The sequence below is a fragment of the Ruegeria sp. THAF33 genome (genome assembly GCF_009363615.1).
GTDB lineage: Bacteria > Pseudomonadota > Alphaproteobacteria > Rhodobacterales > Rhodobacteraceae > Ruegeria.
Map to the genome: position 1 here is coordinate 2,403,333 of NZ_CP045384.1, position 56,513 is coordinate 2,459,845.

Sequence of the window (56,513 nt, forward strand, 5' to 3'; positions counted from 1 at the left end):
CTCGTGACCGATCCGCTTGCCCTGTACAAAACGGCGGAACAGATAGTCGGGCAGCACCGTTATCAGGGCGCAGAGCATGGTCTCGATCATTTGGATTGCTCCTGCGTATCGCTGTGTCCAGGATCTGGCGCAGCCGGCACCGTTGTTTCAGGCACTGGTTCCGGAACAGGTGACCGACCCAGAGAACGAATGGCATCGGCAATGTTTCGAAGCGGGGTGGCAAAATCCGGGAACTGGAACCCTGCGACCAATATAGCAGCAACCCAGAAAAGCCCATTATGTGTAAACAGCGCCAGCAGCGCCAGAATGCCCACCAACTGAAATTGCGGGTGATTGTTTTCGTGGGCCATTTTTTCGGGAACCGAATGCAGCGTCAGGTATCCGACACCGATCAGCACCACCAGAACGACGAAAAAAACGACCATGGCGGAGAAAAGGTAATCGCTTCCGTCAGCTGCGACAACATATCCTGGAATATGCCCTGTGGCCATTGGATGAAGGTCTGCTGCGGTCACCTTACCCTCCTGTATAATTTGATACTTCTTTGACGGGGTTGAAGCACAATTTCAAGGCTGCTTATAGTCCGGAAACCCAAACGCGTGGCGAACGAGGAGCTTTGGCGCCAGCATGAAACTCAAGGAACCTGTAGCGTCTCTGCTCAGGATGGATCGCAAGTCATGATTGATTTCCTGATAATCGGAGGCGGCATCGCCGGGCTGAGCGCCGGTGCGCGCCTGTCGCAGCACGGAACCGTGATGGTTCTGGAAGCGGAAGACGCCCTGGGCTATCACGCGTCGGGTCGGTCAGCGGCCTTGTTCGAAGAAAGCTATGGACCGCCTTCGGTCGTCGCACTGAACAAAGCGGGGGCTGCCTTTCTTCATACGCAGAATGGCGGTTACCTGACCCCGCGCGGATTGATGCTGGTCGGAGCAATTGACCAGCCCGACATGTTCGAAGCTGATTGCGCCGATCTGAACATGGTGAAAATACCGATGGATCAGGCGATATCGCGCGTTCCGATCCTGAATCCGGACAAGGTCGGGTTTGCAGCCACCAGCGAAGCGGCCTTTGACATCGATACGGATCGCCTGTTGCAGGATTTCGCCCGGACCATCCGGCAAAACGGGGGAACGGTTTCGACGAAAAGCAAAGTCACCGCCATTCGAAAAGAAAAACACTGGGCGGTTGAGGCCGGTGAGATCTTTGAAGCCCGCACTCTGATTAACGCAGCCGGGGCCTGGGTGGATGAGGTTGCACAGCTTGCAGGGCTGCCCGGTATCGGTATCACACCTCGCCGTCGGTCAATGGCGCGTCTTCCCGCCCCCGGAGGGCATGACGTTTCTGTCTGGCCGATGATGCTGGGCGCCGGCGAAACATGGTACACCAAACCGGATGCGGGCAAGCTGCTGGTCTCACCATCCGAAGCCGATCCGGTTCCGCCACAGGATGCTTATGCCGATGATATGGTGCTGGCAGAGGGTCTGGCACGGTATGAGGAGTTGATGACCGAACCTGTCACAAGGGTTGAAACAAATTGGGCGGGCTTGCGCAGTTTTGCCCCGGACGGGACCTTGGTGCTTGGGCGCGACCCACTGGACCCGTCGTTTGTCTGGTGTGGCGGTCAGGGCGGGTATGGATTTCAAACCTCACCGGCGGCCTCGCAACTGCTGTGCGATCTTGTTGTCGGAAACACACCCGAACTGGAACCTGACATCGTAGGCATGTTGACCCCTGACAGGCTGGAACGATGATCAAACGCAGCCTCCCCTCTTCTGCAAGCGTCGCCAATGCGTCTGAAGATGGCAAGCTGGTGGCCCCGGCAGCATCCCGGAACACCGACGCCCTGATTGCAGTGTTGCAAGAATGGGGCCCGTCCCAGGGCCAGGCATTGGAAATCGCAAGCGGGACTGGTCAGCATGTCAGGGTCTTTGCCGAAGTGCTTCCCGGGCTGACCTGGCAGCCTTCGGAAGTTGACCCTGAGCGGCGCGTGAGTATCGATGCCTATACCCGCAACCTACCAAATGTCGCGCCGGTCGCAGAACTGGATGCAGCGACATCAGGCTGGCACAGGCGGTTTTACGGCCATGATCTGATCGTTCTGATAAACTTGATTCACTTGATCAGTTGGCAGGAAACCAGAACCATCGTTTCAGAAGTCGCCCAATCCCTGTCACCAAAAGGGCGGTTCATCTTGTACGGTCCGTTCAAACGCTCGGGCCAACTCACCAGTGACGGGGATGCCCGCTTTCATAAGGCTTTGATCCAGCAAGACCCCGAAATCGGCTACAAAAACGACGCGGACATTCTGAACCTGTTCAAAAATGTCGGCCTGCTCGCGTTGGCACCGGTCGAAATGCCTGCCAACAATCTTGCGTTCATTGCCGAACGCCCTGAAGTCTGATCGAGATCAAAGTCAAACAGCCGCAACCCATTTCATATTCCAGTTGCTAGATATGAAGAAGGGTACTCAGCAATGGCATGGCAAGAAAAACTCTCGGCAACACGAAAGAGTTTGCGAAACCTGAACGGATCCATTCCCGATACGACACGCGCATTCGGAGCGCTTGGCAAAGCCGTCAAAGAGGGCGGGACGCTCGACTACAAGACCAAGGAATTCATTGCGTTGGGCATGTCAGTCACCCTGCGATGCGAACCCTGCATCACCCTGCACACCGAAGCTTTGATCAAGGCCGGTGCGACACGGGAAGAAGTGTCCGACGTGTTGGCCATGGCGATCCAGATGGGCGGCGGCCCAGCCATGATGTACGCGGCCAAGGCGCTGGAATGCTTCGACGAACTGTCTGGATGACAAAAAAGAAAAGACCCCGAAGGTTTTCGGGGCCTTTCTTCGATCAACCGTCCTTGCGGATGGTTTCGTTTTTCGGGTCGTAGGGGCTGTCGCAGGTCACGACCGCATCCCATAGCTTGTCCTGCATCTTGACCTTCAGCTTTGTGCCTTCGACTGCCAGCTCGGGTTTCACATAGCCCATGCCGATGGATTTCTCGAACACCACGGAATACCCGCCCGAGGTCAATCGACCCACGCGTTCACCTTCCGGTGTGTACAGTGCCTCGCGGCCCCATGGGTCGGCATCCTCCGGTCCGTCGATCAGCAGGGTACAGCATTTCACGCGCACGCCGGTCTCTTCCAGCTTGGCCTTGCCGTAAAAGTCTTTCGACAAATCGACAAAGCGCGGCAGGTCGGCCTCCAGCGGGGTCGCGTCGCGGCCCAGTTCGGTGCCAAAGGCGCGATAGGATTTCTCCTGACGCAGCCAGTTCTGGGCGCGGGCACCGACCAGCTTCATGCCGTGTTTCTCGCCAGCCTTTTCCAACAGGTCGAACAGGTAGTTCTGCATCTCGATCGGATGGTGCAGTTCCCAGCCCAGCTCGCCGGTATAGGCTACGCGGATCGCGTTGACCGGGCACATGCCAAGTTCGATCTGACGGGCCGACAGCCATGGGAAGCGCTTGTTGGACAGGGCGGTATCCGGATCGGCGTCTTTGATGACCTCTTTCAGAACGTCACGCGACTTGGGTCCGGCGATGGCAAACACGCCCCACTGGGTGGTCACGTCCTGGATCTCGATGTAACCGAACTCCTCCATCTTGTCCTCGGCCGCCTTGCGCAGATAGTCGGCGTCGTACTCGGTCCAGGCTCCGGCAGAGACGAGGTAATAGTTGTTCTCGCCATTGCGGACGATGGTGTATTCGGTGCGGGTGGTGCCGTGCGAGGTCAGCGCATAGGTCAGGTTGATACGACCGACCTTGGGCAGCTTGTTGCAGGTGAACCAATCCAGGAACTGGGTGGCACCGGGGCCTTTGACGACGTGCTTGGTGAAGGCAGACGCGTCGATCAGGCCAACGCCTTCGCGGATCGCCTTGGCTTCTTCGACAGCATATTGCCACCAGCCGCCACGACGGAACGAGCGGCTTTCCTTGTCGAAGTTCTCGGGCGCATCGACAGGGCCGAAATAGTTCGGACGTTCCCAGCCGTTGACCCAGCCGAACTGGGCACCGCGTGCTTTCTGGCGATCATAGGCCGGAACGGTCCGCAGCGGGCGGCAGGCTTCACGCTCTTCGTCCGGGTGGTGCAGGATGTAGACGTGCTCATAACACTCTTCGTTCTTGCGGGCCGCGAACTCGGTGGTCATCCAGTTGCTGGAATAGCGTTTGGGGTCCAGCGAGGCCATATCGATCTCGGCTTCGCCATCGACCATCATCTGCGCCAGATAGTAGCCCGTGCCGCCTGCCGCGGTGATGCCAAAGCTGAAACCTTCGGCCAGCCACATGTTGCGCAGGCCCGGCGCAGGGCCGACCAGCGGATTGCCGTCAGGCGTATAACAGATCGGGCCGTTGAAGTCGTCTTTCAGACCGGATTCAGCACAGGACGGCACGCGCTCGGCCATGGCCATGTACTGATCCGCGATCCGATCCAGATCCAGCGGGAACAGATCCGCGCGGAAGCTGTCCGGCACACCGTGTTCAAACCGCGCGGGGGCGCCATGTTCATAGATACCCAGGATCCAGCCGCCGCGTTCTTCACGGGCATAGGATTCGTTGTCGGCGTCGCGCACGACGGGGTGTTCCGGGTTACCTGCTTCGCGCCATTTGACCAGTTCAGGGTCCTTGTCCATGACGATAAACGTGTGTTCGACCGGGATCGCAGGCATCTTGATGCCCAGCATCTTGGCGGTGCGCTGTGCGTGGTTGCCCGATGCAGTGACAACATGTTCGGCAGTGATCACAACCTTTTCGTCGCTTTCGACAAGGTTGCCGCCTTTTTCCACCATCTTGGTGCAAGTGACTTCCCAATGGGTGCCGTTCCAGTGGAAGGCATCCGCCTGCATCTTGCGCACGATCTCGACGCCACGCTGACGGGCCCCCTTGGCCATCGCCTGCGTCACGTCCGCAGGGTTAATATACCCGTCTTCGGTATGGTAGATCGCGCCCTTCAGATCCGATGTCTCGATCAGCGGCCAGCGTTCCTTGATCTGCTCGGGGGTCAGCCACTCATAGGCAACATCGCAGGTTTCGGCGGTAGAGGCGTAGAGCATGTACTCGTCCATGCGCTCCTGCGTCTGTGCCATGCGCAGGTTGCCGACGACGGCAAAGCCCGCGTTCAGCCCGGTTTCTTCTTCCAGCGTCTTGTAGAAGTCGACCGAGTATTTGTGGATGTGCGTTGTCGCATAGGACATGTTGAACAATGGCAGCAGACCAGCCGCGTGCCAGGTGGACCCGGACGTCAGCTCGTCCCGTTCGATCAACATCACATCATTCCAGCCCGCTTTGGCCAGATGATAGGCAATCGAGGTCCCAACGGCGCCGCCGCCAACGACCAGTGCTTTGACTTGGGTTTTCATAACCGGGCGTCTCCCCTTGAAATCAGTTGACACCATATGGCGCACTTGAGAGGGATCGCGCGACATTCATCCGACCAGTGATATGAAAAAAACGACCCGATCATCGAATGCGGGTCGCAGATCGGACATGAAACCCGTGATCTCAACCGCTGGAGCGACAGCGCTTGCTTGTCCCGATCGTGGTGCAGACAAGTTTCCGAACTTCCTCTGACGGTGTCTTGGCCGCGGGTTCCTCGGGCTGTGAAGGTTGGGCATCAGCTTCAAGCCGACTTTCCGAAATCCCGACACGCGCGGATACCGAGGCAACATAAGCTTTGAAGCCCAGCCCGTTTTCGGATGCCTTGGCCTGCTGATAATAGTCCAGCCCAACAATGGCGACCCCGCAGATCGCTGCAAACCCTGCCAGATATTTTGCGCTCATCTCGACCACCTGTTCCTAACCGAGTCGGTGAGACCAGAACATGTGGACGATTTGAAGGCGCAATGCGGGCCAGAACGCGAAAACCGCTAGGATTGGCCCGCCAAAACCTTGCCGGGATTCATGATGTTCTCGGGGTCCAAAGCAGCCTTGATTGCGGCCATATACTGCGTGGCGGCGCCCAGTTCCTTGATAAGGTATGGCCGTTTGCCCTGACCGATTCCGTGTTCACCTGTACAGGTGCCTTCCATTGAAATTGCCAAGTCGTTCAACCATCCGACAAACTCTTCGGCTTTGGCAACTTCTTCGGTGTTCTGCATGTCGATCAAAATAAGCGTGTGAAAGTTCCCATCCCCCACATGCCCCACAATTGGCGCGAGCAAGCCAAGATCAGCTGCCTTCTGCTGAGTGCCGGTCACACATTCCGCCAGGCGCGAGATCGGCACGCAGACATCCGTTGAAATACCACGCGCGCCGGGGCGCAGTTGCAGACATGCCCAATACATATCATGGCGCGCCTGCCAAAGCTTGTTCCGTTCCTCGGTGGTCGAGGTCGCAGCAAAATCCGTACCGCCGAACTCCTCGGCGATCTGACCAAAGGTTTCAGCCTGTTCCGCCGCACCGCTTTCAGAGCCATGGAATTCAAGCAGCAGCAACGGCGTTTCCGGAAGACTCAGCCCGGAATAGGCGTTTGCCGCCTGAACCGACATTTCATCCAGCAACTCTATTCGGGCGACCGGAATGCCATACTGAATGGTCATCATCACCGCGCGGCAGGCGGCATCGACCGAAGGAAAGGAACACCTGGCCGAGCTGATCGCTTCGGGGATGCCCTGCAAGCGCAGAGTCAGCTCGGTGATGATACCCAACGTGCCTTCCGCCCCAATCAGAAGGCGTGCCAGATCATACCCGGCCGATGACTTCTTGGCCCGGTGACCGGTACGGATGATCTGGCCGTCCGGCATGACCGCCTCGAGGCTGAGAACGTTGTCCCGCATCGTTCCGTATCGCACCGCATTGGTGCCCGACGCGCGGGTCGCGGCCATGCCGCCCAGCGACGCATTCGCCCCCGGGTCAATCGGAAAGAACAAACCCTGATCCCGCAAATGAGTGTTCAGCGCCTCGCGCGTGACGCCGGGCTGCACGACACAATCCAGATCTTCGGCGTGGACAGCCAGCACCTTGTCCATCTGCATCAGATCGACCGAGATCCCCCCTGCTGGCGCATTCACATGCCCTTCCAGCGACGTTCCCGTGCCAAAGGGAATCACCGGCACCCGGTGCGCGGCACAGGTTTTGACGATTTCCGACACGTCCTGCGTAGTATGCGGGAAAACCACAGCATCCGGGCTCTGGTTTTCGATCCAGGTGGTGGTGTGCCCGTGCTGTTCACGAATCGCGGCACCCGTTTGCAACCTGTCGCCAAAACGTTGTTTCAGAACGCCTATGACGGTTTCGATACCTGTTTCATTCCGAGGCAAAGCGGTCGCTTGCACCATCGTCATCCTCCCCTGTCCCGGCACGTTGCGGGCCGTTCAGTCCATGACTAAAGGGCTCGTCAAGTGCGGGCAATCCCCACAAATACCAAGGCCCTATTCGCCCAGCGCAATACCTTCGCGACGGGGGTCGGCACCACCGCTCAGCCCGTCGCCGATTTCGATGGCGTGAAGGCCAGATGTCAGGTCACGCGGGTTTACTTCGAACCCAAACTGGGTCAGCCCGTCGGAAAAGCCTTCGGCAGATGTGCCGGCCTCGACATCATATGTTCCGAAACGATTGACAAGATGCGGCAGCGACACAGCTTGCTGCACATCCATACCCCAGTCGGCCCATGCGATAATCGATTTGGCCACATAGCCGATGATCCGACTGCCACCCGGCGAGCCAATCGCCAGAACCGGCGCGTCATCCTGCATCACGATGGTCGGGCTCATGGACGAACGCGGGCGTTTTCCGGGCTCCAGCCGGTTGGCGATCGGCACACCATCGCTGTGGGTCTTGAACGAAAAATCCGTCAGTTCGTTGTTCAGAAGGAACCCGTTCGTCATCAGGCGTGAGCCAAAGCCGTTTTCGATGGTCGTGGTCATCGACAGCACGTTGCCATAGCTGTCTACAATCGAGATATGCGAGGTCGAAGGCAGCTCAAGCGACACATCATCCGCCCAGTTCAGCGCGTGGTCGAATTCCGGCTGACCGGGCCCGACATCTGCCAACGCGCCTTCGTTGTTCAGCAATTCCGCTCGTTGCGACAGGTAGGCCGGATCAACCAGCCCTTTGGTCGGCATGGGCACGAAATCGTTGTCAGCCATGTACCGGCCGCGGTCCGCAAAGGCGAGGCGCGAAGCGTCTCCGATCAACCGCCAGGCCTCGGCGCTTTCCGGCCCCATGGCCGCCAGATCATAGCCGTTCAGCATCCCCAGAATTTGCCCCACGGTCAGCGCACCCGACGACGGCGGGCCCATGCCGCAGACTTCATAGGCGCGGTATTCCGCGCAAACCGGTTCGCGCTCGATCACCTGATACAGCGCAAGATCCGCACCGGACAGAACACCGGGATTGCCCGGAGCATTGCGAACCGTGCGCACGATGTCTGCCGCAATCTCACCGCCGTAGAATCCAGCCGCCCCGTCACTGGCCAGCACACGCAGAGTTTCGGCATAAGCTGGGTTCATCAGGCGCTGCCCCTGTTGCAGCGGCGCGCCCCCCGGCAGGAAATATTCAGCGGTTTCCGGGAAGCGCGACAGGCGCGCGGCATCGTTTTCAACAAGGCTGGCCAGACGCGGGGACACCAGGAACCCTTCATCCGCTAACCGGATTCCATCGGCAAACAATCCGGGCCACGAGGAACGCCCCCAGCGGCGATGCGCCTCTTCCAGCAAGGCAGGTGTGCCCGGCGTCCCCACGGACAGCCCACCGACAACCGCATCGAAGAATTTCAGCGGCTCACCGTTTTCGTCCTGAAACAGGGTCGGCGTGGCCGCCAGCGGCGCCGTTTCTCGCCCGTCCAGAGTTGTCATCTGACCGGTCGCAGCATCGTACCAGACCAGAAACGCACCGCCGCCCAAGCCCGAGGATTGCGGTTCGACCAGGCCCAGCACGACCTGCACCGCAACCATGGCGTCTGCGGCAGACCCACCTGCGCGCAATACTCTGGCGCCGGCTTCCACCGCCAGCGGGTTGGCCGCGGCGACCATCCAGTTCTGGGACGTGACCGGAACGCCATCCAGTTTGGCCTCAAGCGCCGCGATGACCTCGTCGGTCATGGCCTGTACCTGCCCTTCCGTGGCCGTTTCGGGGGCAACGGCATCGGCCGCTTCCTGAGCGACCCCCGGAGCAGCAAAACAAAATGCAGAAAACAGTAGAACTGAAACACGTCTCATTTGATCAAAGCCTCCAATACATCCCTGACTATCAAAATTGCGCGCCGAACACGCTCTGAACAAGTCCAAGCTGCACGCCATCAACACATGGCCGACGTCCGCAGCACGCGTTAAGGCTTTGCGTCGCCTACCAATCGATCCTGATCATAGTGGGTCATACCGCGGAACTCGGGCAACCACGCTTCACGCCGGGAGACCCAGCTTTCATATGTTGGCGTCAACTGATCTGGCGCATCAAGGCATCCCAGATGCACCTCCACTTCGGTTCCGCTGCGCGCAAAGACTGGAGAGCCGCAGCCGGGGCAAAAATACCTGTCAGCATAACCACGCGCTTCGCCGGAAACCTCTATTCTGTCGTCCGGGAAAACGGCCGCCGCATAGAACACCGCGCCATGATGCTTGCGGCAGTCCAGACAGTGACAGATTCCGACCCGCAATGGACGACCCGAAGCCCTGATGCGCAGATTTCCACAACGGCACCCTCCTTCATAGACGTCCATTCCTGCTCCTTTCCAGAGCGCTAGAGCATTGCCGGCACAACCTGATCCGGCGGGCGGTGGCCGTCTTCGAAGGTCTTGATGTTGATGATGACCTTCTCGCCCATCTCCACCCGGCCCTCGAGCGTGGCTGATCCCATATGAGGCAACAGAACCACATTGGGCAGCTGCCGCAGGCGCGGGTTCACGTCAGTGCCCTGTTCGTAGACATCCAGCCCCGCCCCAGCAATTTCACCTGCGCGGATCATCCGGGTCAGTGCGTTTTCGTCCACGACTTCACCACGTGACGTGTTGACGATCACCGCCGAGGGTTTCATCAGTTTCAGACGACGTGCGTTCATCAGATGGAAGGTCGACGGCGTTGAGGGGCAATTGACCGAGATCACATCCATCCGCGCGACCATCTGATCCAGGCTTTCCCAATAGGTTGCCTCCAGCTCCTGCTCGGTCTCGGGGCGCAGCCTTCGGCGGTTGTGATAATGAACCTGCATTCCAAACGCTTTCGCACGCCGCGCCACCGCCTGCCCGATCCGGCCCATGCCCAGAATGCCCAGACGACGACCACCGATACGACCTCCCAGAAAGGCGGTGGGCGCCCAGCCGGACCAATCTCCCTGCTGCATCACGCTCAGACCTTCGGGAATGCGTCTGGTGACGGCCAGAATCAGGGCCATGGTCATGTCGGCGGTGTCATCGGTCAGAACCCCCGGCGTGTTCGACACCAGAATTCCACGCTGGCGCGCGGTGGACACGTCAATATTGTCGACACCGGCACCATAATTGGCGATGAGCTTCAGCCTTTCGCCCGCCTGACCCAGCAGACCGCCATCAATCGCATCGGTTACCGTAGGCACCAGGACATCAGCGTCCTGCACTGCGGCCACCAGTTCCTCGCGCGTCATCGGAGTGTCATCGTCGCGCAAGCGCACATCAAACAACTCGCTCAAACGTGTTTCGACCGCTTCGGGCAACCGTCGCGTAACGACAACACTCAAACGTTCTCTTGGCACCTCGGCCCTCCCACTGCTTTGCAAACGGACGCGCGCCATGGCATCGTGGCGCAGGATAAGGCGGGGCACAAGAACCCCTTTGGCATTGAGTCGACCTTTTTTCGGAACCGGATCAACAGGCATAAGAGCAGGCAGTCAGTGAGTGGTATTCGACCGGTAAATCGCCGCTTTCTGGCGGCACTATCCGTATTTCTGATCATGTTAGGTGCATGGGCTGCTCATGCCGACGTGAAACGAGGATCCGTCACCAACCTCCCCCTGCCCCGTTATGTCTCGATGAAAGCAGCAGAAGGCAACGTGCGACGCGGACCTTCTTTGACACATCGAATCGACTGGGTGTTCAAACGGCGCGGAATGCCGCTTCAAGTCACTGCCGAATACGGCAACTGGCGACGGGTTCAGGACCGCGACGGCGCTGGAGGCTGGGTTCACTACGCCCTGTTGTCGGGTGTTCGGACAGTACTGATTGAATCCGAAATGCTGCCTGTCTATGCCCGACCCGATCCGACCTCCCCCGTGAATGCGCATTTCGAATCCGGGGTTGTGGCCCGACTGGGAACCTGTTCGTTGGACTGGTGCCGGATCACCGCCGGCGGGTATCGGGGGTGGACGTTGAAGTCGAACCTTTGGGGGGTCGACCCGTCCGAGATTCGCGAATAACCACAGGGCCGACCTGCCCCCGCGTTGCGGACACGCGACAAGGTGTTTGAGTTTCCCGCCGATATGCTGTGAAACTCGACCAAAACGGAGGCGACCATGCGCGCAGTTACATATTCCACCTTCGGAGACCCCGCCGATGTCCTGCGGATACAGGACCTCCCTCCGGTCCCGCCGGGTCCGGGCGAGGTCACGGTCGAGCTGTCCTTTTCCGGGGTGAACCCTTCCGACGTCAAAGCCCGCGCCGGGACCAGACCGGGCGTGACAGAACCCCCGTTCCCCCTGATCATCCCGCACAGTGACGGCGCCGGTGTGATCTCGGCCGTTGGCGACGGAGTTTCCGCGTCTCGGATCGGGCAGCGCGTGTGGATCTGGAACGGCCAATGGCAACGCCCTTTCGGCACCGCCGCCAGCCACATCACCCTTCCCGATGCCCAGGCCGTGGCTCTGCCGGATGCAATGTCGTTGCAGACCGGCGCGATTCTGGGCATTCCCGGTCTTACCGCCTGCCACGCGGTGTTTTCAGGCGGCCGTCCCAAGGGGGAAACGATCTTGATACACGGTGGCGCGGGCACCGTCGGCTTTCTGGCCGTTCAGCTTGCCAAATGGGCAGGCGCGCGCGTGATCGCGACGGCCAGCCCTCGCAACTTTGACCGGGTCCGGGAAGCCGGCGCAGATATCGTGATTGATTACGCCAGCGAGGATTTTTCCACCGAAATTCTCGATGCAAATGAAGGAAAGACAATCGGCCGAATCATCGACGTCGAATTCGGCCGGAATATTCAAACAAACGCCACGGTCATTGCCGAGAACGGTCGCATCAACGCCTATGGCTCTGCCCAAGACATGACCCCCGTGTTTCCGTTCGGACCGATGATGTTCAAAGCCATGACGCTTGAGACCATTTTGATTTATCTTCTTCCTCCGGATCTTCGTACCAATGCCGTGAAGACCCTTCACAAGGCCTTGACGGATGGCGCTTTGACCTGCCCTGTTCAAAAGGTCTTTGCACTTGAGGAATGCGCGTCTGCGCATGCAATGGTGCAGGATGGAAACCGGACCGGAGCCGTGTTGATCGACACCAAATGACCGCCCTGAAAAAAATCTGTTCAACGTGAGTTTTTTTGACAAAACGCTCTTGATCCCTGCCAACAACAATCGTAGACAGCCGCTCACCGTTGGGGTGTAGCCAAGTGGTAAGGCAGCGGTTTTTGGTACCGTGTATCGTAGGTTCGAATCCTACCACCCCAGCCAATTTCCATGAAAAGTCGAGAAAATAAGACCTTTTCCAAGCTCATCTTAGACAATGTGTCTCAGTCGCCCGAAACTGTGACAGAGGGTGTAACACAATCCGTTGCGAACTATGCGCGCAAGCGCTCTAGCTCGTCCCATCAGAAGCCAAAACACTGCGCCGGCCCTTACCTGATGCGAATGGGTCGGGCATTCCATTGCCGCAAACGCCTTCCCAGGGCGCTATCAAACTTTCAATCAAACTCATCTCTGTACCTTTCCCTGCGTACCGACCTCCCGCTCGACGCCGTGAAACGAGCCGCCAGGCTTCTCACGATCTATGAGCGAATGGAGAAAGAAATCGTGTACGCCCACGCCTCTCAAGACCTGAGCCCTGCTGACTGAAGATCTCCCAGCGGAACTGGTAGGGGTCCTGGCAGAACAAAGCAGGATGGGCAGCTTTGAGCCTCCCCAACTGAACTGGTCCACCGTTATGTTTAGGAAACGGAGAACCACGAATAGCAAACAAGCGACCGAAGCCAGAAGAGGTAGATTCGAAGTTGCGGCAGTTTGAACTTCTGATGGGGCAAGGCATGCCCCGTCTTGATGCGATCGGACAGATCAGAGTTGTTGAAAAATCCTACGACCGTTAGAGCAAGTGAAAAACACAAGGTTCGATGCGAGACGCCACTGCAGCGCTCACCGCAGATTTTTTGATGCCATGTAGAAAAACTGTGCAGGTATTCCGCTAAAAGCGGAAATACGCTGAAATAATGGGCGAACCGGCAGCCTGGTGAACAGATTTTTGGCCTTGGAATTGCGATCAATGAATCTTGGGCTCAGTTGAGACTCTATGAACCAACATCTGACTGTCGTTGTAGTCGAACAGAACCAAGAGCGTGCTTTTGCGATCGTAGATGCCCTAAAAGAGGCTGGAGACGTAGACGTTTATGTAATCGGCAATGTCTCCGGGCTGGCACGTAAAATTGCAACGCATAGCCCAGACATTGTCCTGATCGACATCGACAATCCATCGCGGGATATGCTGGAAGAGCTCACCGTTGCTTCGGGCCCATTGGAACGCCCCGTGGCGATGTTTGTCTCGAGCGCCGCTGGCGGGTTGGCGAAAGCCGCAGTTGAGGCCGGGGTATCGGCCTATGTCGTCGACGGTTTGCAAGCCGAGCGCATTAAACCTGTGATCGATACCGCTATTGCCCGGTTTCAGGTGCTACGTCAGATGCGGACCGAACTGGCCGAAACCCGCCGTGCGCTGGAAGAGCGCAAAGTGATTGACCGAGCTAAGGGCTTGTTAATGAAGGCCAAGGGCGTTTCGGAAGAGGAAGCCTATGCCCTGCTCCGTAAAACCGCGATGAATCAGAATCGCCGGGTTGCCGAGGTGTCCGAAGCCTTGGTCACAGCATCAGGTTTGTTGTCATGAGAACGGTAACCCTGCCTGTCGCCTATATGCCTTTGGTTGATGCCGCTCCACTGATCGTGGCATGCGAGATGGGGTTTGACCACGCCGAAGGCATCTCGTTGGACCTGCGACCGGCTCCATCTTGGTCGTCTCTGCGTGATATGCTGGCCTTTGGGCACGTGGACGCGGCACATCTGCTGTCACCCGTCCCCGTTGCGATGGCTTTGGGTCTTGGAGGCATTGCGACACCGTTGTCCGCCGTGTCTATCCTGTCGCTCAATGGCAATGTCATAGGTGTTGGAACTCAATTGGCTGGGCGGTTGGCCGACCAGGGCTACGGCTTCGATTTCTCCGATGCTGCTGCAGCTGGGGCTGCACTGGCACAGGCCGCCGGCGACGTTTTGGTGTTCGGTGTACCTTTTCCGTTTTCGATGCATGTTGAATTGTTGCGTTATTGGGTCGCTGGAACCGAACTGGCCTCGAAACAGGTCGAAATCCGAACCGTCCCGCCTCCACTCATGGCGCAGGCGCTCGCAGGTGGCGAGATCGATGCCTTCTGTGTGGGTGAGCCCTGGGGCTCATTCGCTGTAGACGACAATGTCGGTGCACTGCTGTTGCCCGGCAAGGCGATCTGGTCCTGTGCACCTGAAAAAGTGCTGGCGGTCAGAAACGACTGGGCCGAAACCGAACCACATTTGCTGGGCAGCCTTATGCGGGCCGTTTGGCGCGCAGGGCGCTGGCTTTCGAACACGGGCAGCCGAACAACTGCATCCGAGATGCTATCGCGTAAAACCTATCTCAACGTCTCACCCGAACTGATTGACCGAGCGCTGATGGGCGAATTCACTATATCGGCCCGCGGCGAGCAGCGCCATGTCGATGGGTTTGTCGAGTTTTTTGACGGCGCTGCCACCTTCCCATGGCGCAGTCAGGCGAAATGGGTTGCGCATCAATTGGCGAAACGAAACGGGCTGGACGCCGGAACTGCGGAACGACAATCCGCAAAGGTCTTTCGCAGTGATCTCTATCGTCGCGAATTGCAAGGGCTTGGTGTGGAAACACCCGGCGCGTCCGAGAAACTTGAAGGGGCGTTACCCGAGTCGACGGCGGTTGCCTCGACCAATGGCAGCCTGATTCTGTCTCGGAACGTCTTTTTCGACCGACGCATTTTCGAGCCAGCGGGGTAAGTCTGCACAAAATTTTTGCAGTGCAGCATCTGTTATTGCTGCGACGCAGAATTTTCGAGGTGAAAACGCTGAAAATTGATGACGCGCCGCTGCGTGACTGGCTAAATCGGAACATCGGAAGGCAACGACGCCCACCGACGGAATTCGCCCATAGTCCAGGGCACCTCACAAGAGCAAAGCCGCTCGACCATCCGCCACCTCCTCCCGGCGGACTGTGTCGGCGGCTTTTTTGTTTGCCCAACGGGTTGGGCTGAACCGAAAGGGAACGAGATGAAAAAGCTTCTTTTAGGCCTTGCTGCGACGACGGCGCTTGTGTCACCGGCACTGGCCGAACTGGAACTGGAAAAAGACGAGCTAACGTTTGGCTTTATCAAACTGACTGACATGGCGCCGCTGGCTGTCGCCTATGAGAATGGGTACTTTCTTGACGAAGGCCTGTTCGTGACGCTGGAAGCACAAGCCAACTGGAAAGTGCTGCTGGATGGCGTGATCGACGGGCAGCTGGATGGCGCGCACATGCTGGCCGGGCAGCCTTTGGCCGCGACCATCGGTTACGGCACCGAGGCGCATATCATCACGCCATTTTCGATGGACTTGAACGGCAACGGCATCACCGTCTCGAACGAGATTTGGGAAGAGATGAAACCGAACATCCCGGTGATGGAGGATGGTCGTCCCCAACACCCTATCAGCTCCGAGGCGCTTGCTCCGGTCGTCGAGAAATACAAATCCGAAGGCAAGCCCTTTAACATGGGCATGGTCTTCCCCGTTTCGACCCATAATTACGAACTGCGCTATTGGCTTGCTGCCGGTGGACTGCACCCCGGCTACTACAGCCCTGACAACGTAACCGGCCAGATCGGCGCAGATGTGTTCCTGTCAGTAACGCCACCGCCGCAGATGCCTGCCACGTTGGAGGCCGGCACGATATATGGCTACTGCGTGGGCGAGCCTTGGAACCAACAGGCTGTGTTCAAGGGTATCGGCGTGCCGGTCATCACGGACTATGAGCTGTGGAAGAACAACCCTGAGAAGGTCTTTGGCATCACTGCCGAGTTCGCACAAGAGTATCCCAACACCACGCTGGCCGTGACCAAGGCCCTGATCCGCGCCGCAATGTGGCTGGATGAGAACGACAACGCCAACCGCCCCGAGGCGGTCGAGATCCTCAGCCGCGCGGAATATGTGGGCGCAGATTATGACGTGATCGCCAACTCGATGACCGGCACATTTGAATACGAAAAAGGCGACAAGCGCGAAGTTCCTGATTTCAACGTGTTCTTCCGCTACAACGCGACATACCCGTTCTATTCGGACGCGATCTGGTATCTGACACAGATGCGCCGCTGGGGTCAGATCCCTGAATCCAAGCCCGACAGCTGGTATGACGAGGTTGCCAAATCTGTCTACAAACCCGAGATCTATCTGGAAGCCGCGCGCCTGCTAGTCGATGAAGGCCTGGCGAATGAGGCCGACTTCCCCTGGGACAGTGATGGTTACAAAGCGCCCACCCCGGCCGAGGATATAATCGACGGCATCACCTATGACGGCCGCACCCCCAACGCCTATCTCGAAAGCCTGTCCATTGGTCTGAAGGGCGATCAGAAGATCGTCGGCTCGGACGTGCAAGGCTAATCCCATGCGTCGCGCCCGGTATCAGTCGGGCGCACACCCCAAAGTGCCCCGCCATCGCAAGGACACATCAGATGACAACGGTCGATCCCGAATTCAACGCAGACGCCGCCAAAGAGGCGCGTCGCACCCGCCTGTTCACCCGCATCAACGCCGCCGACAAATGGTTCCAGATTCTTGGCCTAAGCTGGGCCACCCCGGTCCTGAAAGCTGCCGCCGGAGACAACCCCCGCGCTCAGATGACCGAAATCTGGCGTCTTCTGGTCGTCCCCCTGCTGTCGATCTGCGCCTTCCTGCTGCTTTGGGGGACGCTCGCCCCGAAAGTGCAAACTTCCCTGGGCGCCGTACCAGGCCCAGCTCAGGTCTGGGCAGAAATGGTCAACCTCAACGAGGACGCACAGGCCAAGGCCGCCAAGCGCGCCAAGTTCGAGGCAATGGTTGAGAAACGGAACCAGAAGCTGATCGATACGGGCCGCGCGGACGAGGTCAAACAAGTCGCGTACACCGGCGCGCCGTCTTACTACCAGCAAATCTGGACCTCTATCAAAACCGTGTTCTTCGGGTTTCTGATCGCGACCGTTGTGGCCGTTCCCCTTGGGATCGCTGCCGGACTGTCGCCGACCGCCAATGCGGCGCTGAACCCGCTGATCCAGATATTCAAACCAGTCTCACCTCTGGCATGGCTGCCGATCGTGACCATGATCGTCTCGGCCGTCTACGTCACCAACGACGGTTGGTTCGCCAAGTCCTTCCTGATCTCGGCCATCACCGTGACCCTGTGTTCGCTTTGGCCGACTCTGATCAACACCGCGCTGGGTGTGGCGACCATCGACAAGGACTTGGTGAACGTCTCCAAGGTTCTGAAAATGAACACCTATACCAAAGTCACTAAGCTGGTGCTGCCTTCGGCGTTGCCGCTGATTTTCACAGGTTTGCGCCTGTCGCTGGGTGTCGGCTGGATGGTACTGATCGCGGCTGAAATGCTGGCGCAGAACCCCGGTTTGGGCAAATTTGTCTGGGATGAGTTCCAGAACGGTTCGTCCAGCTCGCTTGCCAAGATCATGGTTGCGGTCTTCACCATCGGCATCATCGGTTTCTTGTTGGACCGGGTGATGTACGCACTGCAATCCCTCTTCACATTCACGAACAACCGGTGAGCGCGATGAGCATACTGAGCTTCAAAAACGCAACGAAATCCTTCGGTGAAGGCGCTGCGCGCACGGATGTGCTAAAAGGCATCGATCTGGACGTGCAGAAGGGCGAGTTTCTGGTGATCCTCGGCTTTTCCGGCACCGGCAAGACGACCCTGATTAACCTCATGGCCGGTCTGGATACTCCAACTGGTGGAGAGGTCACGTTCAAAGGCACTCCGATCAAGGGGCCGGGCCCGGAACGTGGCGTAGTATTTCAGAACTATTCACTGATGCCTTGGCTGACGGTCAGCGGCAATGTGGGGCTGGCGGTCGATACGGTCTTTCCGGGCCTCGGCAAGACTGAGAAGGCCGAGAAGGTCGCGCATTATGTGCAGATGGTGGGTCTCAGCCATGCTGCCACGCGCCGCCCGGCGGAACTGTCGGGTGGGATGCGTCAGCGGGTCAACGTGGCGCGTGCCTTGTCGATGAACCCCGAGGTTTTGTTGTTGGATGAGCCTCTGTCGGCGCTCGACGCGCTCACCCGTGCCAATCTGGCGGATGAGATCGAACATATCTGGGAGGCCGACAAAAAGACCTGCGTTCTGATCACCAATGACGTGGACGAGGCGATCATTCTGGCCGACCGGATCATCGCCTTGAACCCCGATGGTACGTTGGGCCAGGAATTCCGCGTATCGATCCCGCGCCCTCGCGAACGCGGTGCAATGAACAACGACGAGACGTTCAAGCGCCTGCGTGCCGACGTCACCAAGTACCTGATGGATGTGGGGATCGAAGCCAAAGTCGAAGGCTCGCGCATCCTGCCCGATGTTACACCGATCCATGGAGTGCCAACGGCGGTGGCCGAGGCACAAAAGGGGATGATCGAGAGTCGTTTCCTCGACTTCTCACAGCTTCATAAAGTCTACCCGACGCCCAAGGGCCCTCTGACCGTTGTTGAGGATTTCGATCTGAAGATCGATAAGGGCGAGTTCATCTCGCTGATCGGCCATTCAGGTTGCGGAAAATCTACGGTTCTGACCATGGCTGCGGGGCTGAACGATATATCGAAGGGCGCGATCAAGCTGGATGGTCGTCATGTCGAGGGGGCTGATCCAGAACGCGCCGTAGTGTTCCAATCCCCCAACCTGTTCCCATGGCTAACTGCCAAGGAAAACGTCGCGATCGGGGTCGACAAAGTCTATCCCAAGGCCAGCATCGCCGAGCGTCAGGATGTCGTTGAATACTATCTGGAACGCGTCGGTCTGGCCGATGCGATGGACAAATCCGCGAGCGACCTGTCGAACGGCATGAAACAACGCGTCGGCATCGCACGCGCCTTTGCCCTATCGCCCAAGCTGCTGCTGTTGGATGAGCCCTTCGGGATGCTCGACAGTCTGACCCGCTGGGAATTGCAGGAAGTGTTGATGGAGGTCTGGTCCCGCACCAAGGTCACCGCAATCTGTGTGACCCATGACGTGGATGAGGCGATCCTGCTGGCCGATCGCGTGGTGATGATGACCAATGGCCCACAAGCGACCATAGGCAAGATCACCAAGGTCGACCTGCCGCGCCCGCGCACCCGCAAAGCGCTGTTGGAGCATCCGAACTACTACGCCTACCGGCAGGAGGTCCTCGATTTCCTCGAAGAATACGAACACGGCGCCAAGCCAAAAACGCCCGCCCCCAAGGCGATTGCAGCGGAGTGAAACCATGAAACAAAGACTTGTTGTCATCGGCGCAGGCATGGCCTCGGGCCGGGTGCTAGAACACCTGACCGACGCCGCGCCGGATGCGTTCGACATCACCCTGTTCAACGCCGAGCCCCGCGGGAACTACAACCGCATCATGCTGAGCCCGGTTCTGTCGGGTGAGAAGACTTATGAAGAGATCGTCACACATGATGACGCCTGGTACGCCGAGCGGGGGATTGCTTGCCGGTTCGGTGAGAAAGTTGCAAAGATCGACTGCGAGATGAAAGTTGTCGAGGGCGAGCACGGACACCGTCCCTACGACAAGCTGGTGATCGCAACCGGGTCGAACCCGTTCATCATCCCCTTACCCGGTCACGATCTGGACGGCGTGATCGCTTATCGCGACCTGGAAGACACCCAGCAGATGATGGACATGGGCCCCGACAACAAGGTCGTCGTGATCGGTGGCGGCTTGCTGGGGCTTGAAGCTGCGGCGGGCATGGCTGCGCACGGCGTTGACGTCACCGTGGTGCATATCATGGGCCACCTGATGGAGCGTCAGTTGGATGAAGCCGCAGGCTACCTGCTGAAGAAGTCGCTGGAAGACAAAGGAATCAATATCTGCCTACAGGCGAACTCCAAGGAAATCCTTGGGCAAGATGGCAAGGTCCGCGCACTTTTGCTGGACGACGGGACCGAGCTGCCCTGTGATCTGCTGGTCATGGCCGTTGGCATCCGTCCCAATACAGCGCTGGCGCAGGAGGCCGGTCTAGCCACCGGGCGTGGTATTCATGTGGATGACCAAATGTTGACCTCGGATCCGGATATTTACGCTGTGGGTGAGTGCGTCGAGCATAACGGAGAGGTCTTTGGTCTTGTCGCGCCGCTCTACGATCAGGCGAAAGTGGCGGCGCATGCCTTGTTGGATAAAGAGGCCGCGTTTGAGCAAAAAACTCTTTCAACGAAGTTAAAAGTCACCGGCTGCGATCTGTTCAGCGCTGGCGATTTCGCAGATGGACCGGGGCGTGAGGATATCGTGTTCCGCGACCCATCGCGGGGCGTCTACAAGCGTCTTGTGATCGAACAGGACCGTCTGATCGGCGCTGTCATGTACGGTGACACGGCCGACAGCGGCTGGTTTTTCGGCCTGATCAAGGATGGCACCAGCATCGAAGACATGCGTGAGACGCTGATCTTCGGCCCGGCCTACCAGGGGGGCGACACCGCGGACCCTCTCTCAGCCGTTGCAGCATTGCCGCCTGAGGCGGAGATTTGCGGCTGCAACGGCATATGCAAAGGCGACATTGTCGAGGCGATCCATTCAGGGGCTGGCGATCTGGGCGCGGTTCGTGCAAGCACCAAGGCCAGTGCGTCCTGCGGAACATGTTCGGGTCTGGTCGAACAGGTCCTGCAGGTCACTTTGGGCGATGCGTTCCAGATGCCAGCGGCACAACCGATCTGTGGTTGCACCGACCTGACGCATGAAGATGTACGCCGACTGATCAAAGGGCAGGAACTGAAAAGCCAGGCCGCAGTCTGGCAGGAACTCGGCTGGAATACGCCCAACGGCTGTCATGTCTGCCGCCCGGCGATCAACTATTACCTTCTGGCGGATTGGCCACTGGACTATCAGGACGACCCACAAAGCCGCTTCGTTAACGAACGCAAACACGCGAATATTCAGAAAGACGGTACGTTCAGCGTCGTGCCGCGCATGTGGGGCGGGATCACCACCCCCGAAGAACTGCGTGCCATTGCCGACGCCGCCGACAAGTACGACGTGCCAACCGTAAAGGTCACCGGCGGCCAACGCATCGATCTGCTGGGCGTGAAGGGTGAAGACCTGCCTGCGATCTGGTCGGATCTGAACAGGGCCGGTCTGGTCTCGGGTCACGCCTATTCCAAGGGCCTGCGGACAGTCAAAACCTGCGTCGGAACCGATCATTGCCGGTTCGGCACGCAGGACAGCACCGGCCTCGGCATCAAGCTTGAGAAAATCCTGTGGGGGTCTTGGACTCCGCATAAGCTGAAGCTGGCCGTGTCGGGCTGTCCTCGCAACTGCGCTGAGGCGACTTGCAAGGATATCGGCGTTGTCTGCGTGGACTCAGGCTATCAGATCAGTATCGGAGGGGCCGCCGGTATGGACGTGAAAGAGACCGAATTGCTGTGTCAGGTCCAGACCGAGGGCGAAGCGATTGAGGTGGTGATGGCCGTCACGCAAGCCTATCGCGAAGGCGGCAAATATCTGGATCGATTGTATAAATGGCTGGGCAAGGTCGGCATGGACTGGGTCAAAGCTCAGGTCGTGGACGACCTTGAAAACCGCACCGCCTTGGTCGCCAGGTTCGAGCTGTCGCAAAGCATCTACCGTAAAGACCCGTGGGCCGAACACGTCAAAGAAAAAGCGCAGACCTACGCGCCGATTGCAGATTTCACACTGGAGGCAGCGGAATGAGCTGGATCGACATCGGACATATCGACGAAGTTCCCTTACGCGGGGCGCGGTTGGTGAAAACCCATATCGGCTGCATCGCCGTATTCCGTACTGCTGAGGCTGAAGTGTACGCCGCAACCAACAGCTGCCCCCATAAGGGTGGCCCGTTGTCTGAAGGCATCGTCCACGGCCAGTCGGTCACCTGCCCCCTGCACAACTGGGTTTTCGACTTGAATACGGGCGAGGCTCAGGGCGCAGATGATGGTCACATCACCACCTACCCCGTACGTTTGGAAGATGGGCGCATCCTGCTTGACGACAGCGCCGTCACCCGGCGGAGTGCGGCCTGATGGACGGAACTGGCCTGCCAGAGGTCCGGTCAACCTGTGCCTATTGCGGCGTCGGCTGCGGTGTTCTTTTGCGCCCCGATGGTGCCGGTGGTCTGACAGTGCGAGGCGACCCGGACCACCCGGCGAATTACGGGCGTCTATGCTCGAAAGGGTTGGCTTTGGACGAAACCGTGGGTCTAGATCACCGGTTGTTGGCCCCACGCGCGTTCGGCCAGGACACCCGTTGGGATGATGCGCTGCAGTTGGTTGCCGATCGCTTTTCGGCCACGATCAGAGAGTTCGGACCGGACAGCGTAGCTTTTTACGTCTCGGGTCAATTGCTGACCGAAGATTACTATGTTGCCAACAAGTTGATGAAAGGCTTCATCGGCTCAGCCAATATCGACACCAATTCGCGGTTGTGTATGGCGTCAACTGTAGCCGGGCATAAACGCGCCTTCGGAACCGATACAGTGCCCGGAACTTATGAAGATCTGGATCACGCTGACTTAGTTGTGCTGGTTGGTTCAAACCTTGCCTGGTGTCATCCCGTTCTCTATCAGCGGGTCATGGCGGCGCGTCAGGCGCGTGGCACGAAGATCGTGGTCATTGACCCACGCCGCACAGCGAGTTGTGATCAGGCGGACCTTCATCTGGCGCTTCAGCCAGGCAGCGATGTAGCGCTTTTCAACCGATTGCTTTGCAGAATTCACCACACCGGCCATGTATCCGTCGAATTCCTGGAACGAAGCAATGGGATCTCTGAAGCCCTCGAACTGGCGCAGCTTGACGATCCTGACGAGACGGGGCTCAGCCCATCTGAGATTGACGCGTTTTGCGATTTGTGGATCGGGACTGAGCGGGTCGTTACGGTCTTTAGTCAGGGTGTAAACCAGTCTTCCAGCGGTACCGACAAGGTCAATGCGATCTTGAATTGCCATCTGGCCACCGGTCGAATTGGTCGCGAAGGGATGGGGCCGTTCTCGGTCACAGGTCAGCCTAACGCCATGGGCGGTCGAGAGGTGGGTGGTCTGGCCAATACGCTCGCTTGCCATCTGGACATTGAAAATGAGGACCATCGTCAGGCGGTGAAACACTTTTGGAATTCGCCCAACATCCCTCGGAGGCAAGGATTAAAAGCTGTCGATCTGTTCCGATCCATTGAGGATGGTCAGATCAAGGCGCTCTGGATCATCCACACAAACCCTGCGGCTACCATGCCGGACGCGGACAGAGTGAGCGCAGCTATTGAAAACTGCCCATTTACAGTTGTCAGCGACCTGACCGCGCGGACAGATACCGCGCGTATCGCAGACGTGCTGCTGCCAGCGGCGGGATGGGCAGAAAAATCGGGGACTGTAACCAATTCAGATCGCACGATAAGCAGACAACGTGCCGTTTTGAGGCCTCCGGGGCAAGCCCGCTCGGACTGGGATATCTTGGCCGAGGTCGGCCGTAGGATGGGTTGGGAAGAGGCATTTAACTACGATTCTCCGGCGCAGATTTTCAGAGAATACGCGAGCATGACCTCACTTGCGGCGTCTTTTGGCAAGGACTTCAATATTACCGAGTTGTCCGACATTGGGGATGAAGACTATGATGCGCTGAGCCCCACACAATGGCCAACGACACTTGGTGCGACCGACAAGCGGTTCTTTGGCGATGGACAGTTTTTTCATCCTGATGGCAAAGCGCGTATTGTTCCGGTTTCTCACAAGCCGCCCAAAGTGAAAACCTGTGCACAATTCCCGTTTCTTTTAAACACAGGGCGAAACCGGGATCAGTGGCATACCATGACACGGTCAGGTTTGTCGCCTCGTTTATCAGCCCACCTTTCCGAACCTTATGTTGACATGAATCCAACGGACGTTGATCGGTTGGGCCTTAGCGCCGCAGATTTGGTCCAACTCGACAGCTCAGTTGGAAGCGGTGTCTTTCGCCTTCGAATCTCGGAAGCTGTCGCACCCGGGCAAGCGTTCGCGCCAATTCACTGGACGGGTGAAACGGCACCTTCAGCCCGTGTGGATGCGCTTGTTCCAAGTGTGACTGATCCGATATCTGGACAGCCTGAAAGCAAGGCGACGGCTGTTTCTGTGCGGCGTCTGAATGCTTCCTGGTACGGCTTCGCCATTTCCGTCGATGCGGCCTCGCCTATGGCAGAATACTGGGCAAGGAGCAAAACGGACAAAGGCTACAGGATGGAGTTGGCAGGTAAGCAGGACATCGACGATTGGGAACACAAAGCCCGCGAGTGGTTTGGACTACCTGATGCCATGGTGACTTCAATCGAAGACCCCAAACGCGGCTCGCATAGGATCGCGCTGTCAGACGGACAGCGCCTCTTGGCGGCGCTTTTCGTCTCCCGCCAACCTATCACTCTGATGCGAGACTATTTGGCAAGTTTGCCTGAGGTTTCGCTCATTCAGATACTGTCTGGCCGGTCATCTGCTGCTTCTGAAGACTGTGGACCAATTGTCTGTTCGTGTTTCGGGGTCGGACTAAAAACCATCATCGGCGCCATTCGCGACAAACGTTTGATCAATGTGGACGATATCGGAGATGCCCTTCAAGCTGGAACAAACTGCGGTTCATGCCGGCCAGAGTTGGCTGAATTGGTCGCGGAGCATTCGAAGTTGAACCGCAATACGCCGAAGAGTTTCTCGCAAGAACAGTTAGGATAGACCGGGGTTTTGGAGCTGGACAGTAGTCTGCTTTGGTAGGCTATCTAGGTAGGAGCGGTTTCCGTCCACTCGAGACCCAAAACCTGGTTGAGCGTGATTCACCGGTTCGGGCAATCCGGTGGAAGGATGGCGTCGTCCTGCGCTCCAAGCGCCAATATATGCTTACTGAGCAATTTCGTGTCCTGCGACCTCAGATGAAACCAATACTCATCCAGTTGATCAGCAGCCTTTCTTGCGCTCGCCGCCACGATGTTCGCCAAATGAGTACGCAAAGAAAACGCGATCCGAGAAGACGAATAGTAGCGGCAATACTCTTTGGGAACGCGGCACTATAGTAAAACACACCAACTTTTACGAACTTGTACTTGGGTGAAAGGGTCTCTGACATGGTCCACGGCTCCAACCTGCTGTTTAAAGCTCGATTTAAACCAAGGGTTTACCTGAGGAAGTGGTGCCCGGGGGCGGAATCGAACCACCGACACGAGGATTTTCAATCCACTGCTCTACCCCTGAGCTACCCGGGCACGGGAACGACGTTCGTCGTTGGGTGGGGGCCTTCTATGACTTGCTACAAGCGGTGTCCAGAGGCTTTTTCACATTTTTTCAATGCGGTCGCTTTGGCGTGAAGTCCTGCGTGTCATCCTCGACTTCAAGGTCCTCTTCGCGCTGCGAGGGAACCGAGTAGGACCCGTTCAGCCACTTGGCCAAATCAATGTCCGCACAGCGCCTGGAACAAAACGGACGAAACTTCTGCTCGGTCTCGGCACCGCAAATCGGGCAGCTCATTTCAGGACCTCCATCACAGGAACGCGACCACGCTTTCGCTGCAACTCAAAGTGGCCCAGCGGGGTCCAGCCTGCAAGAATCGTCTCGTCTGGGTCTGATCTGAACGCGGCGCGTAAAGCGGATTCAAACCCGCGACGATCCTTCTTTGGCATGGGCGCGAGGTCCAGCGTAATCTGACCAGCCAGCCCACGTACGCGCAAAGCACGGGGCAGCATCTTGGCGCAGGCGAAATTGGCCTTGGTGCCCGCCGCGAGCGAGGTGTCCGCTCCGGTGTTCACATCCACGGCGACCAATGCGCGTGTGGGTTCGATGTAAAGATGCCCCCCGCCCGGCAAAGGCTCGGACGCTCCACACACCGTATCCAGCGCATCCAGAACGCCGTGGGTTTCGAACCCGCCCGCCTGTGTCACGACTTCGGCCGGGTCGGTCCAGTCGCGCCAGGCAAGGATATGGGGGCTGTCACCTTCGCTGAGAAGTTCAGGCTCGGTCCCGTCGTCATTCATCACCTGCTCGGCCTGCGTCAACATGGCCGAGATGTCTTCCGAGATATCTTCGGCATCCGCACCCGCGCAGCAGGAGCGCAGGATCAATCCATAGGCGCTGTCACCCATCTGCTCGTGCGCGATTTCAAGCAGTTGATCGCGTATGTCCTCGTCTTTGATACTGCGCGAAATGTTCAGGCCCGGAGCGTCCGGCGTAACAATCGCATAGCGGCTTTTGAAAAGGATGCGATTGCTCACCGGTATGGCTTTGCCGGGCTCTGCAAAGCCGGTGACTTGTACCAACAACAGGGCGCCGGGACCCAAGCCTTTGACTTGTCGCAGGAAAGCAGGGCCATCTGGCGTGGTCAGGAACATTCCGCCCTGCCCCTTGACCGGGCGGTCAGCGCGGGCGCGGTAGATCGTGCCGGGCGCGGGTGCGTCTGTGGCTATCAAGAAGTCATCCAACTTGCCGTCGACCATCAGCGCAGCCGCTTCGCGGCCTTGGATGTGGTCCAGAACAATGGTGCGACCTTTCATGATGCCTCTCGATACAGTGGATAGCCGATGCCTTGCAGCAAGGCTGCGGTCTCGGACAGGGGCAGGCCGACGATGCCGGTAAAAGACCCCGAAATCCATGGAATGAAAGCCCCTGCGGGCCCCTGAATCGCATAGGCGCCTGCCTTGCCGCGCCAGTCTCCGGTCGCCAGATAGGCGTTGATCTCGACATCCGACAGACGTTTGACCTTGACCTGTGAGACGACATCACGCTGCAGCACACGGTCTCCGCGCCGGACCGCAACCGAGGTGATCACGCGGTGACGACGACCAGACAGGGAATGCAGAAACTCCGCTGCCTGCCCCACATCCTCGGGCTTACCCAGAATCCGACGCCCCAAGGCCACGGTGGTATCTGCACAGAGGGTAACGTCACCTCTATCCGACTGAACAGCCTGCACTTTTTGGCGCGTGATGCGGTGGCAATACGGAACTGGAAGCTCGCCCTTCAAAGGCGTTTCATCGATGTCAGGAGGGTAAATGGCATCGGGCCGCACGCCAAGCTGGGCCAGCAGGTCCAGCCGTCTTGGGCTGCCCGATCCGAGAATGAACGCCATTGCGGCAGGCGTTACTTGAAGCGATAGTTGATCCGACCCTTGGTCAGATCATATGGGGTCATCTCGACCTGAACCTTGTCGCCGGCCAGAACACGGATGCGGTTCTTGCGCATCTTGCCTGCCGTATGTGCGATGATCTCATGGCCGTTTTCCAGCTCGACCCGAAACGTCGCATTAGGCAGGAGTTCCTTCACGACACCGGGAAATTCGAGCGTATCTTCCTTGGCCATGTTGTCTCCATCATTGCGTTGCACCCGCAGAATCTGCGGGGGTGTGCGCTTAAATGAGCCTATTTCGGCCTTATTTCAAGGGCGGAATCACCTAAAGAGCGGATATTGTGACCGATTCGACTCGGGCAGTCTGTTCGTCCCAATGGGTTCGGTTCAGTACGTGACCGTCCGCGCGGACCTCAGCGATGGCTGACAGGTCGACATCCGCATAGGTCCAGCCCGGCTGATTCAAAGTGCCTTCGGCCAGCACACCGGTGGCCGGAAACCCCTTGTCGGGCGGGCCAAAGACGCCTCCGGTCCCGGTGTTCATATCCACCGCCTCGGACCACTCATTGTTCCCGACCAGCGAGGCCATAACCGTAACGCACTGATTTTCCAAAGCTCTGGACATTGCGCCAATCCGCACGCGCCAGTAACCCGAAAGCGCTTCGGTACAGGATGGCGCAAGAATCAGGTCTGCTTCGCTCAGCGCGCGGCCCAGCAACGGAAACTCGCTGTCATAACAGATCAACACACCGATCTTGCCCAGCGCGGTGTCGAAAAGCTTGAGCGGACCACCGGGGGCGATGTCCCAATCCTCGCGTTCGAACCGGGTCATAATCTGTTTGTCCTGATGGTCGAAACTGCCATCCGGCGCGTAGAAGGCGGCACGGTTCACCGGACGCCCGGTTCCATCAACAACCGGCGCGGACGCACCCAGAATGTAGGTTTTGTACGTCTTGGCGAGGCGGGTGTGCAGGTTTTGTACATCCACCATCCGGTCGGACACGGCCCGGATCGACCGCTCCAGATCGCCGGCAACCTCGGCCCCGTCGAGGGTCGACAGCTCCATCGCGCCGTATTCGGGAAAGACCAACAATTCGGCCCCCTGCCTTGCGGCCTGGGACACCCACCCCTCAAGCTTGTCTTCGTATTGTGCCCAGCTATCCAACCAGTCGAAGTTGTAGGCGGCAGTTGCGACTTTCATGGCAGCGTCCCCGTGCGGTCAAATTCGCATGACCTTAGTCGCGGACGCAGACCGGAGTACAGCCCAATTACCCTGCGGTCGTCGGATCGATGATCGTGGTCACTTCGGTGATCGTGTTGGCCGGGAACCCGCTGAGTTCCGCATGCTTGTGGATCGCGTCCTCGCTCTCGGCCAGATAGATGCAAAAGGTCTTGTCACCAGCAACATAGGAATGCTCCCACTGCACGCCGGGTATTTGCGCCAGCGCTTCGTTCGACTTCGCAGACGCGCCGCACAGTTCGTCACCGGACATGGAACCGACACCCGGAAGATCGCGTTCGATAACATAGCGTTTCATGGCAATTCCCCCACAGAAAACCCAACACTAACATGATTCGGGAATTTCTTCTGCGTTTGGCGTTCAGAGATCCCGGATCCAGAACTGCAACGGCTTCTGGGTCTCGCCCTCTTGCCCGATATCTTTCCACGAAAACTGTGCGATCGCACCGGGCAATGGTTCATACCCCCGCGCGCGCCAGAAGGCATCCAGCGGGCGGTAATTGTCGGGCCGCATCGGATGATCTGCCGGGCGTTGTACGCCGCAGAATGCGCATTTGGTGAAACCCAGCGCGCGGGCATGGGCTTCGCGGGCGTCGAAGAACCTGTGGCCGACACCCTGCCCGCGATAGTCGGGCAACAGCACCGATTCGGCGCAATAGAAGATGTCATGCAGGTCAAGCCCGGTGCCCTCGAAGGCCGCCGCGAAATCTTCGGCGTGGTCGATCAGAGGGGCGCCGGTTGACGCTCCGATCAGGCTGTCGTTGTCGAATGCGCCCACCACGATGGCCTTGTCGCTGTCGCGGTAGGATTGCAGGTATTTCCGTTCATATTCCAGGTCGCCATCGTAAAGATACGGCCAGGCGTGAAATACCTTGATCCGCAGCCGGGCAACGTCATCAAGGGCGGCTTCCAGTGCCGCTCCGGTCAGGGGGCGGACGGCGGTGACCTCAGCCATTCGAAACCTGCTTGGTCCAGTCCGCCAGGTTGTAGAAAGTGGTGACGCGGGTGATCTTGCCATCCTTCAGGTCGAAGAACGAGCCGGCAGGCAGGCGGTACGTCTGGCCATGCGCATCCGGCAGGCCATCATCGGTTTCCAGATAGGTTCCGTTGACGATGAATTCGGCTGCGGCGCGGGTGCCGCCTTCGGCTTCGAACACGACGATGTCGGTCAGGTTTTCTTTGTAGCAGCGGTTCATATGCGCGCAGAACGCGGCGAATTTGTCCTTGCCAATGCGGATCTGGCCTTCGTTCACGTGATGGGCCACGTCATCGGACAGGCAGGCCAGCATGGCATCCACGTCACCGGCATTGAAGGCTTCGAAATAGGTTTTGACGGTCTGGTTCATGGTCACTCCTTAGGTTCGCCCCAGCGGTCTTTCAGATGTTTGATGATCTGATCGCGGGTCTGTCGGTAGTGATGTAACTTTTCTTCGCGGGTCTCGCCCAACCCGGTAGGGTCCATTATTGGCCAATAATCGACATCGAGGTGAAAAACCCGGGTCAGTTCCAGCGCCCGGCGCTGACTGGCGGGCGAAAGCGCCACCACCAGATCGAACGAGCTGAGATCGTCGCCCCATTCCTGCATCTCGTCAAAGGACCGCGAGCGGTGACGGGACAGTTCCACACCCACCTCGTGGCAGGCCGCGATGCAGAACCCGTCGATTTCCAGATCGTTGTGCACGCCTGCGGACTGCACATAGGTGCCCGTGCCGTAAAACTTCTTCATCAGCCCCTCGGCCATCGGAGATCGAACCGAGTTGTGGTCGCAACAGAACAGGACCGACTGCGGCAGAGGCTTCACCCGTCAGCCCCCGAAATGCAGCACGCAGATCAGCGTGAACAGGCGCCGGGCGGTATCGGTATCCACTTCTGCCTTTCCCTCCAGCCGTTCCTGTAGCACGCGGCTGCCTTCGTTGTGGATGCCGCGGCGGGCCATGTCTATGGTCTCGATCTGGCTGGGAGGCAGCGACTTGACCGCGTCGAAATAGCTTTCGCAGATCTGGAAGTAATCCTTGACCACCTGCCGGAACGGGCCAAGCGACAGGTGAAATTCGGCGGCTTTTTCATTCTCTTCGGTCGCGATATCAAAGACCAGCCGTTTGTCGCGGATCGACAGCTGTACGTGGTAAGGCCCATCAGGAATGACACGGTCATCCCGATTGGGCAGCGAAAAGCTGTTGTCTTCCAGCAGATCATAGATGGCAACCTTGCGTTCCTGCTCGATCTCAGGGGTCGGCGGCGGCAGGTTTCGGTCATCCAGTTCGATATGCGAAATGCGGGTCATCGTTATGGCTACAATCCTTTTGTCAGCACAGACCTATATCAACGGAATCCAGTCGGCAACGCAGAGAAGCGCCATATGTGTCCGGTCTTTGCGTCATTTCAGCCATTCAGGCGATTCAGACGCGCTGTGACAGAAAGGCCGTGCGCCTCGAGGCTTTCTGATTGCGCCAGTTGTTCAGCGGCGGGCCCGATGGCGCGCAGGGCCTCGGGGGTCATCTGGCTGAGCGTGGTGCGTTTGAGAAAATCCATCACGCTGAGCCCGGACGAGAACCGCGCGGACCGGGCCGTCGGAAGCACGTGGTTGGGGCCGCCGACATAATCGCCGATGGCTTCGGGCGTGTACTGGCCCAGAAAGATGGCCCCGGCGTGGATGGTTTTTTCGCTCAGCGCCACCGGGTCTGCGACGCAAAGCTCCAGATGTTCCGGGGCGATACGGTTCGACAGGATTGCAGCCTGGTTCAGATCACGGACGGTGATGATGGCGCCGAAGTCGCGCCAGCTGGCCCCGGCGATGGCGCGGCGTTGCAGGGTTTCGAGGCGTTTTTCGACCGCCTTCGCGACGCTTTGGCCAAAAGCGGCATCATCCGTGATCAGAATCGACTGCGCGCTTTCGTCGTGTTCGGCCTGGCTGAGCAGGTCCAGCGCGATCCAGTCGGGATCGTTGTCCTTGTCGGCGATGACCAGGATTTCCGATGGGCCCGCAATCATGTCGATACCGACCTTGCCGAACACCCGCCGTTTGGCCGCCGCCACAAAGGCGTTTCCCGGCCCGGTGATCTTGTCGACCGGCGCGATAGTGTCGGTGCCATAGGCCAGCGCCGCCACGGCCTGCGCGCCGCCGATGCGATAGACCTCGTCCACGCCCGCCAGTTGCGCGGCCAGCAGAACCAGTGGATTCACCTGCCCGTCCGGCGTGGGCACAACGATGGCCAACCGTTCAACCCCCGCCACCTTGGCCGGGATGGCATTCATCAGAACCGAAGACGGGTATGAAGCCAACCCGCCCGGCACGTAAAGCCCGGCGGCCGAGACCGCCGACCAGCGCCAGCCCAGTGTGGCCCCGGCCTCATCCGTCCAGCTTTGGTCGCTGGGCATCTGACGTTCGTGATAGGCCCGGATGCGGGCGGCGGCCAGTTCCAGCGCCGCCCGGTCTTCAGCCCCGACTTGCGCCACCGCGTCTGCGATCTCCTGCGCGCTGAAGGCCAGCGTTTCGGGCGTCAGCTTCAGCCGGTCGAATTTCGCGGTCAATTCAATGACTGCCGCGTCGCCCCGGTTGCGGACATCGTCGATGATCTGCGCCACGACCGCGTCCACATCCGGGCTGTCCTCGCGCTTGGCGGACAGAAGGGCCTGAAAGGCGGTTTCGAAATCGGGTGATGTGGCGTCAAGGAAAACAGGCATGATCTGGCACTCCGGGCGTTGCGCCACGGGACATATCGCCCACGGGGCGCGGCCTCAACCCTCAGCCCTCGGGGTGCAGCGATTTGCGCATGGCAAAGCAGGTCAGGTCCCGACTGTCACTGCATTGACCGGTGAACTTCCAGCCGTAGCGCAAATAGAATTCCCGTGCGGTTTGGGTGGCATCCAGATGCACCTCGGTACAGCCGCACGCGGCCAGTTGCCGTTCCAGCCGCTTGAGCAACGCGGCCCCCACCCCACTGCCGACGTGATCCGGGTCAACATAGAGCAAGGTGATCTTGCCGGTTTCGAACAACCCACCGACAGCGACCACCTGCCCTTCACGCTGGGCCAGCCAGATCTGTGATCCCGGCTTGAACCAGCCCCGGATGGTCGCCGGGTCTTTGTTCGCGGTCCATTGTTCCAGATGGTCGGGATCGTTGTTGTGATCGGCCACACAAAGCTGCGTGATCGACCGGATCAGCACGCGGCTGATGTCGAACACATCGAACACCGTCGCCGGACGCAGGGCAATACCCTCGGGCACATTTGAAAACGCCTGAGAAATGCCGCGCTTGTTCTGCATCTATTCGGGGTGCTGCGGCGCCCGGCCGGATGGGGCCCGATACGGGCGCGTGACGTCCTTGAGCGTGGCATCCAACGCCTCGACCTTCAGGCGGATCGCGCCGTCACCCGCCAGGGTCAGCAAGACCTGGCCCGCGCCATCCTCGCCGGGTTCGAATTCGACGGACAGCAGCGACATGACCATGTCCTTCTCACTGCGATCTATGCCCTGACTGGCCACGGACAGAACGGAATCAAAGACCAGCACCGACTGCACCCGTTCAAAGGGGCGGTCACGGCGGGCGGCGGCATCCTTGTCTTCCCAGCGAAAGCGGTTCAGCAACAGGCCAAAGCGGCGGTGCGACGGTTGCCATTTCATCTCGGTCACGGGAAAAACCGCATCCTGCACGAGGGTCGAGATCACCTTCAGGTCTTCTGCATCCTCAGCCCCCAGATTCAGCGGGGCTTCGCGCCCGTCTTCAAAACTTGCGTCCGTCATTCGCCCTTGATCCGTTCGATTTTTGCGCCCACGCCTTCCAGCTTGCGCACCACATGTTCATATCCGCGGTCCAAATGATAGACCCGGCTTACCGTTGTCTCACCTTCTGCCGCCAATCCGGCAAGGATCAGCGACACCGAAGCCCGCAGATCCGTCGCCATCACTGGGGCGCCTTTCAGGGTTTCGACACCCGTGACGGTGGCGGTGCCGCCGTGCACCTCGATATTCGCACCCATGCGCACAAGTTCCGGGGCGTGCATGAAACGGTTTTCGAAAATACGCTCTTCCAGAACCGAGGTGCCTTCGGCCGTGCACATCAGCGCCATCATCTGCGCCTGAAGGTCGGTCGGGAAGCCCGGGAACGGTTCGGTCACCACGTCCACAGCCTGCACCCGGCCGTTCTTGCGCGCCACCTTCAAGCCGTTTTGGGTTTCGGTGACACTGACCCCCGCCGCGTCAAGCTTGGCCGCAAAGGATTCAACCAGCGCCATGCGCCCGCCCAGCAGTTCGACCTCGCCGCCGCAAATCGCCGGGGCCAGCATATAGGTGCCCAGTTCGATCCGGTCGGTGACAACCTGATGGGTGGCACCGTGCAACCGGTCGACGCCCTGAATTTCTATGGTCGAGCTGCCCTCGCCCGAAATCTGCGCACCCATCTTGCGCAGACATTCGACCAGATCGACGATCTCGGGTTCGCGCGCGGCGTTCTTGAGCACCGTGGTGCCCTTGGCCAGCGTCGCCGCCATGACGATGTTTTCGGTGGCCCCGACCGAGGCAAAGCGCATCTCGTGCACCGCCCCTTTCAGGCCGCCCGGAGCCTTGGCATGCAGATAGCCGTCCTTCAGCTCGATCTCGGCGCCCAGCGCCTCGAGCCCTTCCACATGCAAGTCCATTGGACGGGCACCAATCGCGCAACCACCGGGCAGAGAAACAACCGCCTGCCCGAACCGCGCCAGCAAGGGACCCAGCACCAGATTCGAGGCACGCATCTTGCGCACGATGTCATAATCCGCCGTTTGGCTGGTCAGACTGTGGCTCGACATCGCGATCACCTGACCATCTTGCAGCGACGACACCTCGGCCCCCAGCGATTGCAGCAGAGCGGTCATGGTCTTGATGTCGCTTAGGCGTGGTGCGTTCGTCAGCGTCAGCGGTTCTTCGCTCAGCAAAGTTGCGGGCATCAGCGTCAGACACGCGTTCTTGGCCCCCGCAATCGGTATCTGACCATTCAGCGGGCCGTTGCCCGTTACCAGAATCGAATCCATCTGCTCTTATCCCTTGTCCTTGTCGGCCTTGTCCCCAGAGGCCGCCCGCGCCTTGGCCTGCGCCTTGCGCCGGGCCATATTGGCCTTCAGCGCCGCTTTCAGCCGCTCTTCGCGCGCATCCCCGGATTTGCCTTGTTTTTTGGGTGAATTTTTATTCGTCATGATCTTTCTCTACAGGAGGTGAAAAAAACCGTCCAGACACCCTTGCGCCGCGTTTCGTTTGAGTCTAATCACCCGCCCACAGCGCTGCTGTAGCTCAGAGGTAGAGCACTCCCTTGGTAAGGGAGAGGTCGAGAGTTCAATTCTCTCCAGCAGCACCATCTTCTCAGAAAATTGCGAAGCATTTGGTGACAAAATGACTGTGTGGCGACCAAATGGCGACCACTGTGCAAGCTTATTCGCAACAAAATAAATTTGCTCAACGCATTCGGCGCCACGACAATACTATTGAACTATGATTGGTTTCGTACTCGGCGAGGCAGTCGAACCCGTCTTACTCGCCCCCCGGCACCCCTCAAGCAGGCTGAGCGTTTGACCGTGCAACGCCCTTCACTCCGGCCTTGAGCGGCGCTAGTCTCTGCCCTGAACAACGCTGAAAGGAGCCACCCGATGTCCCTCTTCTCAAAACTCTTCGGCGGCGTTGAGAAGTCCAAGCCGGATCCGGTTTCTTACAAAGGGTTCGAGATATTCCCCGACCTGATGGCCGAGGGCAGCAAATTTCGCCTGATGGCCCGTATCGAAAAGACCATCGACGGAGATCGAAAGACTCATACGGTGATCAGGGCGGATGTCTTCGACAGTCGGGAACAGGCCGAAAGCTTTAGTATAGCAAAGGCGAAACAGGTCATTGATGAGCAAGGCGACAGCATTTTCAGCTAGGGAGGTCCTAGCTTGAAGCCTGATCTACGAGCGGAACCGATGAGCATGCTTATGCGTATTATTCTGAACGCATTCCATAGGTTATCATTTGTCAAACTTTGTTCGGCGAAGAAGTCTTCGTGCAGCAGTTTATCTGCCCTGTTGTTGTGTTAGCTGCCATCGCAAAGCGCATAAAGCAGGCAATCGCGTAAAACACTGGAACGCAGGTTTTTCCCCAGAGCGGGTGATCGGTCATATTTGTCGGGCTTTAGCTTCGAACCCATAGCCGATGCGTTGGGTGTCACTTTCCAGGAAAAATCGCTTTACCGGAAATCCGCGCGGCACTTACTCGGGCAAGCCGGCCAGACGCAGAGACGCGCAGTCTTTCTCCAATCGTTCTGCATCAGAGAAAAGCTGAGTTTTTGCCCAGTCCGATATGGAAAACTGAGGGCGGTATTTCATCACATTCCGCGCCTCATCGCGAGCGGCCTCAACGTTATCCGTTTCCATATGTACGATAACGAGGTCGAGATGCCCAAAGCCTTCAACTCTTTGACCATATTCGGTGAATGCCTTCTTGGCTTCCTCGTATTGACCGTCGAGCCGAAGTGCCAAACCCAGAACGCCAGCATACCAGCCCGGATAGTGAGGGTTGAGAGTAATGGCTTGCCGCGCCACGCGGATCGCTTCTTTTGCCTGCCCTTTGAATGCCAATGTAATCGACAGCCTTGCAGCCACATCAGCGTGGTTTGGATTTAGCTGCAGTGCCTTATTGAACTTCCCGATAGCAGATTCCAGTTTACCATCGATTGCATCCGCGAAACCCGCAATTGCGTGAGCCTCTGGGTTGTAGCTGTCTATCTCCAGAGCACGTCGAGCGCAGTCGCGTGCCTCTGCCAGCGCCGCATTTCGGTCTGCTACAAAACCGTGCCTTGCTTCGACAGTACAAATGAACCCCAAAGTGCAATATGGCGCGGAGTAGCCAGGATCCAGGGAAATTGCCTGTCGAGCAAACCGACGAGCGTCAGCCTGTGCTTCCTTAGTTATTCTGCGCGAGGCTTCCACAGCTTGCAGCTGAGCAGTCCAGGCATCCAGATGTTTAGTACCCGAACCTCTGAAACGGGCCATCTCGCCCGCCAGTAATTCGACTTGAAGTTCAGTCGCAATTCTTAGGGCAATTTCATCCTGAACCTCGAATACGTCTTCTATCAGGCGATCAAACCGGTCTGCCCAAATGTGCATTCCGGACTTCGCATCGATTAGCTGCGCGGTAATTCGCACACGACTACCACTTTGGCGGACACTTCCCTCGAGAACAAGATCGACTCCTTGTTCCAGTCCGACCTGTTTCACATCCACGGAGCGCCCCTTGTAGACGAAAGTGGAATTCCGCGCGACGACCAGTAGGTTCGGGAGCTTTGACAGAGTGGTAATTATCTCTTCGGTAATGCCATCGGCAAAAAATTCCTGATCGGGGTCGGAAGAAAGATTGTCAAAGGGTAGAACGCCGATCAGCAATGACTTCGAGTGACTGGCTGGCGTTACTCGCGGTGGAGCGGAGCCGGGTGGCGACCATTGGAATACTTCCACTGGTGACGGGGCATTCTTGAACTGCCGTTCGCCAGCGCGGTGGAATTGCTCGGCGAGCCTCTCATCAAGACTGCGATGGACGACATCGGAAATTAATACAGCCTCTTCGTTGGAAGCCTCTTGTAGCCGCGCGGCTATGTTGATCCCATCGCCGAAGATGTCATCTTCGTCGAATACGACATCTCCCAGATGAACGCCCACGCGCAGTTTAAGCGAGGACTGGGCTGACACTTGGCTTTGAAGATCGAGGGCGCACCGCACTGCATCCGAGACCGCGCTGAACTCGACCAGCCATCCATCGCCCATCCTCTTCACGATATTGCCGCGATGATCACTTACCAATGGATCGAACAACTCTCGACGCAGGACACGGAGTTCGCTGAGAGTCCTGTTCTCATCCGCCTTTATCTGGCCCGAGTAGTTTACTACATCGGCCGAGAGTACTGCGGAAAGTCTGCGGTTCCCGTTCATGTCTATTCGTAACGCATAACGCGTTGCATGGAAAAGACATCTTGTTTTTAGAGACTCTGCACAAACGCCGACCGGCCACTTTGTGGGCAAACCTGTTCCAATCTGTAATTTTCTGAACGGCCGCTGTTTGGAATAGTTTGTCGTAGTTGACTGAGCCTACCCAACTGATCTGGTCCATGGTTGCATTGAGGAATCTGAGGCATGGCATGTCCCGTCTTGATGCAATCAGGCAGATAGTCGGCGCTTAACAGCCCCACCACCCCTGAAGTAACAAGAACGGTGGAATGGGTGTTGATCAATAGAAGGAACCGGAGCCGCTTTAGAAAGAAAGCGAACGGCTGAAACGCGCAGTTTCAAATCAGACCTTGGACAAACTGATCCTGACGGTGACGGCCATCCGTTGCTCGACGAGCGAAGAGAGAGGCTCCTGCAAAAACAATGGGAAGGTTTGCGTCGACAAGATCGGGCGCGCCCTGTTAGGGAAAGAGAAAAAGAGTTGTCAAAGCCAACCCGCATCGATGGGTTCATCCGCGCCTGCAATCGAGAACGTCGCGAACTCAACGCATCTGGCAAGCCGGCCGGGAAGGAGTTTGAATTCGCAGCAGCAGAAGCCACCAAGCTGCTCAAGCGGCGTAGTGGAGGATTCAACAATCATTTTTTAGGTGTTTGAAGGAAATTTAAATCTGGAGTTAAACGGATTTTCGTTTCTCTGGCTCGAAAAACCGCAAACAGTTTGAAACCGCAGCAAAAGCCTGCCTCTGATACCTGTTGCTTGGATCCGGGTTGTACAGAAAATATTCCTGTCACGCTCCACGCGTTGTGCCTGCTACAAAGGCCTGTCTTTCGGGAAGTTTTCGTTTTGGCTTATTTTTCATTGCGTTAAACTTGCCAAACAAACGAATTATACCTGCAAGTACATTTCTCGACCAACCAGATTCGTCTCTTTTTTGGTTTTCGTGCTAGAGTAATTTTCTGAACAAGTTCTATTCAACACTAACCTCCTCAGGTGGCCGTATGTCTGCGCATTGTCAAAGTATTCGGGATGAAATTGAGACGCTTGAGCAAAGTATTGAACTTCTCGATATTCAGATTCAAAACACTGTTGACCCAATACAAAAGTCTGCGCTTTTTCGATTTAGAAAGCAGTCGCTGTCACTGCTTCAGCGAAAAAGGGAGGCTCTTAAGGCGTGTGAAGAGAGCGGGCCCCCATTGCCGCAAGTTCCGGCGGATATGTCAGATTTCGGTTCTGAGGTGACTCAAGGTATCCCTGGTTACGAGCTTGTCGCGGGTAAAGATACTCTTGCAAGAATATTTGTTGGTCGCCGCCCACCCGTAGTTGTTATGGCATCAGAACTTTTGGATGACGCGGATTCTGACTATTCGTCTAAAGCCCTCGGATTTGATCTGAATTCCCTTCCAATCCATTCGTTGCCCTTCAATCCAGCCCGGATTGATTATGCCGAACTTGAGATTTCCGGCCCATCTGGGACAACAGTTATTCCAGGTGATATTGGTGATGGCGTATTCTCAAATGATACCAAGAGTTTCTCTGAAGACGACAATATCAACTTCTATATCCGCGGTCGGGAAATCTCAAAGCCTGGACGGCATCGTTTTACTGCGCGGCTTTATCGCAACGGTACTCTTGTCGGCGAAAAGTCTCTTGGGCAACCACAGTTTCATCCGACGAAGGATCTGCGAATTCTTGTTGTCGTTGAGATCTTTCCCTTTCCTGCAGAGAAATGGGAAATTCTCTTTCAGGCTCTGGAGGACTTGTCTCGAATTTTTCCTATTCGATCAGGTTTGGCGCCTCTGGATGGGGATCAGGAAGCCGGGCTGCGCTACCGAATTGAGCCGATACCAATTGATTTCGCGTGGCCTGATCGGACTCCCGTTGCGCAGCGCCTCGCCGCATTTAACCAGGAGCAGTCTGCTGCTGGCAGGCCGGATCGGGCCGAGCATGTCCTGACAATACGCACTCAACAACCCGGAGAAATGCCGCTTGGCGGAAGTGCCCAATCTGGACCAAACGGGAGCATCGCGGGTGTTACTCTGAATGTGGACCCTCCTATGGACAATTCGTTCGGCACCTTAGTTTCCCACGAAATTGCGCACAACTTCTTGACTGTGCCTCACGTTGGTGACGAGGGCGTAGCGCTCAATGAACCAGCTGCATTCGATTTAGTCGCTCGTAAATCAGTAGCGAATCCCAGGGCGTTAATGTACCGGATTTACAATTTAACTCCCAACGGAACTGCGTTTCTTGTTCCAGACTCTTGGCGCACCATCCGAGAACGCCTGCTTACTAGGTCCAGCACAGGCAATGACGAGTGATTTGACTTCGGGTATTTGGCGACCGTGAGTTTGATGTGATTTCCTTGTGTGCTGGTGGTTTGCCAAAGGATGAACTGCGTAATTCTGCTATTCAAAACTGGGGTCTTTCGCTTTGAACCGAAAACCGGCCAAGAGATTTGGAGACTGCTTAACCGAAATCGAGAAAATCTGGGTCACGCCGGAGGCATACCGGACCCAGAGAGTTTGGGCGATAGAGACCTTTGTGATTAATGGAGAGGGCCTAAGCGACAGGCTGGCTGTCTAAACAACTCAATACTTCAAGTTCACATCACGCCTGAAATAGACCCGCGCTGCAAGCAAGCTAGAGGGGACAAGAGCAACGCGGGCCCCCCGAAGGGTGGTAGTAAAACGGATGTAGCGTTGTGGCCTGAACCGGCCCCGTGTCGTAGCGCCGCAGGCAAGAAAAAACCCGCGCTGCTGAGGGATAGGAGCAAGCGCGGGGCAAGTGTTCGGGGTGACAGGTTTACGCCGCTGCTGGCCGATCGGATCAATCTTGCAAACACTTTGCGCAGCACGACAGACCGGATCATCGGCATAGTACTTCCGTTTGCAAAGAATTGGAGCAACTTAGATGCAGGATTTACTTGATGTTTTTTGGGTGGCCGCGTTTGTTTGTCTGCTCGCATTCGCCTTCATCGCGGATTTTTGTTTGGCTGTCCCTGAAACGCAAAGGTTGCGAGCAATTGGTTGTGTTGGGTGTTGTTGGCCTATGCTGCTGCACCGGTTCTTTCGAAAAGACTAACGGAGCGAAACGGCTTGAGATTTATGGTTGAAACAGGTCGCCGTTGTTAACGTTTTTTGGTTCCACGGTAACGTTGATAGCGGCAGGTAGAGCGGCTTATTCGCTGTACACGCAGCGGCCCAAGCGACCGAAGACAACGCAGGTAGATTAGTGTCGAACGATAAGGCGGACTGGAAAACACAGGGAAGGCGCAAAACGATGTCCAGGAGTATGCAACAGCGATGGATGGATTGCCTTGGTCGCAGTCGGCACCTTTCTTCAGGCTATCCCTACAGCGTTAGCGCTGCTTTAATAAGTTCACAATAAGGAGCAAAACATGATCGAGTTTAGCATTATTGCGTTGTCAGGACTTTGCCTTCTTTTTGCGGCTCGTCAACTTGGTCTCGCAGAAGGCAAATGTGAAGCCGCACGCCGCCTTCGCTATACCTTAGTTGTCTTGATACTCTGGCCACCCGCGGCCACCCTGGCCCAATCACAGGAAGAAATCAGCGTAGCGAAAGCGACACTGTCTAGCCTACAGGGTATTTCTTTCAACAATAACACAGAGTATTGCGGCTACCTTGCATATGATCCGGCCGGGAAACTTGTTGCTACTCCTGCTCAACGTGGCGACAACAAAAGCTGCGTTTGGGATCAAGCAGAAAATGGTTTGGTGCTTGTTTTATCTTACCACACGCACGGGAGGTTCGACCCGGAATATAGTTCGGAAGTTCCAAGCGTTGCAGACATTGAGGCCGATGAAGACGAGGGCATCGACGGCTTTGTGTCAACTCCGGGTGGACGTTTGTGGTACGTCGATACGGAGCGAATGGAAGTGAGACAAATCTGCGATATCGGATGTTTGCCAAAAGACCCTGGTTTCGTTCCGGGTTTGGAAGGGGAAATCTCATCGGTTTACTCTTATGAAGATCTTCTCGAATACGAGAGTGACTAGTTGGGGCAAGGAGCCCACGAAACCGTTACCTTGCCACGATACTGAAGACTACAAGTAAGAGGATCCGAGGAAGAGAGCGGTTGACACTCGCGTGAACGGTTCTTTTCCCCTCGGGTTTTCCTGCGCTGATAACACTCGGTCTTCTTGCTCTTGCGAAGACTGAAGGCCAATCACCATCGGTGAGGAAACTGAAGCTATGTTGGCGTCCCACCCATCCGAAGTGCTGTGTGTAAGGCGGGATGGGTCACTAGCTGCCTTTGCGACATTTTCTTCGATCCTCGCGCAGCAAGTCGCAGACGGCGCAGTTCGGACGTTCAGTTCCGCTGGGTGAAAAGGGAAAACGCCGACAAAGTGAAATTTCGCAGCGGCTGGGTCAATCTCAGCACTGGTAATCTTCACAAAGTCTTGCCGCATGGATAATGGGCCGACAAAACTTGTGCTCATTCATAGATCGCCGCGAGTTATCCTTGGCTCTGTCCGGGCTCTTTCTTCTATCCGTTCTTCACCAGTTGTGGACGTTCATCAGTTGTCATTGTCCAATAGATTGCCAGATCGAAAGATCATATCTGGTCGAGGAGCACGTCTGTGGATCTGTACAACGCTTTTTCTATGCCGTCCGAGGCCTCTAAAGCTTGGAGGTGTACGTCTTGCAGCTTGCAGTTGTCGAGGAAAATCGCGTTGTCCAGCGTTACCGCCAAACCAGCAGCTTGATAATCCACACCGAGCACTACGCTACTGGATTCCTTAAGTGATCCATTTTGAATCATTTTTCCTTCCAATTGGTTTTGAAAACCCAAGTGGTGGTAATGACGGCAGGGCAACCTAAAGACAGAACATGAATTGCTTCTGAAATCAGATGTTGGACTTGAGAGATTTGGTAGCGGAGGAGGGACTTGAACCCCCGACACGCGGATTATGATTCCGCTGCTCTAACCAACTGAGCTACTCCGCCTTGAGTGAGAGGCGATTTAAGCGAGGGGCCCGGGAGGGTCAAGAGGGAAATCAACCAACCTCAAGATTTCTTTCACGCCTGCTCTGATGGCTTGTCCTGCAAGGATGTCTGGGGGGATGTGGTCGCTTCGGTCATCCTGCGGATGAAGGCGGCACAGATTTCGGGCTCTGTGATCGGAATCATGTGGCCGAACCCGTCCAGCTCTTCGTAACTCAGCCCGAATTCGGTCATTGTCGGCCCGTGCAGCGGCGGCGACAGTATCGCGTCCTGGCGGCCATACAAGATGCCCCCTGGGACGGTCAGATTCGGATAGCGCGCGACCTGCGCGTTGATACTGGCATCGACGCCGGCAACGTCCTGAGAGGCCGTGACAAAGGCGGAAGGTCGCAGGCCAAGCGCGCCACCTGCCCGGTCCAGAAAGTCATCAGGCGGGGTTTCCGGGTCAAACGCGGCACTTAACGTGTGCGGCGCGGTTTTGGACGCAAGGGGAACGGCAAGCGTGTTGCCGATCAGGCTGCGCATCCATTCGGAGCGGATCTCGAGCGGTTTGAAGATCGCCGGGGTTTCGGGCAGTTTATGCGTCAGCGGCGCCAGCAGCGCCAGACCAGCGACCCGGGCCGGGTGGTCAAGTGCCATCGCCAGTGAAACCGCGCCCCCCAGTGAATGGCCGACCAGAACGGCGCGGTCCACGCCTTTTTTGTCCAGAAACTCGGCAATCATGCCAGCCTGGTGGGGCAATTGCGCCAGCTCGGCCGTATCGCGCGTTGAATACCCGCATCCCGGCCGGTCCAGCGCGATAACGTGGTAATCGTCGGCCAGAAGATCCACCAGCGCATAGGTAAAGTGCTGTAACTGCCCGGCCAAGCCGTGGATCATAACGATGGTCTGCGCCTCGGGGTTTCCCTTTTCCACATAGTGGATGCTGCCGCCGCGAACGGGTGTGATCTGACCTAGCTGCGGCACGGTTTCAAGACCGCGGCGGGTAATCTTCCGTGTCCACAGGTTCATGACAAACAGGAAGGCGACAAAAACGGCGATTACGATCAGAACGGTTGTCATTCAGTTTTCTCCATTGCCAAGGGCGGCGGGTCTGTATTGCTCCAACCCTGATTGTGCCATGCGTTTCTGAAACTCGGCAACGGTGCCTGGCCACAAGGTCGTGTTTCGGCCTTCCGCATCCATGTACCAGGATGTACAGCCCCCGGCCTGCCAGACGCCTTCCGCGTGGCGGTCGTGCATTTCCCGTATGAACGCCGCCTGTTTGGCGGCGTCAGGAGTGATCGCGGACAGCCCTTCGCGCTGCATCTCGCTCAGGACCCGGCCAATATGGCCAACCTGGGCCTCGATCATCAGCACGACCGAGTTGTGCCCCAGCCCGGTATGCGGCCCCAGAAGCAGGAAGAAATTTGGAAAACCCGCAACTGCGGTACCCAGATGCGCGCACATGCCATCCGACCAGGCAGAGCGCAGCGTCAGCCCGCCTGTTCCGGTAATGTCCAGACGTTCGACCACGTCGGTTACGTGAAACCCGGTGCCCCAGATCAAGACATCCGCCTTGGTCCGGGTGCCATCCGCCGCGATGACCGTGTCGCCTTCGATACGGGCGACGCCCTTCGGAACAACACTGACATCGTCGCGGGCCAGGGTCGGGTACCAATCGTTCGAACTCAGGATACGTTTGCAGCCGATCCGGTAGTCGGGGGTCAGACTCCGCCGTTCGGCCGGATCGGTGATGGCGCGCTCCAATGCCTTTCGCCACATTTTCAAGGCAAAATTCACCGCGCGTTCCTCACCGCGAAACACGCGGTGGCGAAATTCGAAGATCATGAATATCAGCTTGCGCCGAATGCGGGGCAAAATGGGAAACCGGGCGTAAAGGCTGCGCACCCAGGGCGCAATCGGACCATCCGGACGCGGCATCACGTAAGGCGCACTGCGTTGAAAGATCGTGACGTGGCCTGCAATCTTGGCGATCTCGGGTACAAACTGAACGGCGGATGCGCCGGTTCCAACGACCGCCACGCGCTTGCCGGTCAGATCGACATCGTGATTCCATTCGGCCGAGTGGAAACTGGGCCCCGAAAAACTGTCGGCGCCGGGGATATCCGGGATGCTGGGATAATGAAGTGCACCAATGGCCGAGACCAGAAACCGCGCCGACCAGTACTGGCCATCCATCGTTTCAACTTGCCATCGCGTTCCATCCCACCTGGCCGATTTCAGCTCCTGCCGGAAATGGCACAGGTCATACAACCCTTCCCGACGCGCGACATTTTGCAGATAAGCTTGGATTTCCGCGCCACCGGCATATGCGCGGCTCCAATGCGGGTTGAGATGGGTCGCCATGGAATACAGATGCGACGGCACATCACAGGCGACACCGGGATAGGTATTTTCGCGCCATGTCCCCCCGATATCATCGGCCTTTTCCAAAATCGCGATATCCTTGATGCCGCTCTTGCGTGCCTCAAGCGCCATCGTCAGCCCGGCAAACCCGGCGCCGACGATCAGCATCTGTGTTCTGTGGTGCATGAGTGAGTGCCTTCTGAAACAACCCTGCGTTTATCTGTTGCAGATGTATGCACTTGCCTGGCTGTGAAGTAGGTCACACAGGTAACAATGACCCGGCGTCTTTTCGTTACGCAGGGACAAAATTATTTGGAATGACCCGTGTCGCTTATTGCAAGCACATATCGCAATCAGAGAGGTGGTTGCACCGCGAATCCGTCAGTTTGTTTCAAAATTGGAGGATTGCCCCTTGACCACTCGCACTGCCACGCGTTCCGGCGGACGTTCTGCCCGCCGCGCCAAACGCACCGCTCCGAATTTCGACATGCTGCCGGGCCTGACCCGAGGCATCCCGCTATGCGAGGTCATGGACGCAACCCAGGTTGAGCGTATCGACAATGCGGCGATGGACATTCTGGAAAATGTCGGCGTTCAGTTCCGCGACCCCATCGCGCTGAAAGACTGGAAAAAAGCCGGAGCCAAGGTTGACGGCGAACTGGTCTATCTGGACCGCAATATGGTGCGCGAGCTGATCTCGACCATTCCGGCGCAGTTCACCTATCACGCGCGTGATCCGAAAAAGAACCTTGCACTGGGCGGCAAGCACGCGATCTTCGTGCCGATGACCGGCGCGCCATTCCTGCGCGATCTGGACGATGTACGCCGCAACCCGACGCTGGATGATCTGGCGATGTTCCACAAGCTGTCGCACATGATGCCGGCGCTGCACAGCTCGGCCCATCACATTGTCGAGCCCTACGACCACCCGATCAGCCAGCGGCACCTGCGCATCACCTATTCGTCGATGAAATACTCGGACAAGACCTTCATGGGCATGACCACTTCGCCCAGGAATGCCGAGGATGTGATGGATATGTGCGATATCCTGTTCGGCGAAGGGTTCATTGACGATCATCCGGTCACCACCGGCAACTGCAACGGCAACAGCCCTCTGGTGTGGGACGAAACCATGCTGGGTGCGATGCGGGCCTTCTGCCGCCGCAATCAGCCGGTTCTGTGCTCGCCCTTTGTGCTGGGTGGCGCAAACACCCCGGCATCGGTGCCCGCGACCGTGGCGCAGCTGACCGCCGAGGCGCTTTCGGCGCTGGCCTATACGCAGGTGATCCGCAAGGGCTGTCCTGCGATCTGGGGGCATTACCTGTCGACCGTTTCGATGAAATCCGGCGCGCCGATGGCCGGCACGCCCGAGATCAGCCTTATGAACTTCATGATCGGCCAGATGGCGCGCTTTTACGACGTACCATGGCGCACTTCGAACACTCTGGGTGGGGCCAAGACCTTTGATGCACAGGCCGGGTACGAATCCGCCACGACGCTCAGCGCGGTCATTCACGCCGGGGCCAACTATATCTGGCATTCGGCAGGCTGGAACGAGGCGGGCATGCATTGTTCGGTCGCCAAGTTCATCGTCGACGCCGAACAATGCGCGATGGCTTACCGGATGGCGGAAGGTCCAAAGTGGCACGATTTCGATCAGGCCCTGGCAGCGGTTCCGGATGTGGGGCCCGGCGGGCATTATCTGGGTCATCCGCACACGCAGGACAACTTTCAAACCGCGTTCTTTATGCCGGAGCTGTTCGACAACAACTCGATCGAACAATGGGTCGCCGAAGGCGAAGTTGAGATCACCGAACGCGCCCTGAAACATGCACAGAAACTATTGGCCGAATATGAAGAACCAAAGCTGGACGAGGCCAGGAACGAGGCCCTTCTGGACTATATCGCCCGCCGCGAAAGGGAAATCCCGGCGGCGGACGAGTTGAACCAAACATACTGATCCACACTCCCCGTACTTGCCCACCCGTCATCCGGGTGGGCCCTTTTTTCCGGTCAAGACACGTAAGCCAAGATGAAGATCGCCGAACTGCATATCTACAGCCACGACCTGCCGGTCAAAAACGGACCCTATACTATGGCCAACGCTCAGGTCTGGGCGCTGGATACCACGCTGGTCAAAATCGTGTCGGACAACGGTCTGATCGGCTGGGGCGAGACCTGCCCGGTTGGCCCGACCTACGCCGAGGCGCACGCCGCCGGGGCGCGCGCCGCTCTGGTCGAAATGGCCCCGGGCCTGATCGGAACAGAGGTCCTGCCTCTGGCCTTGCATCGCCGGATGGATGGGCTGTTGAACGGTCATGGCTATGCCAAGGCGACCATCGACATTGCGGTGCACGACCTGCTTGGCAATCACTTGGGTGTTCCGGTTTCCGATTTGCTGGGCGGAGCGGTTTCGGACAAGGTGCCGTCCTATTTTGCCACGGGCGTCGGTGCACCCGACGACATCGCGAAACTGGCTGCCGAGAAAATGGCCGAAGGCTACCCGCGTCTGCAAATCAAGGTCGGAGGCCGCCCGGTCGAGGTCGACATCGAAACCATTCGAAAGGTTTGGGACGTGGTCAAAGGATCGGGTATTCGTCTGGCCGTTGACGGCAACCGGGGCTGGACCACACGAGACGCCCTGCGGGTCAGCCGCGAGTGCCCCGAAATCCCCTTCATCATGGAACAGCCTTGCAACACAATCGAAGATCTCAGGAAGATCCGGCCTCAGGTCACGCATGGCATCTATATGGATGAAAACAGCACCAGCCTGAACACCGTGATCTCGGCTGCGGGCACCGGTCTGGTCGACGGGTTCGGCATGAAGGTCACCCGCATCGGCGGCCTGCATCCGATGCGCGCCTTCCGCGACATCTGCGAGGCGCGCAACCTGCCCCATACCTGCGATGACAGCTGGGGCGGGGATATCATCGCCGCTGCATGTACCCATATCGGTGCAACCGTTCGGCCCGACCTGCTGGAAGGCGTCTGGCTGGCTGCGCCATATATCGAAGGCAACTACGATCCCGAAAACGGCATCCGGATCGAGGCCGGGCATATCGCGCTGCCAACCGGGCCGGGGCTGGGCGTGGTTCCTGATGAAAGCCTGCTCGGCACACTTGTCGCATCATTCTAAGAAATGGATGACGTTATGAACCTGAAAGGAAAATCGGCTCTGGTCACTGGCGCGGCTGGCGGCATCGGGGCGTCAATCGTTCAACGCCTGCGCAACGCCGGGGCGCGGGTCGCCGTCGCCGACCGGGCTGTCGATGCCATCGAGGCCGAGGCATATCTGCCCGGTGATCTGCTTGTTCCCGAATATGCAGACCAGCTGCCCGGCGCAGCCGCGTCCGCATTGGGCGGGCTTGACATCGTGATCAACAATGCGGGCGTCATCACGCGCGGGTCGGTCACGGATACGACTGATGCGGATTGGTCTCTGTCATTGGGTGTCAATGTCGAAGCCCCGTTCCGCATTTGCCGTGCGGCAATTCCGATCATGGCGGACGCCGGCGGCGGGGCCATCGTCAACACCGCGTCTTGCTGGGGGCTGCGCCCCGGCCCCAATCATGCGGTCTATTGCATGACCAAGGCGGCCATCGCGTCCCTGACCCAGTGCATGGGCATGGATCACGCCCATCAGGGTATCCGCATCAACGCCGTTTGCCCGAACGAGGTGAATACCCCGATGCTGCGATCAGGCTTTGAAAAGCGCGGCTTTGACCCCGATACAGCCGTGGCCGAACTGGGCCGGACCGTGCCGCTGGGCCGGATCGCCGAGCCCGATGACATCGCCGATGTCATCATGTTCCTTGTCTCGGACGCGTCGCGTTATGTTTGCGGCACGCTCGTCGAGGTCAACGGAGGGAAACCGGTATCATGAAACGGTTCGACGGAAAGGTGGCACTGATCACTGGCGGGCGCAGCGGCATCGGCAAGGCCATTGCCCGGCGTTTGCACGACGAAGGCGCACGGGTCTTTACCGCCCAACGTGGTGAGGACACCGAATTTCACGGCATCGCTGCTGATTTCACCCTTCCCGACAGCCCGGCACAGGTGGTCGGCGAAGTGATCGCGAAAGCCGGGCGTCTGGACGTGCTGGTCAACAACGCGGGCATGATGCAGGAAGCCTCGGTCGAGGGAATGAGCCTTGAGGACTGGCATCTCAACCTGACGGTGAACCTGACCGCCCCGTTCCTGATGATCAAAGCCGCGCTGCCGCATCTGCGCGACACCAAGGGCGCTATCGTCAACACCGGATCCATCGAAGGGTTGGGCAGCAATCCCGGTCATGCCGCCTATTGCGCATCAAAGGCAGGCTTGCACGGCCTGACCCGCGCCGTAGCCGTGGATCACGGGGGCGAAGGTATCCGCTGCAACGCCGTCGCGCCCGGTTGGATCGATACCGAATTGAACGAGGATTTCATCGAATCCATGCCCGACCCGTCCGCATTCCGTCGCGACATCGCCAAGATCCACCCGGTGGCCCGAACAGGGCGGTCTGAAGAAGTTGCCGCGCTCGTCGCGTTTCTGGCGTCCGGGGATGCGGGTTTCATCACCGGGCAGGTCTATACGGTGGACGGTGGGCGCATGGCCAAGCTGAGCTTGCCCTGACGCCCACACGTCATTCCTTGCCGGACCGCCATTCTTTCCAGATCAGATAGCTGTTCGCCCCAAGCGAGGCGAAAGGCTCGGGCGGCAAACGCGGAAGGTCCGGCTGCGCCAGAAAGTGATCCGCGACCTCTGATCCGCCTTGCAGCGCCAGCTCTGCGATGCCCATGCCTTGCAGGGTGCCTCGGGCGATGCCCAGACCATTCTGACAGCAGGCCGAGAACACGCCATCCTCCAATTCGCCGAACGCCGCGGATCCGTTGCGGCTGAGGCACAGCATCCCGGCCCAGCGATGCTCCATCCGAACATCCGACAGATGCGGAAAGCGTTCCCGGAACTTCCGGTCATGCACCCAGCCGGCATTGCGCAACCGCATCCGGCTGGTTTCGATCGTCGGGTGAAAACTGGATCCGGTGCGGATCAAAATGCGATCCCCGTAGCTGCCCGAAATACGCCGGACCGAGGTGCCCATCGGATCCGCCGGGGTGACCGACCAGCGCGGTTGCCCGCCCAGTGTCTTGATCTGTGCCTCGGTAAGCGAGGTCGTGATCGAGGCGTAGAGGCAGATATGCATCAATTGCCGTTGGTAAAATCCGAAGCTTTCCAGATGGCCATTGTTGGCCAGAACGATCCGCCCGGTGCTGACTTTGGCCTTGGCAGTGTTGACCACCCAGCCTGCGTCCTGCTTTTCAAAGCTGGTGACTGGTGAGTTCTCGAATACGTTAACTTGGCCAGCCAGTTGGCCCGACAACGCCCGTACATAGGCTGCGGGCTGGATCATCACCGTCCCCGGCGCAAACAGCCCCGAAACATAATGCGGGCAGCCCGTGATCTCTTGCATCTGCTTTTGGTCATACAGCGTGTACGGCTCACCCAGTTTGGTCAGATGCTCGGCGAAGGCGCGGTTATGGGCGTCTCCTGCCCGTGTGGCGGCAGCATTGTATTTTCCGCAAGGGTCGAACATTTCCTGCGGCAGGTCGCAATCGGCGGCGACCTCGGTCGCGAAAGCGATGGCCTTGCGGTTCAGGGCAATGGCGGCGCGATCCGCTTCCAGCCCATCGCCTGCGTAATTGTCCGAGGCCAGATCATGCGGCAGGTCGATCATGAACCCCGAATTCCGCCCCGCCGAACCATCGGCAAATCGGCCCGCTTCCAACAGGGCGATCTTCAGCGAAGGGTCCAGTTGGTGCAACCGCCGCGCCGCCGTCAGCCCGGCAAACCCTCCGCCGACGATGGTGATGTCGGCGGTCAGATCCTGTTCGAGCACCGGCAGAGGGTACTGGGGCGGCAGGATGGCATTCCACCCTGCCGGACCGGTCTGCCGCGGTAGTCTTTTGGCCTCGTATCGTGTCAATCCACGGCCTCGTCGGCATCGTCTGCAAGATCGATCCAGATAGTTTTCAGCTGGGTGTACTGATCATGCGCATGGATCGAGTTGTCGCGCCCGCCAAAGCCCGATTGCTTGAACCCGCCAAACGGCGTGGTGATGTCGCCTTCGCCAAAGCTGTTTACGGTCACGGTGCCCGCCCGGATGGCCCGCGCGCCGCGAATGGCCCGTTTGGCGTTGGCGGTGAAGATCGAGGCACACAAGCCATAGTCGGTGTCATTGGCTATCTTGATGGCCTCGTCAAAGCCCGACACTTCGATTACCGACAGGACCGGGCCGAAGATCTCCTCGCGCGCCAAAGTCGAGTCGTTGCCAGGCACTTCAACGACGGTGGCCTCGACAAAGCCTTTATCGGCCTTGCCACCGATCACCACCTTTTCAGCCTGATCGAGATATCCGCAGACCTTGTTATAATGCCCTTCGCTGACCAGCGCGCCCATGCGGGTTTCAGGATCCAGCGGGTCGCCGATGTTCCACTGTTTGGCGTGATGCGCGATGCGGTCCAGCAGTTCGGCTTTCACGTCTTTGTGCACGATCAGGCGCGACGAGGCCGAGCAGTTCTCGCCCATGTTCCAGAACGCACCGTTCACCACATGCGCCGCCACCCGGTCGAGGTTTTCGGCGTCGTCCATGACGATGGCAGGGTTCTTACCTCCCATCTCAAGCACCACTTCCTTGGCGTTGCTTTCCGCCGAATAGGTCAGGAACCGTTTGCCCGTCACCGTCGAGCCGGTGAAGGACACCATGTCGATATCCATGTGCCGCCCGATGGGTTCGCCCACGTCGGCACCGCCACCCGGTACGATGTTCAGCACGCCGCGGGGAAGGCCAGCCTCCATCGCCAGTTCGGCCATACGCAGCGCGGTCAGTGTGGTTTCAGCCGCGGGTTTCACAACCACTGAACATCCCGCCGCCAAGGCAGGCCCGATCTTCCACGCCAGCATCAGCAGGGGAAAGTTCCACGGCAGCACCAGCCCCACGACGCCGATCGGTTCACGCAGGACCATGGCGATATGGTCGTCGCTGGCAGGCGAGACCTGATCGTAGATCTTGTCGATCGCCTCGGCATGCCATTTCAGGCAGTGGATGGTTTCCGGCACGTCCACGGTTTCGCAGTCATAGATGGTCTTGCCACTGTCGAGGCTTTCCATCACAGCCAGTTCGCGGGCATTGCGGGTAATCAGCTTGGCCAGCCGGATCAGCACGTCCTTGCGCTCGGACGGGTGCAGTTTCGACCAGCGGCCATCGTCGAAGGCCTCACGCGCCTTTTCGACCGCAAAATCCACATCCGCTGCGCCGCAGGATGCGATATCGGCAAGCTTGTCGCCGGTGGCCGGATTCACGCTTGCAAACGTCTCACCCGAGATCGCCGGGCGGAATGCCCCGTCGATGAACGCCCCGGTCGGCAGGGTCAGGCCTGCGGCGATGGATTTGTATTCGTCCTGTGTCAGCAGATCCATGTCTCTTACCCTTCAGCCACGATGTCGGCGATTGTCTTTTTCAGCACGCGCGTGACCTGTTCCAGCGCGCGTTTGTCGTCCTTGTTCAGGCCCTTCAGCGGAGGCCGCATAGCGCCGGCATCAATTCCATTCATGGTGACGCCATGCTTGATGGTCTGGATGAACTTGCCACCCTGTTCCAGCACCCGCATCAGCGGCATCATCGCGGACATGATCCGGCGGCCTTTGGTGAAATTCCCTTCGACCACGCAGGCCTGATACAGAGCCACATGTTCGGCAGGCAGGAAGTTCGACCCGCCGCACACCCAGAACGGCGCACCCCAGGCAAAGAATTCGAGCGCCTGATCGTCCATTCCGCAACCAAGCTGGATATGCGGATAGTCGCGGGCCAGCAAGTGCACCCGGTTGATATCGCCCGAGCTTTCCTTGATGCCGCAGAAGTTGCGGCTGCGGCCCACACGGTCAAGGAACTCTTCGCCCATCATCGTACCGGTGCGGTGCGGGTAGTTGTACAGCATAACAGGCAGATCAGCGGCCTTGTCGATGGCCAGCGCATTCAGCGCGTTTTCCCGATCAGTCGGCACTGAATACGGCGGGCTGGCCAGCAGGATCGCATCGGCGCCGATTTCGCGCGCGCCGGCGGCAAGGGCAATCGAATCCGGCGTCAGCATCGCGCCTGTGCCAACCACCAATGGCAACCGGCCCTTCAACTGCTCATGCGTGAACCGGGCCAGTTCGACACGTTCGTGGACGGTCTGGGCATAGTTCTCGCCGGTCGAACCACCCGAGATCAGGCCATGCACGCCATTCTCGATCAGGTATTCGATCACGTCGGACAAGGCGTCCCAATTCACGCTGCCATCGTCGTGATAAGGCGTGACCACAGGGGTATAGATCCCCTCAAACTTGAAAATCGGGTTCATTCCGTCCTCATGCAGGTTTCGAAAGGGGCGGGATTCCCATTGGGACATCCAGCGCGTCAGGCATCACGAACATCTCGATCTGATCGCGTGACAGGTTCCAGTGATCTTCCGCCAGCCTGGCCGCCGTCGCCTCATCGCGCGCCTCGATGGCTGCGATGATCGCATCATGCTGTTGGCTGGCCAGCGACAGGTTTTCCGACATTTCACCGGTCTGTGGCCGATAGAACGTCATGCCGATCCGAGCGTGATCGATCAGCAACCGGTTGAACGACGGCAGCAGGTAGACATTGCCGGACATTTCACCGGTCACGTCATGAAAGCGGTTGTTGGCCAAGGCTCGGTCCTCGCCGGACCCGGACCGAAGGGCCGCCTTGAACGCCTGCTGGGCCTCTTTCAAATCATTGATCTGGGCGTTCGACGCATTCAAAGCCGCCAAACGCAGGATCGCTCCGTATACCATCGGCGCGGCAAGGAAGAAGTCGCGCAGGGTGGTGTAGGACATCTCGGAAACCCGGGCGCTGCGGTTTGTCCGCAGATCCAGATAGCCTTCGCCAGCCAACTGTCGAAACACTTCGCGCAGCGGCGTGCGCGACAAGCCGAATTCCTCTGACAAATGCGCCTCGTCCAGATCCGCGCCCGGGCGCAGGCGCAGCGTAAGGATGGACACTTTCAGGTGCTCTCTCAGCGCGCTTTTACGAGACTTGGCTTCGTCTTTCATGCTTTGGCCTCATCCTTCTGTTCGGCGAACGCGGTCGAATCGCGTGCGGTCACGGTTTTGTATTCCATAAAAATACAACTTGTATACAATAAAAATTCGTGCAGCATAGGTGCCTGCGAAATCGACTCATGTTCCGGACTTTGTCCCAGCTTGCAAACGGTACTGCTCATGCCTCAGACGCGGCACATCACTTTCATCCTTGTCGAGGAGTTCTCGCACCTTGCGTTTTCATGCGCGGTCGAACCCTTGCGGATCGCCAATCTTGTGAGCGGCGAAGAACTGTACCGCTGGTCCTTTGTGTCCGAACATGGCGAGCAGGCCGTGTGCTCGAACGGATCCATCACGCTGGTGCATTCCGGCCTTCAGGGTCTGGCAAAATGTGATCAGCTGTTTGTTCTGTCGGGCATTCACATGCGTGACCACGTCACCCGCCCCCTACTTGCAACCCTACGCCGCGAACGCGCGCGCGGCACGAAAATCGGCGCCCTGTGCTCGGGGGCATGGGTGCTGGCCGAGGCTGGCTTTCTCGACGGAATGCAAGCGGCAATCCACTGGGAATATCACGACGCGTTCATGGAAGCCTTTCCCGAGGTCAACCTGGTACGCAGCGTGTTCGTGGCCGATGAAAAGCACATTACCGCATCTGGCGGAACGGCAACGGCGGATCTGATGCTGCACCTGATCGAACGCGATCACGGTGAAGAACTGGCCATCGATGTGGCGGATCAGATGGTCTACAACGCGGTACGCAATGCCACGGCCAAACAACGGGTTTCCCTGCAATCACGCAACGGAATGCGCAATGCGCACCTCGCCAAGGCGATCAACATCATGCAGGACAGTATCGAAACCCCGGTTTCCCCCTCGTTCATTGCAGAAGAGCTTGGCATTTCAACCCGACAGCTTGAGCGGCTGTTTGGAAAATACCTCAACACGTCGCCCAAGAAATACTTCATGGAAATGCGGCTGGAGCGCGCCCAGAAACTGTTGCTTCAGACCGAAGCGTCCGTCACCGAGATTGCCGTGGCCTGCGGCTTTGAAAACCCGGGCCATTTTTCGCGCGTCTACCGGTCAAGCTTTGGCGTCACCCCGCACGCGCAACGCAACAAGATCGACTGACAGTATCGGGTAGTGGACTTGCCGAAAACGATACGGCAGGGGATGCCGCGCTTTGTCGGCCCATGACGGGCCTGAACGGGCATCCCCCTAACCCTGCCGAGATACCCCCTCATTAAAACCGGACTAGTCAACAGATCGGCAGGATGATGTACCAATAGATTTGGATATTGGCATAAGTTTTGCGAGAACTTGTCATACATGCGATTCTTGTGCCCTTATTCGTTAATCTTTGCCTCAATTGAGACTTTTGATTCAGCGAAGTCCGGCAACCTCAAAGGTCATAACCACTTGTGAAAAAAATAATTTTTGGGTTTCGCTCATTGCTGCATTCAAGGACCGCACTGAGGAGCAGTTTTTCCGCCTTCAATCCAGCGTGTTCGTTTTCTGCGCAGCCCCAGGCATGGACGAGGCAATCTCGGCTCAACTGCTTCGGTTGCGCGCTTCAAAACGTCAAACGGGCGTACAAGCACCATCTCTAACGGAATTGCGTCATATCGAGACTGGACGCGGCGCGCGTGATTTCATGGGCGCTGGTCGCCGCGCCTGATCCGACGCGAACGTTCAGTTTCTCTGTCCCGCTGAACCGCTGGAAATACGCAAATTCCATCGTGGTCAGCGCATCCATATCCTGACATTGAACAACGTAGTCAGCCTGGAATTCCGAATGTTCGCCCGTTGCGAATGACGTGCCCCCCTCGCCCGCGTTATCCTGCTGCCCCGGAATATCATGCGTCAGGATCACGTTTGCAGATGCGGTAAAGCACACGGCGTCGGGCGGGACGACAAACAGATCCAGTGGTTTGGACAGTTCGGAAATCGCGATGGCGACGCGCGTACGATCGTCATCACTTGCCACCGGGGTCTCGAACCCGATTATGTCAATGCTTGGAACCCTAAGGGACAGCGTAAATTCCGTGTCCGCAAACACGATTTCCAATTGACCGGACCCATGTTGATGGGTGGGCGTGATCTGCGTCGCCTGAGCGGCAAGAGCTGCCGGAAAAAGAGACAACGCCAGAACAGAGCACTTCATTAACCAAAAACCGCCTTTAACAGAATCACAACAGTGATTTTACCGCGAATCACCTGCCACGCAACGTTAACCCTCGGATCGGAGCTCGCCAGATTTGGGGAGGAGCGTGGGAATCAACCATCATTGCCTATATCCGACAATAAAACTCAGGTTGACATTGCTGACCAAATAACTCAGTTATTTCTTCGCGAAACCCGCGGGGCATCCCCGCGCGATCCGACAGTTCTGACAGGAAAGCACCGAAATCCTATGACCAATTTATTCACCACTGCCAGCGCCCTGACATTTTGCATGGCAACCGCCGCAATCTCGGGTGATGCCCCCACCAAG

General features: G+C 58.0%; 57 protein-coding genes and 4 tRNA genes (2 of these 61 cut by a window edge). 25 read left to right on the forward strand and 36 right to left on the reverse strand.

Translation table 11 applies throughout. The features are described from left to right. Both FIU92_RS12010 and FIU92_RS12015 read right to left on the reverse strand, forming a co-directional pair. Window positions 1-90, reverse strand: partial view of an HlyD family secretion protein gene (locus FIU92_RS12010; RefSeq protein WP_152458819.1) — the 5' end (the start) only. The gene continues 1,143 nt to the left of window position 1, outside the view; 90 of the gene's 1,233 nt are visible here — the first part of the coding sequence; the start codon lies at window positions 88-90; its stop codon lies off the left edge, out of view. Further along, window positions 87-491, reverse strand: coding sequence for a hypothetical protein (locus tag FIU92_RS12015; RefSeq protein ID WP_371419750.1), 405 nt, complete (start codon window positions 489-491; stop codon window positions 87-89). The genes FIU92_RS12010 and FIU92_RS12015 overlap by 4 nt, the downstream gene beginning before the upstream one ends. A gap of 186 nt (window positions 492-677) precedes the next feature. On the opposite strand from FIU92_RS12015, the gene FIU92_RS12020 reads away from it, so the two are divergent. The 3 genes from FIU92_RS12020 (at window position 678) to FIU92_RS12030 (ending at window position 2,809) form a co-directional block, all read left to right on the forward strand. Beyond that, on the forward strand, window positions 678-1,751 hold the full coding sequence (locus FIU92_RS12020; RefSeq protein ID WP_152458821.1) for an FAD-binding oxidoreductase: 1,074 nt from the start codon (window positions 678-680) through the stop codon (window positions 1,749-1,751). Further along, a complete protein-coding gene (locus FIU92_RS12025; protein ID WP_152458823.1) occupies window positions 1,748-2,401 on the forward strand; it encodes a DUF938 domain-containing protein in 654 nt (217 codons plus the stop codon). The genes FIU92_RS12020 and FIU92_RS12025 overlap by 4 nt, the downstream gene beginning before the upstream one ends. A 72-nt stretch (window positions 2,402-2,473) precedes the next feature. Continuing rightward, entirely contained in the window at window positions 2,474-2,809 is a 336-nt protein-coding gene (locus FIU92_RS12030) for a carboxymuconolactone decarboxylase family protein (protein WP_152458825.1), read from the forward strand. 43 nt (window positions 2,810-2,852) lie between these two features. On the opposite strand, the gene FIU92_RS12035 is transcribed toward FIU92_RS12030, so the two are convergent. The 6 genes from FIU92_RS12035 to FIU92_RS12060 form a co-directional block, all read right to left on the reverse strand. Continuing rightward, complete coding sequence (locus FIU92_RS12035) at window positions 2,853-5,360, reverse strand: FAD-dependent oxidoreductase (protein ID WP_152458826.1); 2,508 nt, start codon at window positions 5,358-5,360, stop codon at window positions 2,853-2,855. Window positions 5,361-5,502: 142 nt separating this feature from the next. Beyond that, the gene (locus FIU92_RS12040) at window positions 5,503-5,781 is read right to left on the reverse strand and encodes a hypothetical protein (RefSeq protein ID WP_152458828.1); all 279 of its coding nucleotides are present in this window, start codon (window positions 5,779-5,781) and stop codon (window positions 5,503-5,505) included. Window positions 5,782-5,867: 86 nt separating this feature from the next. After that, window positions 5,868-7,277, reverse strand: a complete 1,410-nt coding sequence (locus tag FIU92_RS12045) for an FAD-binding oxidoreductase (RefSeq protein WP_152458830.1) — start codon at window positions 7,275-7,277, stop codon at window positions 5,868-5,870. Between the two features lie 93 nt (window positions 7,278-7,370). After that, a complete protein-coding gene (gene ggt / locus FIU92_RS12050) occupies window positions 7,371-9,158 on the reverse strand; it encodes a gamma-glutamyltransferase (protein WP_152458831.1) in 1,788 nt (595 codons plus the stop codon). 110 nt (window positions 9,159-9,268) lie between these two features. After that, entirely contained in the window at window positions 9,269-9,658 is a 390-nt protein-coding gene (locus FIU92_RS12055; RefSeq protein WP_152458833.1) for a GFA family protein, read from the reverse strand. 20 nt (window positions 9,659-9,678) lie between these two features. Further along, window positions 9,679-10,665 carry a D-glycerate dehydrogenase gene (locus FIU92_RS12060; RefSeq protein ID WP_152459906.1) on the reverse strand — a complete coding sequence of 329 codons (987 nt, stop codon included), beginning with the start codon at window positions 10,663-10,665 and terminating at the stop codon, window positions 9,679-9,681. Between the two features lie 198 nt (window positions 10,666-10,863). Here FIU92_RS12060 and FIU92_RS12065 point away from each other — a divergent pair, with 198 nt between their 5' ends. From FIU92_RS12065 to FIU92_RS12115, 11 genes are all read left to right on the forward strand, one after another. Continuing rightward, window positions 10,864-11,325, forward strand: a complete 462-nt coding sequence (locus FIU92_RS12065) for an SH3 domain-containing protein (protein WP_152459907.1) — start codon at window positions 10,864-10,866, stop codon at window positions 11,323-11,325. 96 nt (window positions 11,326-11,421) lie between these two features. Continuing rightward, entirely contained in the window at window positions 11,422-12,411 is a 990-nt protein-coding gene (locus FIU92_RS12070) for an NADPH:quinone reductase (protein ID WP_152458835.1), read from the forward strand. A 90-nt stretch (window positions 12,412-12,501) separates the two neighbouring features. Further along, window positions 12,502-12,576: transfer RNA gene (locus FIU92_RS12075), tRNA-Gln, on the forward strand. Window positions 12,577-13,405: 829 nt separating this feature from the next. Next, complete coding sequence (locus tag FIU92_RS12080) at window positions 13,406-13,990, forward strand: ANTAR domain-containing response regulator (protein WP_152458837.1); 585 nt, start codon at window positions 13,406-13,408, stop codon at window positions 13,988-13,990. Beyond that, entirely contained in the window at window positions 13,987-15,156 is a 1,170-nt protein-coding gene (locus FIU92_RS12085) for an ABC transporter substrate-binding protein (protein WP_152458838.1), read from the forward strand. Before FIU92_RS12080 ends, FIU92_RS12085 begins: the two co-directional genes overlap by 4 nt. Window positions 15,157-15,426: 270 nt before the next feature. Continuing rightward, the gene (locus FIU92_RS12090; RefSeq protein WP_152458840.1) at window positions 15,427-16,791 is read left to right on the forward strand and encodes a CmpA/NrtA family ABC transporter substrate-binding protein; all 1,365 of its coding nucleotides are present in this window, start codon (window positions 15,427-15,429) and stop codon (window positions 16,789-16,791) included. 71 nt (window positions 16,792-16,862) lie between these two features. Then, window positions 16,863-17,945, forward strand: coding sequence for an ABC transporter permease (locus FIU92_RS12095; protein ID WP_152458841.1), 1,083 nt, complete (start codon window positions 16,863-16,865; stop codon window positions 17,943-17,945). 5 nt (window positions 17,946-17,950) lie between these two features. Further along, window positions 17,951-19,630: an ABC transporter ATP-binding protein gene (locus tag FIU92_RS12100; RefSeq protein ID WP_152458843.1), complete on the forward strand. Its 1,680-nt coding sequence runs from the start codon at window positions 17,951-17,953 to the stop codon at window positions 19,628-19,630. 4 nt (window positions 19,631-19,634) lie between these two features. Beyond that, window positions 19,635-22,070, forward strand: a complete 2,436-nt coding sequence (gene nirB / locus FIU92_RS12105; protein ID WP_152458845.1) for a nitrite reductase large subunit NirB — start codon at window positions 19,635-19,637, stop codon at window positions 22,068-22,070. Further along, window positions 22,067-22,399 (forward strand): nitrite reductase small subunit NirD, encoded by a 333-nt coding sequence (gene nirD / locus FIU92_RS12110; RefSeq protein WP_152458847.1) that lies wholly within the window; start codon window positions 22,067-22,069, stop codon window positions 22,397-22,399. Before nirB ends, nirD begins: the two co-directional genes overlap by 4 nt. Next, window positions 22,399-25,059, forward strand: a complete 2,661-nt coding sequence (locus FIU92_RS12115; protein WP_152458849.1) for a nitrate reductase — start codon at window positions 22,399-22,401, stop codon at window positions 25,057-25,059. The genes nirD and FIU92_RS12115 overlap by 1 nt, the downstream gene beginning before the upstream one ends. Before the next feature lie 98 nt (window positions 25,060-25,157). On the opposite strand, the gene FIU92_RS23200 is transcribed toward FIU92_RS12115, so the two are convergent. From FIU92_RS23200 to FIU92_RS22790, 17 genes are all read right to left on the reverse strand, one after another. Next, on the reverse strand, window positions 25,158-25,331 hold the full coding sequence (locus FIU92_RS23200) for a hypothetical protein (protein WP_371419716.1): 174 nt from the start codon (window positions 25,329-25,331) through the stop codon (window positions 25,158-25,160). A gap of 177 nt (window positions 25,332-25,508) precedes the next feature. Next, window positions 25,509-25,583, reverse strand: a tRNA-Phe gene (locus FIU92_RS12120). Window positions 25,584-25,662: 79 nt separating this feature from the next. Continuing rightward, complete coding sequence (locus FIU92_RS12125) at window positions 25,663-25,845, reverse strand: DNA gyrase inhibitor YacG (protein ID WP_152458850.1); 183 nt, start codon at window positions 25,843-25,845, stop codon at window positions 25,663-25,665. Further along, complete coding sequence (locus FIU92_RS12130) at window positions 25,842-26,864, reverse strand: ribonuclease E/G (protein WP_152458852.1); 1,023 nt, start codon at window positions 26,862-26,864, stop codon at window positions 25,842-25,844. The genes FIU92_RS12125 and FIU92_RS12130 overlap by 4 nt, the downstream gene beginning before the upstream one ends. Further along, window positions 26,861-27,439 carry a nucleoside triphosphate pyrophosphatase gene (locus FIU92_RS12135; RefSeq protein WP_152458854.1) on the reverse strand — a complete coding sequence of 193 codons (579 nt, stop codon included), beginning with the start codon at window positions 27,437-27,439 and terminating at the stop codon, window positions 26,861-26,863. Before FIU92_RS12135 ends, FIU92_RS12130 begins: the two co-directional genes overlap by 4 nt. Before the next feature lie 11 nt (window positions 27,440-27,450). After that, window positions 27,451-27,669 (reverse strand): translation initiation factor IF-1, encoded by a 219-nt coding sequence (gene infA / locus FIU92_RS12140; protein WP_005978431.1) that lies wholly within the window; start codon window positions 27,667-27,669, stop codon window positions 27,451-27,453. Between the two features lie 91 nt (window positions 27,670-27,760). Next, a complete protein-coding gene (locus tag FIU92_RS12145; RefSeq protein WP_152458855.1) occupies window positions 27,761-28,636 on the reverse strand; it encodes a carbon-nitrogen hydrolase family protein in 876 nt (291 codons plus the stop codon). Window positions 28,637-28,703: 67 nt separating this feature from the next. Continuing rightward, the gene (locus FIU92_RS12150; protein ID WP_152458857.1) at window positions 28,704-28,973 is read right to left on the reverse strand and encodes a DUF4242 domain-containing protein; all 270 of its coding nucleotides are present in this window, start codon (window positions 28,971-28,973) and stop codon (window positions 28,704-28,706) included. A 63-nt stretch (window positions 28,974-29,036) separates the two neighbouring features. Next, window positions 29,037-29,630 (reverse strand): GNAT family N-acetyltransferase, encoded by a 594-nt coding sequence (locus FIU92_RS12155; RefSeq protein WP_152458858.1) that lies wholly within the window; start codon window positions 29,628-29,630, stop codon window positions 29,037-29,039. Then, entirely contained in the window at window positions 29,623-30,021 is a 399-nt protein-coding gene (locus tag FIU92_RS12160; RefSeq protein ID WP_152458860.1) for a ketosteroid isomerase-related protein, read from the reverse strand. The genes FIU92_RS12155 and FIU92_RS12160 overlap by 8 nt, the downstream gene beginning before the upstream one ends. 2 nt (window positions 30,022-30,023) lie before the next feature. Then, window positions 30,024-30,476: a low molecular weight phosphatase family protein gene (locus FIU92_RS12165; protein ID WP_152458862.1), complete on the reverse strand. Its 453-nt coding sequence runs from the start codon at window positions 30,474-30,476 to the stop codon at window positions 30,024-30,026. Window positions 30,477-30,479: 3 nt separating this feature from the next. Beyond that, window positions 30,480-30,959, reverse strand: coding sequence for a UPF0262 family protein (locus tag FIU92_RS12170; RefSeq protein ID WP_152458863.1), 480 nt, complete (start codon window positions 30,957-30,959; stop codon window positions 30,480-30,482). Between the two features lie 98 nt (window positions 30,960-31,057). Then, window positions 31,058-32,359: a histidinol dehydrogenase gene (gene hisD / locus FIU92_RS12175; RefSeq protein WP_152458865.1), complete on the reverse strand. Its 1,302-nt coding sequence runs from the start codon at window positions 32,357-32,359 to the stop codon at window positions 31,058-31,060. Between the two features lie 61 nt (window positions 32,360-32,420). Then, the gene (locus FIU92_RS12180) at window positions 32,421-32,942 is read right to left on the reverse strand and encodes a GNAT family N-acetyltransferase (RefSeq protein ID WP_152458867.1); all 522 of its coding nucleotides are present in this window, start codon (window positions 32,940-32,942) and stop codon (window positions 32,421-32,423) included. Further along, window positions 32,943-33,419 (reverse strand): DUF2948 family protein, encoded by a 477-nt coding sequence (locus tag FIU92_RS12185; protein ID WP_152458869.1) that lies wholly within the window; start codon window positions 33,417-33,419, stop codon window positions 32,943-32,945. After that, complete coding sequence (gene murA / locus FIU92_RS12190; RefSeq protein ID WP_152458871.1) at window positions 33,416-34,684, reverse strand: UDP-N-acetylglucosamine 1-carboxyvinyltransferase; 1,269 nt, start codon at window positions 34,682-34,684, stop codon at window positions 33,416-33,418. The genes FIU92_RS12185 and murA overlap by 4 nt, the downstream gene beginning before the upstream one ends. Window positions 34,685-34,690: 6 nt before the next feature. After that, window positions 34,691-34,846, reverse strand: a complete 156-nt coding sequence (locus FIU92_RS22790) for a hypothetical protein (RefSeq protein ID WP_171206177.1) — start codon at window positions 34,844-34,846, stop codon at window positions 34,691-34,693. Window positions 34,847-34,929: 83 nt separating this feature from the next. On the opposite strand from FIU92_RS22790, the gene FIU92_RS12195 reads away from it, so the two are divergent. Continuing rightward, window positions 34,930-35,004 (forward strand) — tRNA-Thr (locus FIU92_RS12195). Between the two features lie 289 nt (window positions 35,005-35,293). Beyond that, a complete protein-coding gene (locus FIU92_RS12200) occupies window positions 35,294-35,563 on the forward strand; it encodes an HlyU family transcriptional regulator (protein ID WP_152458872.1) in 270 nt (89 codons plus the stop codon). 324 nt (window positions 35,564-35,887) lie between these two features. Here FIU92_RS12200 and FIU92_RS12205 read toward each other — a convergent pair whose 3' ends face one another. After that, window positions 35,888-37,603: an adenylate/guanylate cyclase domain-containing protein gene (locus tag FIU92_RS12205; protein ID WP_254705307.1), complete on the reverse strand. Its 1,716-nt coding sequence runs from the start codon at window positions 37,601-37,603 to the stop codon at window positions 35,888-35,890. Window positions 37,604-38,003: 400 nt separating this feature from the next. Between FIU92_RS12205 and FIU92_RS22795 the strand changes: the two genes are divergently transcribed. From FIU92_RS22795 to FIU92_RS12215, 3 genes are all read left to right on the forward strand, one after another. Continuing rightward, window positions 38,004-38,273: a hypothetical protein gene (locus FIU92_RS22795; RefSeq protein ID WP_172978488.1), complete on the forward strand. Its 270-nt coding sequence runs from the start codon at window positions 38,004-38,006 to the stop codon at window positions 38,271-38,273. Between the two features lie 344 nt (window positions 38,274-38,617). Continuing rightward, entirely contained in the window at window positions 38,618-39,937 is a 1,320-nt protein-coding gene (locus FIU92_RS12210; protein ID WP_152458874.1) for a hypothetical protein, read from the forward strand. A 1,079-nt stretch (window positions 39,938-41,016) separates the two neighbouring features. Then, a complete protein-coding gene (locus FIU92_RS12215; RefSeq protein WP_152458876.1) occupies window positions 41,017-41,634 on the forward strand; it encodes a DUF4329 domain-containing protein in 618 nt (205 codons plus the stop codon). A gap of 560 nt (window positions 41,635-42,194) precedes the next feature. Here FIU92_RS12215 and FIU92_RS12220 read toward each other — a convergent pair. The 4 genes from FIU92_RS12220 to FIU92_RS12235 form a co-directional block, all read right to left on the reverse strand. Further along, window positions 42,195-42,413 (reverse strand): hypothetical protein, encoded by a 219-nt coding sequence (locus tag FIU92_RS12220; protein WP_216646546.1) that lies wholly within the window; start codon window positions 42,411-42,413, stop codon window positions 42,195-42,197. 96 nt (window positions 42,414-42,509) lie between these two features. Next, window positions 42,510-42,586 (reverse strand) — tRNA-Met (locus tag FIU92_RS12225). Between the two features lie 72 nt (window positions 42,587-42,658). Next, on the reverse strand, window positions 42,659-43,645 hold the full coding sequence (locus tag FIU92_RS12230; protein ID WP_152458878.1) for an alpha/beta fold hydrolase: 987 nt from the start codon (window positions 43,643-43,645) through the stop codon (window positions 42,659-42,661). After that, complete coding sequence (locus FIU92_RS12235; protein WP_152458879.1) at window positions 43,646-45,118, reverse strand: NAD(P)/FAD-dependent oxidoreductase; 1,473 nt, start codon at window positions 45,116-45,118, stop codon at window positions 43,646-43,648. A 301-nt stretch (window positions 45,119-45,419) separates the two neighbouring features. On the opposite strand from FIU92_RS12235, the gene FIU92_RS12240 reads away from it, so the two are divergent. The 4 genes from FIU92_RS12240 to FIU92_RS12255 all read left to right on the forward strand — a co-directional run bounded on the left by FIU92_RS12240 (window position 45,420) and on the right by FIU92_RS12255 (window position 49,546). Beyond that, window positions 45,420-46,892, forward strand: coding sequence for a trimethylamine methyltransferase family protein (locus tag FIU92_RS12240; protein WP_254705376.1), 1,473 nt, complete (start codon window positions 45,420-45,422; stop codon window positions 46,890-46,892). A 72-nt stretch (window positions 46,893-46,964) separates the two neighbouring features. After that, window positions 46,965-48,068, forward strand: a complete 1,104-nt coding sequence (locus FIU92_RS12245) for a mandelate racemase/muconate lactonizing enzyme family protein (RefSeq protein ID WP_152458881.1) — start codon at window positions 46,965-46,967, stop codon at window positions 48,066-48,068. Between the two features lie 15 nt (window positions 48,069-48,083). Continuing rightward, complete coding sequence (locus tag FIU92_RS12250) at window positions 48,084-48,815, forward strand: SDR family NAD(P)-dependent oxidoreductase (RefSeq protein WP_171169286.1); 732 nt, start codon at window positions 48,084-48,086, stop codon at window positions 48,813-48,815. Beyond that, window positions 48,812-49,546 carry an SDR family NAD(P)-dependent oxidoreductase gene (locus FIU92_RS12255; RefSeq protein WP_152458883.1) on the forward strand — a complete coding sequence of 245 codons (735 nt, stop codon included), beginning with the start codon at window positions 48,812-48,814 and terminating at the stop codon, window positions 49,544-49,546. Before FIU92_RS12250 ends, FIU92_RS12255 begins: the two co-directional genes overlap by 4 nt. 10 nt (window positions 49,547-49,556) lie before the next feature. On the opposite strand, the gene FIU92_RS12260 is transcribed toward FIU92_RS12255, so the two are convergent. Genes FIU92_RS12260 through FIU92_RS22800 form a run of 5 tightly spaced genes read right to left on the reverse strand, consistent with a single transcriptional unit; the run spans window position 49,557 to window position 54,201 of the window. Then, a complete protein-coding gene (locus tag FIU92_RS12260) occupies window positions 49,557-50,897 on the reverse strand; it encodes an FAD-binding oxidoreductase (RefSeq protein ID WP_152458884.1) in 1,341 nt (446 codons plus the stop codon). Further along, the gene (locus tag FIU92_RS12265) at window positions 50,894-52,390 is read right to left on the reverse strand and encodes an aldehyde dehydrogenase (RefSeq protein WP_152458885.1); all 1,497 of its coding nucleotides are present in this window, start codon (window positions 52,388-52,390) and stop codon (window positions 50,894-50,896) included. Before FIU92_RS12265 ends, FIU92_RS12260 begins: the two co-directional genes overlap by 4 nt. 5 nt (window positions 52,391-52,395) lie before the next feature. Further along, a complete protein-coding gene (locus FIU92_RS12270) occupies window positions 52,396-53,313 on the reverse strand; it encodes a dihydrodipicolinate synthase family protein (RefSeq protein WP_152458886.1) in 918 nt (305 codons plus the stop codon). Window positions 53,314-53,320: 7 nt separating this feature from the next. Further along, entirely contained in the window at window positions 53,321-54,031 is a 711-nt protein-coding gene (locus FIU92_RS12275) for a GntR family transcriptional regulator (protein WP_152458887.1), read from the reverse strand. Continuing rightward, window positions 54,028-54,201, reverse strand: coding sequence for a hypothetical protein (locus FIU92_RS22800; protein WP_171168785.1), 174 nt, complete (start codon window positions 54,199-54,201; stop codon window positions 54,028-54,030). The genes FIU92_RS12275 and FIU92_RS22800 overlap by 4 nt, the downstream gene beginning before the upstream one ends. Here FIU92_RS22800 and FIU92_RS12280 point away from each other — a divergent pair. Continuing rightward, the gene (locus tag FIU92_RS12280) at window positions 54,200-55,150 is read left to right on the forward strand and encodes a GlxA family transcriptional regulator (RefSeq protein ID WP_152458888.1); all 951 of its coding nucleotides are present in this window, start codon (window positions 54,200-54,202) and stop codon (window positions 55,148-55,150) included. The genes FIU92_RS22800 and FIU92_RS12280 overlap by 2 nt on opposite strands. 475 nt (window positions 55,151-55,625) lie before the next feature. Here the strand turns inward: FIU92_RS12280 and FIU92_RS12285 are convergent, their stop codons facing one another. Next, the gene (locus FIU92_RS12285) at window positions 55,626-56,183 is read right to left on the reverse strand and encodes a DUF2796 domain-containing protein (protein WP_152458889.1); all 558 of its coding nucleotides are present in this window, start codon (window positions 56,181-56,183) and stop codon (window positions 55,626-55,628) included. Between the two features lie 249 nt (window positions 56,184-56,432). Here FIU92_RS12285 and FIU92_RS12290 point away from each other — a divergent pair, with 249 nt between their 5' ends. Then, window positions 56,433-56,513 carry the start of an imelysin family protein gene (locus tag FIU92_RS12290; protein WP_152458890.1) on the forward strand. Its footprint extends 1,191 nt past the window's final position, so only the first 81 of its 1,272 coding nucleotides appear in the window; the start codon lies at window positions 56,433-56,435; its stop codon lies beyond the right edge, outside the window.

Excerpts from the sequence above, each read along its gene's own strand:
- FIU92_RS12235 (WP_152458879.1), bottom strand. The coding sequence starts at position 45,118 with ATGCACCACAGAACACAGATGCTGATCGTCGGCGCCGGGTTTGCCGGG.
- FIU92_RS12210 (WP_152458874.1), top strand. The coding sequence starts at position 38,618 with ATGTCTGCGCATTGTCAAAGTATTCGGGATGAAATTGAGACGCTTGAG.
- FIU92_RS12035 (WP_152458826.1), bottom strand. The coding sequence starts at position 5,360 with ATGAAAACCCAAGTCAAAGCACTGGTCGTTGGCGGCGGCGCCGTTGGG.
- FIU92_RS12115 (WP_152458849.1), top strand. The coding sequence starts at position 22,399 with ATGGACGGAACTGGCCTGCCAGAGGTCCGGTCAACCTGTGCCTATTGC.
- FIU92_RS12170 (WP_152458863.1), bottom strand. The coding sequence starts at position 30,959 with ATGACCCGCATTTCGCATATCGAACTGGATGACCGAAACCTGCCGCCG.
- FIU92_RS12180 (WP_152458867.1), bottom strand. The coding sequence starts at position 32,942 with ATGCAGAACAAGCGCGGCATTTCTCAGGCGTTTTCAAATGTGCCCGAG.
- FIU92_RS12270 (WP_152458886.1), bottom strand. The coding sequence starts at position 53,313 with ATGAACCCGATTTTCAAGTTTGAGGGGATCTATACCCCTGTGGTCACG.
- FIU92_RS12145 (WP_152458855.1), bottom strand. The coding sequence starts at position 28,636 with ATGAAAGTCGCAACTGCCGCCTACAACTTCGACTGGTTGGATAGCTGG.
- FIU92_RS12020 (WP_152458821.1), top strand. The coding sequence starts at position 678 with ATGATTGATTTCCTGATAATCGGAGGCGGCATCGCCGGGCTGAGCGCC.
- FIU92_RS22800 (WP_171168785.1), bottom strand. The coding sequence starts at position 54,201 with ATGAGCAGTACCGTTTGCAAGCTGGGACAAAGTCCGGAACATGAGTCG.
- FIU92_RS12285 (WP_152458889.1), bottom strand. The coding sequence starts at position 56,183 with ATGAAGTGCTCTGTTCTGGCGTTGTCTCTTTTTCCGGCAGCTCTTGCC.
- hisD (WP_152458865.1), bottom strand. The coding sequence starts at position 32,359 with ATGCCTGTTTTCCTTGACGCCACATCACCCGATTTCGAAACCGCCTTT.
- FIU92_RS12055 (WP_152458833.1), bottom strand. The coding sequence starts at position 9,658 with ATGGACGTCTATGAAGGAGGGTGCCGTTGTGGAAATCTGCGCATCAGG.
- FIU92_RS12155 (WP_152458858.1), bottom strand. The coding sequence starts at position 29,630 with ATGGCTGAGGTCACCGCCGTCCGCCCCCTGACCGGAGCGGCACTGGAA.
- FIU92_RS12275 (WP_152458887.1), bottom strand. The coding sequence starts at position 54,031 with ATGAAAGACGAAGCCAAGTCTCGTAAAAGCGCGCTGAGAGAGCACCTG.
- FIU92_RS12080 (WP_152458837.1), top strand. The coding sequence starts at position 13,406 with ATGAACCAACATCTGACTGTCGTTGTAGTCGAACAGAACCAAGAGCGT.
- nirB (WP_152458845.1), top strand. The coding sequence starts at position 19,635 with ATGAAACAAAGACTTGTTGTCATCGGCGCAGGCATGGCCTCGGGCCGG.
- FIU92_RS12095 (WP_152458841.1), top strand. The coding sequence starts at position 16,863 with ATGACAACGGTCGATCCCGAATTCAACGCAGACGCCGCCAAAGAGGCG.
- FIU92_RS12150 (WP_152458857.1), bottom strand. The coding sequence starts at position 28,973 with ATGAAACGCTATGTTATCGAACGCGATCTTCCGGGTGTCGGTTCCATG.
- FIU92_RS12090 (WP_152458840.1), top strand. The coding sequence starts at position 15,427 with ATGAAAAAGCTTCTTTTAGGCCTTGCTGCGACGACGGCGCTTGTGTCA.
- FIU92_RS12130 (WP_152458852.1), bottom strand. The coding sequence starts at position 26,864 with ATGAAAGGTCGCACCATTGTTCTGGACCACATCCAAGGCCGCGAAGCG.
- FIU92_RS22790 (WP_171206177.1), bottom strand. The coding sequence starts at position 34,846 with ATGACGAATAAAAATTCACCCAAAAAACAAGGCAAATCCGGGGATGCG.
- FIU92_RS12255 (WP_152458883.1), top strand. The coding sequence starts at position 48,812 with ATGAAACGGTTCGACGGAAAGGTGGCACTGATCACTGGCGGGCGCAGC.
- FIU92_RS12085 (WP_152458838.1), top strand. The coding sequence starts at position 13,987 with ATGAGAACGGTAACCCTGCCTGTCGCCTATATGCCTTTGGTTGATGCC.
- FIU92_RS12100 (WP_152458843.1), top strand. The coding sequence starts at position 17,951 with ATGAGCATACTGAGCTTCAAAAACGCAACGAAATCCTTCGGTGAAGGC.
- FIU92_RS12125 (WP_152458850.1), bottom strand. The coding sequence starts at position 25,845 with ATGAGCTGCCCGATTTGCGGTGCCGAGACCGAGCAGAAGTTTCGTCCG.
- infA (WP_005978431.1), bottom strand. The coding sequence starts at position 27,669 with ATGGCCAAGGAAGATACGCTCGAATTTCCCGGTGTCGTGAAGGAACTC.
- FIU92_RS12205 (WP_254705307.1), bottom strand. The coding sequence starts at position 37,603 with ATGAACGGGAACCGCAGACTTTCCGCAGTACTCTCGGCCGATGTAGTA.
- FIU92_RS12015 (WP_371419750.1), bottom strand. The coding sequence starts at position 491 with ATGGCCACAGGGCATATTCCAGGATATGTTGTCGCAGCTGACGGAAGC.
- FIU92_RS12065 (WP_152459907.1), top strand. The coding sequence starts at position 10,864 with ATGTTAGGTGCATGGGCTGCTCATGCCGACGTGAAACGAGGATCCGTC.
- FIU92_RS12025 (WP_152458823.1), top strand. The coding sequence starts at position 1,748 with ATGATCAAACGCAGCCTCCCCTCTTCTGCAAGCGTCGCCAATGCGTCT.
- FIU92_RS12280 (WP_152458888.1), top strand. The coding sequence starts at position 54,200 with ATGCCTCAGACGCGGCACATCACTTTCATCCTTGTCGAGGAGTTCTCG.
- FIU92_RS12185 (WP_152458869.1), bottom strand. The coding sequence starts at position 33,419 with ATGACGGACGCAAGTTTTGAAGACGGGCGCGAAGCCCCGCTGAATCTG.
- nirD (WP_152458847.1), top strand. The coding sequence starts at position 22,067 with ATGAGCTGGATCGACATCGGACATATCGACGAAGTTCCCTTACGCGGG.
- FIU92_RS12040 (WP_152458828.1), bottom strand. The coding sequence starts at position 5,781 with ATGAGCGCAAAATATCTGGCAGGGTTTGCAGCGATCTGCGGGGTCGCC.
- FIU92_RS12070 (WP_152458835.1), top strand. The coding sequence starts at position 11,422 with ATGCGCGCAGTTACATATTCCACCTTCGGAGACCCCGCCGATGTCCTG.
- FIU92_RS12265 (WP_152458885.1), bottom strand. The coding sequence starts at position 52,390 with ATGGATCTGCTGACACAGGACGAATACAAATCCATCGCCGCAGGCCTG.
- FIU92_RS12030 (WP_152458825.1), top strand. The coding sequence starts at position 2,474 with ATGGCATGGCAAGAAAAACTCTCGGCAACACGAAAGAGTTTGCGAAAC.
- FIU92_RS12230 (WP_152458878.1), bottom strand. The coding sequence starts at position 43,645 with ATGACAACCGTTCTGATCGTAATCGCCGTTTTTGTCGCCTTCCTGTTT.
- FIU92_RS12250 (WP_171169286.1), top strand. The coding sequence starts at position 48,084 with ATGAACCTGAAAGGAAAATCGGCTCTGGTCACTGGCGCGGCTGGCGGC.
- FIU92_RS12245 (WP_152458881.1), top strand. The coding sequence starts at position 46,965 with ATGAAGATCGCCGAACTGCATATCTACAGCCACGACCTGCCGGTCAAA.
- FIU92_RS12200 (WP_152458872.1), top strand. The coding sequence starts at position 35,294 with ATGTCCCTCTTCTCAAAACTCTTCGGCGGCGTTGAGAAGTCCAAGCCG.
- FIU92_RS12240 (WP_254705376.1), top strand. The coding sequence starts at position 45,420 with ATGCTGCCGGGCCTGACCCGAGGCATCCCGCTATGCGAGGTCATGGAC.
- FIU92_RS12215 (WP_152458876.1), top strand. The coding sequence starts at position 41,017 with ATGATCGAGTTTAGCATTATTGCGTTGTCAGGACTTTGCCTTCTTTTT.
- ggt (WP_152458831.1), bottom strand. The coding sequence starts at position 9,158 with ATGAGACGTGTTTCAGTTCTACTGTTTTCTGCATTTTGTTTTGCTGCT.
- FIU92_RS12160 (WP_152458860.1), bottom strand. The coding sequence starts at position 30,021 with ATGAACCAGACCGTCAAAACCTATTTCGAAGCCTTCAATGCCGGTGAC.
- murA (WP_152458871.1), bottom strand. The coding sequence starts at position 34,684 with ATGGATTCGATTCTGGTAACGGGCAACGGCCCGCTGAATGGTCAGATA.
- FIU92_RS12135 (WP_152458854.1), bottom strand. The coding sequence starts at position 27,439 with ATGGCGTTCATTCTCGGATCGGGCAGCCCAAGACGGCTGGACCTGCTG.
- FIU92_RS12045 (WP_152458830.1), bottom strand. The coding sequence starts at position 7,277 with ATGGTGCAAGCGACCGCTTTGCCTCGGAATGAAACAGGTATCGAAACC.